50 protein-coding genes (1 of these 50 cut by a window edge) are annotated in these 57,671 nt (G+C 51.8%); 24 read left to right on the forward strand and 26 right to left on the reverse strand.

The genetic code is table 11. The features are described from left to right. Nucleotides 1-171: 171 nt before the first annotated feature. Nucleotides 172-1,536, reverse strand: a complete 1,365-nt coding sequence (locus H5P27_RS10765; protein ID WP_185660393.1) for an MATE family efflux transporter — start codon at nucleotides 1,534-1,536, stop codon at nucleotides 172-174. A gap of 88 nt (nucleotides 1,537-1,624) precedes the next feature. Then, complete coding sequence (locus H5P27_RS10770) at nucleotides 1,625-1,939, reverse strand: STAS domain-containing protein (protein ID WP_185660394.1); 315 nt, start codon at nucleotides 1,937-1,939, stop codon at nucleotides 1,625-1,627. Nucleotides 1,940-2,058: 119 nt separating this feature from the next. Here H5P27_RS10770 and udk point away from each other — a divergent pair, with 119 nt between their 5' ends. The 4 genes from udk to H5P27_RS10790 are packed head-to-tail and all read left to right on the forward strand — an operon-like array spanning nucleotide 2,059 to nucleotide 6,342. Next, nucleotides 2,059-2,697 carry a uridine kinase gene (gene udk, locus H5P27_RS10775; protein ID WP_185660395.1) on the forward strand — a complete coding sequence of 213 codons (639 nt, stop codon included), beginning with the start codon at nucleotides 2,059-2,061 and terminating at the stop codon, nucleotides 2,695-2,697. Then, complete coding sequence (locus tag H5P27_RS10780; RefSeq protein ID WP_185660396.1) at nucleotides 2,675-3,412, forward strand: sugar transferase; 738 nt, start codon at nucleotides 2,675-2,677, stop codon at nucleotides 3,410-3,412. The genes udk and H5P27_RS10780 overlap by 23 nt, the downstream gene beginning before the upstream one ends. A gap of 18 nt (nucleotides 3,413-3,430) precedes the next feature. Further along, nucleotides 3,431-4,612, forward strand: a complete 1,182-nt coding sequence (locus H5P27_RS10785) for a hypothetical protein (protein WP_185660397.1) — start codon at nucleotides 3,431-3,433, stop codon at nucleotides 4,610-4,612. Continuing rightward, a complete protein-coding gene (locus H5P27_RS10790) occupies nucleotides 4,609-6,342 on the forward strand; it encodes a SpoIIE family protein phosphatase (RefSeq protein ID WP_185660398.1) in 1,734 nt (577 codons plus the stop codon). Before H5P27_RS10785 ends, H5P27_RS10790 begins: the two co-directional genes overlap by 4 nt. 12 nt (nucleotides 6,343-6,354) lie before the next feature. Here the strand turns inward: H5P27_RS10790 and H5P27_RS10795 are convergent, their stop codons facing one another. The 5 genes from H5P27_RS10795 to H5P27_RS10815 all read right to left on the reverse strand — a co-directional run bounded on the left by H5P27_RS10795 (nucleotide 6,355) and on the right by H5P27_RS10815 (nucleotide 9,258). Further along, complete coding sequence (locus H5P27_RS10795) at nucleotides 6,355-6,990, reverse strand: pyroglutamyl-peptidase I family protein (RefSeq protein ID WP_185660399.1); 636 nt, start codon at nucleotides 6,988-6,990, stop codon at nucleotides 6,355-6,357. 68 nt (nucleotides 6,991-7,058) lie between these two features. Beyond that, a complete protein-coding gene (locus H5P27_RS10800; protein WP_185660400.1) occupies nucleotides 7,059-7,346 on the reverse strand; it encodes a YhbY family RNA-binding protein in 288 nt (95 codons plus the stop codon). 31 nt (nucleotides 7,347-7,377) lie between these two features. Then, a complete protein-coding gene (locus tag H5P27_RS10805) occupies nucleotides 7,378-7,821 on the reverse strand; it encodes a response regulator (protein ID WP_185660401.1) in 444 nt (147 codons plus the stop codon). 137 nt (nucleotides 7,822-7,958) lie between these two features. Continuing rightward, complete coding sequence (locus H5P27_RS10810) at nucleotides 7,959-8,261, reverse strand: hypothetical protein (RefSeq protein ID WP_185660402.1); 303 nt, start codon at nucleotides 8,259-8,261, stop codon at nucleotides 7,959-7,961. Between the two features lie 85 nt (nucleotides 8,262-8,346). Beyond that, nucleotides 8,347-9,258 (reverse strand): hypothetical protein, encoded by a 912-nt coding sequence (locus H5P27_RS10815; protein WP_185660403.1) that lies wholly within the window; start codon nucleotides 9,256-9,258, stop codon nucleotides 8,347-8,349. Nucleotides 9,259-10,114: 856 nt separating this feature from the next. Between H5P27_RS10815 and H5P27_RS10820 the strand changes: the two genes are divergently transcribed. After that, nucleotides 10,115-11,530, forward strand: a complete 1,416-nt coding sequence (locus H5P27_RS10820) for a sensor histidine kinase (RefSeq protein WP_185660404.1) — start codon at nucleotides 10,115-10,117, stop codon at nucleotides 11,528-11,530. On the opposite strand, the gene H5P27_RS10825 is transcribed toward H5P27_RS10820, so the two are convergent. Further along, complete coding sequence (locus H5P27_RS10825) at nucleotides 11,527-12,885, reverse strand: MFS transporter (protein WP_185660405.1); 1,359 nt, start codon at nucleotides 12,883-12,885, stop codon at nucleotides 11,527-11,529. The two genes, H5P27_RS10820 and H5P27_RS10825, sit on opposite strands and share 4 nt — an antisense overlap. Nucleotides 12,886-12,996: 111 nt before the next feature. Between H5P27_RS10825 and H5P27_RS10830 the strand changes: the two genes are divergently transcribed. Genes H5P27_RS10830 through hrpA form a run of 3 tightly spaced genes read left to right on the forward strand, consistent with a single transcriptional unit; the run spans nucleotide 12,997 to nucleotide 18,790 of the window. Next, nucleotides 12,997-14,244 carry a permease gene (locus H5P27_RS10830; RefSeq protein ID WP_185660406.1) on the forward strand — a complete coding sequence of 416 codons (1,248 nt, stop codon included), beginning with the start codon at nucleotides 12,997-12,999 and terminating at the stop codon, nucleotides 14,242-14,244. 39 nt (nucleotides 14,245-14,283) lie between these two features. Beyond that, nucleotides 14,284-14,778 (forward strand): hypothetical protein, encoded by a 495-nt coding sequence (locus H5P27_RS10835; protein ID WP_185660407.1) that lies wholly within the window; start codon nucleotides 14,284-14,286, stop codon nucleotides 14,776-14,778. A gap of 49 nt (nucleotides 14,779-14,827) precedes the next feature. Further along, on the forward strand, nucleotides 14,828-18,790 hold the full coding sequence (gene hrpA / locus H5P27_RS10840; protein ID WP_185660408.1) for an ATP-dependent RNA helicase HrpA: 3,963 nt from the start codon (nucleotides 14,828-14,830) through the stop codon (nucleotides 18,788-18,790). A 1-nt stretch (nucleotide 18,791) separates the two neighbouring features. Here the strand turns inward: hrpA and H5P27_RS10845 are convergent, their stop codons facing one another. Both H5P27_RS10845 and H5P27_RS10850 read right to left on the reverse strand, forming a co-directional pair. Then, nucleotides 18,792-20,546, reverse strand: coding sequence for an ATP-binding protein (locus H5P27_RS10845; RefSeq protein WP_185660409.1), 1,755 nt, complete (start codon nucleotides 20,544-20,546; stop codon nucleotides 18,792-18,794). After that, on the reverse strand, nucleotides 20,539-21,687 hold the full coding sequence (locus H5P27_RS10850) for an FIST signal transduction protein (RefSeq protein WP_185660410.1): 1,149 nt from the start codon (nucleotides 21,685-21,687) through the stop codon (nucleotides 20,539-20,541). The genes H5P27_RS10845 and H5P27_RS10850 overlap by 8 nt, the downstream gene beginning before the upstream one ends. A gap of 299 nt (nucleotides 21,688-21,986) precedes the next feature. Here H5P27_RS10850 and H5P27_RS10855 point away from each other — a divergent pair, with 299 nt between their 5' ends. Next, nucleotides 21,987-22,955: a paraquat-inducible protein A gene (locus H5P27_RS10855; protein WP_185660411.1), complete on the forward strand. Its 969-nt coding sequence runs from the start codon at nucleotides 21,987-21,989 to the stop codon at nucleotides 22,953-22,955. Continuing rightward, nucleotides 22,952-23,803, forward strand: coding sequence for a PqiB family protein (locus H5P27_RS10860; protein ID WP_185660412.1), 852 nt, complete (start codon nucleotides 22,952-22,954; stop codon nucleotides 23,801-23,803). Before H5P27_RS10855 ends, H5P27_RS10860 begins: the two co-directional genes overlap by 4 nt. 19 nt (nucleotides 23,804-23,822) lie before the next feature. On the opposite strand, the gene H5P27_RS10865 is transcribed toward H5P27_RS10860, so the two are convergent. The 3 genes from H5P27_RS10865 to H5P27_RS10875 form a co-directional block, all read right to left on the reverse strand. Further along, a complete protein-coding gene (locus H5P27_RS10865; protein ID WP_185660413.1) occupies nucleotides 23,823-24,458 on the reverse strand; it encodes a LysE family translocator in 636 nt (211 codons plus the stop codon). Between the two features lie 117 nt (nucleotides 24,459-24,575). Next, nucleotides 24,576-26,213, reverse strand: coding sequence for a methyl-accepting chemotaxis protein (locus tag H5P27_RS10870; RefSeq protein WP_185660414.1), 1,638 nt, complete (start codon nucleotides 26,211-26,213; stop codon nucleotides 24,576-24,578). A 226-nt stretch (nucleotides 26,214-26,439) separates the two neighbouring features. Next, nucleotides 26,440-27,333, reverse strand: a complete 894-nt coding sequence (locus H5P27_RS10875) for a LysR family transcriptional regulator (protein ID WP_281384307.1) — start codon at nucleotides 27,331-27,333, stop codon at nucleotides 26,440-26,442. Between the two features lie 86 nt (nucleotides 27,334-27,419). On the opposite strand from H5P27_RS10875, the gene H5P27_RS10880 reads away from it, so the two are divergent. Together H5P27_RS10880 and H5P27_RS10885 are read left to right on the forward strand one after the other, a co-directional pair. Continuing rightward, on the forward strand, nucleotides 27,420-28,115 hold the full coding sequence (locus H5P27_RS10880; RefSeq protein WP_185660416.1) for a pirin family protein: 696 nt from the start codon (nucleotides 27,420-27,422) through the stop codon (nucleotides 28,113-28,115). A gap of 102 nt (nucleotides 28,116-28,217) precedes the next feature. Further along, nucleotides 28,218-28,676 (forward strand): DoxX family protein, encoded by a 459-nt coding sequence (locus H5P27_RS10885; protein WP_185660417.1) that lies wholly within the window; start codon nucleotides 28,218-28,220, stop codon nucleotides 28,674-28,676. A 19-nt stretch (nucleotides 28,677-28,695) separates the two neighbouring features. Here H5P27_RS10885 and H5P27_RS10890 read toward each other — a convergent pair whose 3' ends face one another. The 3 genes from H5P27_RS10890 to H5P27_RS10900 form a co-directional block, all read right to left on the reverse strand. Next, nucleotides 28,696-32,433, reverse strand: a complete 3,738-nt coding sequence (locus H5P27_RS10890; RefSeq protein WP_185660418.1) for a hydantoinase B/oxoprolinase family protein — start codon at nucleotides 32,431-32,433, stop codon at nucleotides 28,696-28,698. Between the two features lie 58 nt (nucleotides 32,434-32,491). Continuing rightward, on the reverse strand, nucleotides 32,492-34,228 hold the full coding sequence (locus H5P27_RS10895) for an ABC transporter ATP-binding protein (RefSeq protein ID WP_185660419.1): 1,737 nt from the start codon (nucleotides 34,226-34,228) through the stop codon (nucleotides 32,492-32,494). A gap of 192 nt (nucleotides 34,229-34,420) precedes the next feature. Next, nucleotides 34,421-37,450 carry a fibronectin type III domain-containing protein gene (locus H5P27_RS10900; protein WP_185660420.1) on the reverse strand — a complete coding sequence of 1,010 codons (3,030 nt, stop codon included), beginning with the start codon at nucleotides 37,448-37,450 and terminating at the stop codon, nucleotides 34,421-34,423. Nucleotides 37,451-38,003: 553 nt separating this feature from the next. Here H5P27_RS10900 and H5P27_RS10905 point away from each other — a divergent pair. From H5P27_RS10905 to H5P27_RS10925, 5 genes are all read left to right on the forward strand, one after another. Further along, nucleotides 38,004-39,011 (forward strand): small ribosomal subunit Rsm22 family protein, encoded by a 1,008-nt coding sequence (locus H5P27_RS10905; RefSeq protein WP_185660421.1) that lies wholly within the window; start codon nucleotides 38,004-38,006, stop codon nucleotides 39,009-39,011. 157 nt (nucleotides 39,012-39,168) lie between these two features. Continuing rightward, nucleotides 39,169-40,110 (forward strand): DUF4097 family beta strand repeat-containing protein, encoded by a 942-nt coding sequence (locus H5P27_RS10910; RefSeq protein ID WP_185660422.1) that lies wholly within the window; start codon nucleotides 39,169-39,171, stop codon nucleotides 40,108-40,110. A 104-nt stretch (nucleotides 40,111-40,214) separates the two neighbouring features. Then, entirely contained in the window at nucleotides 40,215-40,961 is a 747-nt protein-coding gene (locus tag H5P27_RS10915) for a pseudouridine synthase (protein WP_185660423.1), read from the forward strand. A 68-nt stretch (nucleotides 40,962-41,029) separates the two neighbouring features. Beyond that, complete coding sequence (locus tag H5P27_RS10920) at nucleotides 41,030-41,734, forward strand: HAD family hydrolase (protein ID WP_185660424.1); 705 nt, start codon at nucleotides 41,030-41,032, stop codon at nucleotides 41,732-41,734. Between the two features lies 1 nt (nucleotide 41,735). After that, a complete protein-coding gene (locus H5P27_RS10925; protein WP_185660425.1) occupies nucleotides 41,736-43,343 on the forward strand; it encodes a beta-N-acetylhexosaminidase in 1,608 nt (535 codons plus the stop codon). Here H5P27_RS10925 and H5P27_RS10930 read toward each other — a convergent pair. From H5P27_RS10930 to H5P27_RS10945, 4 genes are all read right to left on the reverse strand, one after another. After that, the gene (locus tag H5P27_RS10930; protein ID WP_185660426.1) at nucleotides 43,336-43,779 is read right to left on the reverse strand and encodes a peroxiredoxin; all 444 of its coding nucleotides are present in this window, start codon (nucleotides 43,777-43,779) and stop codon (nucleotides 43,336-43,338) included. The genes H5P27_RS10925 and H5P27_RS10930 overlap by 8 nt on opposite strands. A 1-nt stretch (nucleotide 43,780) precedes the next feature. Further along, on the reverse strand, nucleotides 43,781-45,916 hold the full coding sequence (locus tag H5P27_RS10935; RefSeq protein ID WP_185660427.1) for a thioredoxin domain-containing protein: 2,136 nt from the start codon (nucleotides 45,914-45,916) through the stop codon (nucleotides 43,781-43,783). 107 nt (nucleotides 45,917-46,023) lie between these two features. Further along, a complete protein-coding gene (locus tag H5P27_RS10940; RefSeq protein ID WP_185660428.1) occupies nucleotides 46,024-46,533 on the reverse strand; it encodes an outer membrane lipoprotein in 510 nt (169 codons plus the stop codon). A gap of 70 nt (nucleotides 46,534-46,603) precedes the next feature. Continuing rightward, on the reverse strand, nucleotides 46,604-47,116 hold the full coding sequence (locus H5P27_RS10945) for a hypothetical protein (protein WP_185660429.1): 513 nt from the start codon (nucleotides 47,114-47,116) through the stop codon (nucleotides 46,604-46,606). Nucleotides 47,117-47,726: 610 nt separating this feature from the next. Between H5P27_RS10945 and H5P27_RS10950 the strand changes: the two genes are divergently transcribed. Next, entirely contained in the window at nucleotides 47,727-48,143 is a 417-nt protein-coding gene (locus tag H5P27_RS10950; RefSeq protein WP_185660430.1) for an ACT domain-containing protein, read from the forward strand. On the opposite strand, the gene xseA is transcribed toward H5P27_RS10950, so the two are convergent. Both xseA and H5P27_RS10960 read right to left on the reverse strand, forming a co-directional pair. Next, nucleotides 48,140-49,468 (reverse strand): exodeoxyribonuclease VII large subunit, encoded by a 1,329-nt coding sequence (gene xseA / locus H5P27_RS10955; RefSeq protein ID WP_185660431.1) that lies wholly within the window; start codon nucleotides 49,466-49,468, stop codon nucleotides 48,140-48,142. The two genes, H5P27_RS10950 and xseA, sit on opposite strands and share 4 nt — an antisense overlap. Before the next feature lie 31 nt (nucleotides 49,469-49,499). After that, nucleotides 49,500-50,171 carry a TVP38/TMEM64 family protein gene (locus tag H5P27_RS10960; RefSeq protein WP_185660432.1) on the reverse strand — a complete coding sequence of 224 codons (672 nt, stop codon included), beginning with the start codon at nucleotides 50,169-50,171 and terminating at the stop codon, nucleotides 49,500-49,502. A gap of 213 nt (nucleotides 50,172-50,384) precedes the next feature. Between H5P27_RS10960 and H5P27_RS10965 the strand changes: the two genes are divergently transcribed. Continuing rightward, on the forward strand, nucleotides 50,385-50,789 hold the full coding sequence (locus H5P27_RS10965) for a response regulator (protein ID WP_185660433.1): 405 nt from the start codon (nucleotides 50,385-50,387) through the stop codon (nucleotides 50,787-50,789). Here H5P27_RS10965 and H5P27_RS10970 read toward each other — a convergent pair. After that, nucleotides 50,786-50,995, reverse strand: a complete 210-nt coding sequence (locus H5P27_RS10970) for a hypothetical protein (RefSeq protein WP_185660434.1) — start codon at nucleotides 50,993-50,995, stop codon at nucleotides 50,786-50,788. The two genes, H5P27_RS10965 and H5P27_RS10970, sit on opposite strands and share 4 nt — an antisense overlap. A 216-nt stretch (nucleotides 50,996-51,211) precedes the next feature. Here H5P27_RS10970 and H5P27_RS10975 point away from each other — a divergent pair, with 216 nt between their 5' ends. The 3 genes from H5P27_RS10975 to H5P27_RS10985 are packed head-to-tail and all read left to right on the forward strand — an operon-like array spanning nucleotide 51,212 to nucleotide 53,961. Then, the gene (locus H5P27_RS10975) at nucleotides 51,212-52,081 is read left to right on the forward strand and encodes a transglutaminase family protein (RefSeq protein WP_185660435.1); all 870 of its coding nucleotides are present in this window, start codon (nucleotides 51,212-51,214) and stop codon (nucleotides 52,079-52,081) included. Between the two features lie 49 nt (nucleotides 52,082-52,130). Next, nucleotides 52,131-53,054 (forward strand): shikimate dehydrogenase, encoded by a 924-nt coding sequence (aroE, locus tag H5P27_RS10980; protein ID WP_185660436.1) that lies wholly within the window; start codon nucleotides 52,131-52,133, stop codon nucleotides 53,052-53,054. 10 nt (nucleotides 53,055-53,064) lie between these two features. Then, complete coding sequence (locus H5P27_RS10985; protein WP_185660437.1) at nucleotides 53,065-53,961, forward strand: prepilin peptidase; 897 nt, start codon at nucleotides 53,065-53,067, stop codon at nucleotides 53,959-53,961. Between the two features lie 82 nt (nucleotides 53,962-54,043). Here H5P27_RS10985 and H5P27_RS10990 read toward each other — a convergent pair whose 3' ends face one another. The 3 genes from H5P27_RS10990 to ygfZ all read right to left on the reverse strand — a co-directional run bounded on the left by H5P27_RS10990 (nucleotide 54,044) and on the right by ygfZ (nucleotide 55,598). Further along, nucleotides 54,044-54,358 carry an HU family DNA-binding protein gene (locus tag H5P27_RS10990; protein WP_185660438.1) on the reverse strand — a complete coding sequence of 105 codons (315 nt, stop codon included), beginning with the start codon at nucleotides 54,356-54,358 and terminating at the stop codon, nucleotides 54,044-54,046. 128 nt (nucleotides 54,359-54,486) lie between these two features. Next, nucleotides 54,487-54,693 carry a hypothetical protein gene (locus H5P27_RS10995; RefSeq protein ID WP_185660439.1) on the reverse strand — a complete coding sequence of 69 codons (207 nt, stop codon included), beginning with the start codon at nucleotides 54,691-54,693 and terminating at the stop codon, nucleotides 54,487-54,489. Beyond that, the gene (gene ygfZ / locus H5P27_RS11000) at nucleotides 54,690-55,598 is read right to left on the reverse strand and encodes a CAF17-like 4Fe-4S cluster assembly/insertion protein YgfZ (RefSeq protein ID WP_185660440.1); all 909 of its coding nucleotides are present in this window, start codon (nucleotides 55,596-55,598) and stop codon (nucleotides 54,690-54,692) included. Before ygfZ ends, H5P27_RS10995 begins: the two co-directional genes overlap by 4 nt. A gap of 266 nt (nucleotides 55,599-55,864) precedes the next feature. Between ygfZ and H5P27_RS11005 the strand changes: the two genes are divergently transcribed. Then, nucleotides 55,865-56,935 (forward strand): 3-deoxy-7-phosphoheptulonate synthase, encoded by a 1,071-nt coding sequence (locus tag H5P27_RS11005; protein WP_185660441.1) that lies wholly within the window; start codon nucleotides 55,865-55,867, stop codon nucleotides 56,933-56,935. A 111-nt stretch (nucleotides 56,936-57,046) separates the two neighbouring features. Beyond that, nucleotides 57,047-57,671, forward strand: the 5' portion of a protein-coding gene (locus H5P27_RS11010; RefSeq protein WP_185660442.1) for a malate dehydrogenase. The gene runs 359 nt beyond the window's last position; only the first 625 of its 984 coding nucleotides appear in the window; the start codon lies at nucleotides 57,047-57,049; its stop codon lies off the right edge, out of view.

The raw sequence follows: 57,671 nt of genomic DNA on the forward strand, positions 1-57,671 counted from the left end.
AACGTGCAACTTAGCCAAAACACATGGCTGCTTGCTGGACAAAAACTGAGAGGTGCGGGTGGCATGATAATCTGAGGATCGTAGCTTAGGCCTCTCTCAATCGGCGTTTTTACACGGGACTTTACCCTCAGGCGCAAATCCTTCCGACTCTATCGAAAATAGTAACTCTACCTATGCAGCAGGAGTCTGAGAACCCAAACGCGAGCGACGGTGCAAACGCACAAAAAGGGCCGCCGCGGCCACAAATAATCCACAGGCCAAACCCACCCAAACCCCTACCGATCCTAGGCCAAAAACAAAAGCGAATGAATAGCCCGCCGGGAGGGCCAAAACCCAATACGTCAGGAAGGTAATGACCATGGGGATATTAACATCCGACATGCCCCTAAGCGCCCCCATGCAGACTACCTGAGCTCCGTCAAAGATCTGAAATAGCCCCACCACTACAAAAATCGACGATGCGAGACTAACCACCAGATCGTTGTGCACAAAGAGTCCGGCCAGCCAACTGCCTCCGAGAAGAAAGAACACGGCGGAGGCCGTCGTCTGCAAAAAGGTGAACCCAAGAGTGGAAAGATAGATTCTCTTGATTCTCGATAGACTCATTCCTCCAAAGGCCTCGCCTACCCGAATACCGCAAGCGATGGAAATACCTAAAGGAACCATAAATGCCATGGCCGCGCAGGACATCGCGATCTGGTGGGCCGCCAAGGCCTCTTTGCTGATCCAGCCCACCATGATTCCAGCCCCCGCGAAAGCCCCGACTTCAAACAAATGTTGAGCTCCCATAGGGAGACCGAGCCTTAGCAATCGAACAAAAGAACTCTTCTCGAAGCCACTCCACCAACGTCGAGGTAGGAGAGCGTGGAAACGCTTGGAGCGTAAAGTGACAGCCAACATAACCCCCATCACTACCAATCTTGAAATCAAGGTAGCCGCTCCTGCTCCTTCCAATCCCCATGACGGAAATCCAAACTTCCCAAAAATAAGGATCCAATTGAGCAAAACGTTGAGCCCAATACCTCCCATTAAAATCAACATTGGAGGCTGAGAACAACCCACTCCCTCCCAGACGCTTTTCAGGAAATGATAAACAAGTGCAGGAATGAGCGATAGGCACATTAACCAGTAATAGGTCTTCGAAGCCAGCACCACGTCCTCTGACTGCCCATAGAAGCCCAGGAACCGAAAATTCACGGCCATGAGTAAGCAGGCACCCAAGGACAGCCCTAGCGTCATAGCCAGGCCATGCCGTATGTGCCGACCTACCGCTCGCGAATCATCAGCCCCGTTTGACTGAGACACCAAGACCGTTACGGCCGCCAAGATGCCCATCAAAGTTACGAGGGGAACGACAAAGACATTGTTGACGAATGCCGCCGCGCCGAGAGGGACTACTCCGATCCGGCCAATCATGAGCGTATCCACGACTCCGATCAGAATTTGCCCGAGGTTTCCGAGCACGATCGGTCCAGCGAGCCACAAAGTACCTTTTAGCTCCGATTGCCAGCTTATGTCCTCCCTCGTATCCCTCATTAGAAGGCGAAGGGGCTAATCACCCAACATCGGACCGGCAATTCTAAATAAGCCGGAACCGGTTAGGAATGCAGAAAGGCTGACTCGCCTAGCTGGCGATTTCGAAAATGCGGTGAAGGCGCAGCAGTTCGATTACAGACTGAACAGGCGCTTTCACTTTGGTGAGTTTCACGCTTCCTGTCCCCTGCGGTAGTCTTTTGTAGACGCCCAGCAAAGCTCCGACTCCAGAGCTATCGATGAAATCAACCTTGGAGAAGTCCAATTCCACTGCCGTGACGTTGTCACCCCAGAGGGACTCCATTTCCTTTTTGAAATCACGAGATGAAGCGGCGTCGAGACGCGCTACGCCTACTTCTGCGCTCAGCGTTCCTTCGACAGTCTGTCCTTCGATTACTATGCTCATTTGGCCTGAATAAATTGATTTGAGTTGGCATCGGGTCGGGATAACCCGTCCCTTTATTACGACGTTCTCGTTCAGCTCTTGAGCCAGCGACCCCATTTCCTAAAAACTCTCCCAGATTCATGCAAAAACCAATTCTCCTCGGCATTATAGGCGGTAGCGGGTCGGGCAAAACCTGGCTTGCCCAGCACGTTCTTGAGTCCTTCGGACCGGAAAAAGCAACCCTGCTGGAGCAAGATTGGTACTACCGGGACCTCAGCCACCTGCCCGTCGAAATCGCCGCTCGCTCCGATTTCGATACACCAGACGCCCTAGAGCTGGATTTGCTGGAAAACCATTTGATCGAGCTTCTGGAAGGGAAAGGAGTCAAAGCTCCACAGTATGACTTCTCCCGTTTCTCGCGAAAAAAGGATACACTGAGTATAGAGCCCAGACCTCTCATCGTGGTGGAGGGGTTGTTCATCTTGCACCAGCCGACTCTTGCCCAACGCCTCGATCTCAGCGTATTTGTCGAAACCCCTTGCGATATGCGCTTGCTACGTCGGATCCGTCGAGATTTGTCCGAGAGGGGCTACGATCTCGATACGGTTCTAGACTTCTGGGAGCGAATTCAATACCCCGGATTTACAAAATACGTACGCCCCCAAGCTCAAAAAGCCTCTCTTATATGGGACTCTTTGCAAGATAGCTCTTTTGTCCCCGCATTTCTGGCCGATTTACAAAATCGAATAACCAGAAATGCAGCCAAATCCACATCTTGAAGACGAGGATATCGTCAAATACTGGTCAAAAGCCGGCACCCCCTTGGGCAAAGCCAGGCTCAAATTCCGCGTAAAGTTCAAACGAGCTCTTTGGGCAAGCGTCCTCGCTCTTTCACTTGGACTCAAGCGAGTGATCGACGTCATCATTTCCGCCTGCGCCCTGCTTGCCTTGTCCCCGGTCTATGCGGCAACCGCCCTACTGATAAAACTAGAGGACCGCGGACCTATCTTTTTCAAACAAGAGAGAGTCGGCTACCGAGGAAGCCGATTCTACATGTGGAAGTTTCGCTCCATGGTCATCAACGCTGACCAAATAAAGGACCAGCTGCTGGCCCAAAACGAACACGGAAGCGACACAGTGACATTCAAGATGAAGCACGACCCGCGGATCACCCGGATCGGCCGCTTTATCCGTAAATACTCCGTAGACGAGCTTCCCCAGTTTTGGAATGTCTTTCGAGGCGACATGTCGATCGTCGGCCCCAGACCTTGCGTCCCCCGCGAGGTGGTCATGTACACTGTCGAAGATCGAGCGCGACTCCTGGCAAAACCAGGCCTTACCTGCTTCTGGCAAGTGGCTGGACGAGCAGACATCGATTTTGCCGGTCAAGTTAGATTGGACGTGGAGTACATCCGCTCCGAGAGCGTTTGGCTCGATATAAAACTCCTATTCAAAACAGTCCCTGCCGTATTGCTCGGCAAAGGAGCCTATTAATCCTTCCTCCCCCACACCATGAAGAGAACCTGGCAACTGCTGCTACCTGACTGGAGCGAATACGACACCCTTTGGCAATCAGACCGTCCATTTGCCCTTTGGCCAATTGGAAATCAGCCCCTCATCTCCTACTGGCTCGACCAAGCCGTAAGCGAAGAGATCGATCAGATAACAATCTACACTGCGGATCGACCCAACGAAATACGAGATTACTTGCAAGACGGGGCTTTCTGGTCACGCCCCGTATCCGTCGTACCCATCAGAAACGACGAAGATGCTCCATTTGAAGCCATCCCAGTAGTCGGTCTTCCCAATGCCAACAAGCTTCCTAAGCCGATCGAAGGAGAAGCCGGACTGATACAACAGTGGCTCCGCCTGAACAATAAATGGCTTGATGATTTAGATGACCATTCACTGAAAATCGAGGTCAAGCACAGCTCGGGTGGATGGATCGGTCCTCACGTTAGCATTCACCCGAAAGCCAAACTAGTACCCCCCTTTTGGATACAAGGGAAATGCAAGATCGGATCGGAAGCCCAAGTAGGTCCGTACGCCTGCATCGGCCAAAATGCGATCATCGACGAGAACGCCTCGGTGCAACATTCCATCGTCCTGCCCGGAACAATGGTTGGCAGCAATACCTCGCTAAACAATGTAACCGTGGATGGCGGTTTACTGCTCGACGCCAAACGCGGATGTCGAGTAGCGATAACGGATTCGTTCATTTTGTCCGACATCAGCGAGCAGCTTACTAGTCCCGGATTCTTAGAAAGAATCGTAGCCTTGTTCTTATTCTGTCTCGTCACTCCGATGGCAGCATTGTCGCGAGTAGACTGGAGTGAACTGGAAGCCCACGATGGGCGCGGAGGCGCGATGCGTTTAAAAACGGGCAACCGAGGGCGACTTATCGTCCGTCGCTGGCATTGGCTTAAGCAAGTTGTGATCGGCCGCATGCGTCTAGTTGGCATCCTTCCACGTTCACTCGACTGGTCCTCCGAAACGGCAGATTCGGATGTAGCGAGACGATTGGCCACGGTTCCTCCTGGAGTCATAGCGCTTTCGGATATGCACGACTGCCACAGCCCCCTCGACCCCACAGAGTGGATACATGCTTCCTACCAGGCTCTTTGCGATGACAAAAGCATAAGCAAACTCGTACGTTCAAGCCTTCTGAGGCTCGCATTTAAACCGATCAGATGAGTCTCGGCGATATAGCCTATCAAGAAACCGGGAGCTGTACATTTCCCGCAAAGCTGGAAAACGTGGCGGAGGTATCCGCCTTGTTGAAGGCTTTTTGCCAACGCCATTGCATGGACGAAACGCTGTGGCCACAAATTGATTTGGCCTTTTGCGAAAGCCTGAACAACGCCGTTGAACACGGTTGCCAAGAGGACGCTTCTCTCTCTGTCAAAGCGAAATGGACCTGGGCAGATGAACAACTAATAGTGGAAGTCGAGGATCCCGGCCCTTACTTCGTGCATCAGGGGCAAGCGGATCTGCCAGAGGACCTGACAGCCGAATCCGGCAGAGGCTACTTTATTATCCAGTCGATCGCTGAATCCTTTAAGACCGAGGAAACCAAATACGGACAAAAAGCGACTCTCGTTTTCGCGACCCACCCTTCCTCGGACATTCTCGTGAAAACCGAGGAAATGTACACCATGCTTCAAAGCCTGACGCATGATCTCAATCTAGCTTATGCAGAGAGGGACATCGTGGCCGGCCTGGCGAATGATCTGGCAGTCTGTCCCGCTATCGAAACTTTCATCGAAAAGAGCGTCTCCAGACTACGGGGTCTCGTAAACATCAACCAAGCTAACGTCTGGACTCTCATGCCCGACGGTAACCTAGAGAACGCGTATCATGATGGCGGTGACGGTCTAGAGATCAGAGAAGCCCTGATCAACAAGGAGCAGGCCTGTGCTTGCATGACGGTCATTGCCTCCGAACGTGAATTACTAGTTGATAACTGCGACCACCTCGATCCTACGGATCCCATGTACGAAAAATCCGGATGCGCGGTCGCTTTACCAATTATCTACCAAAGGGATTGTCTCGGCACCATTGCTCTACACGCCCCAGAATCGAGTAAAACAGATCTTTTCGAGACCGCACTCCCTTTGGCTCGAGCGCTTGGCCAATTCCTCGGGCTCGCCTACACGAGCTCAAAAACATTTAGGCAGCTCGAAGAACAGGAACGTTCTCAAACCCAATTGGAAGTCGCATCCGAAATCCAACGCTCCCTTCTACCCTCCTCTTTCCCCAGCAACCAATACTGCAAATCCACGGGCAAATGCGTGGCTGCGATGGCCGTAGGCGGCGATTACATAGACGCCATCGAAATTCGTGACGTGGGTTTGTTCATCGTCATCGGCGACGTAATGGGCAAAGGCGTACCCGCCGCGTTACTCGCAACTATTTTCCGTACCGCGATTCGTTCACGCCTGAATCTCGCGGAGACGCCAGGTTGGCTTCTAACCAAAATCAACAAGCAATTTTGCGAAGAGCTTGGTCATCTGAACATGTTTATTACCGCTCAAGCGGCTTTCTTGTCGTATGAAAAAAAGGTACTGAAACTGGCGAGCGCAGGTCATTGCCCTGCCATTCTCTTAGATACCAATAGCAACGAGACTCAACTTCTAGAGGCGGAAGGGATGCCACTTGGTATAGACGCGGGCGACATGTATGAAGAAAATCTCATCCAACTTTCGGATACGTCTCGCGTCATGTTTTTGACGGACGGTTTCTATGAAGCGGAAAATCCGCAAGGAGATATGCTAGGCTTGGATAGCTTGGTAGCCTCAATTCCTGAAATATGGGATGAGGGGATTGATCACGTCCCCCAAAAGGCTTTCGATCTCGTTAAAAGATTTGCCCAAGGACGTTCCGCCACGGACGACCAGACAATGATGGCTCTCCAAATTTTATAGAACGCGCGAAATCTAGCGAACTTCCGATCGCATTCGGCTCATATCGATCATAAGACTGTCCTCTCGAATTTTGGTAGTATCCAAAGTTTGGAGCAGTACAGATAGAAACGCTTCGCCTTTCTCTTTGTCAAAATTCGCGTGCCCGCTAGGCAACTGGATTAAGCCAGCAGGAATACGCCGTTTTTCCCTCTCCAGGCGATCCATCAAGCAATAAAAAACGTAGTTAGCCAAACCAGTACCGGCGCTGTGGGAAGCCATGGCTGGGAGCTTCGCGTCAGAAAATTTGATAGCGAGCTCTCGGTACGGTAGAGAAGTCCAATGGCCGGTGGCCCCAGAAGGAAGCACTTCCTTTCCCCTCGGACGTCTACCCTGCTTATCCTTGAGCGTGACGTCTGCTTCATTGATAGCCACCCGTTCGATCGCCAGAGAATCGCAGTCCTTCTCTGCCAAACAGACAACAGCGTCCCATTGCTTCGCTAATCTCTGCTCGAGTGGGGCAAAACATCCGTCCCAGCTCTCAGGCAACTCAACCGTCTCGACTCGGTTTCCTGTTAATTCCAATTCTGCGAATAGCTGCAGGGCAGACGCAACAGTATCTTTCGACTCCGCATTGCCCTCCTTCACGATTCCGGCGATCAACAAATTCATGACATCAACAATGGAGGACTAGGATAAAACGTCAAAACGGACCGGCATTTTCCCAAATCGAATATCCCTCAAAATTCGTCAGAATCGACTTCGAGTTTGCGGTAAAAGCTACGCTTCTTGCCGACTCCCCCCACGCACTGGCTATCGGTCAATCTCTCAACTTCCGCCGTGAGGGCGTCCATTTCGTCACGATCCGCCTTAAACGCGATTTTGATGAGTTCTTCTTTTTCGAAGGCTTTCTTGAGCTCCAAGACAACCGAATCCGCCAAACCCTTCTTTCCAACGTGCAGGGCTGGTTTGAGCCTTTGGGCGTATCCCCTTAGTTCCGATTTTTCCTTGCTGCTAAGCAAATTCATTCAGCTCTCTTGCGAGGGCGAAACCTATTTGTCAATCGAGAGATAGTCGGGAACGGGCACGGTTCAGACTATCCTGCAAACGATCGAGGGTCAGTGGTTTGGAGAGATAGTCATCCATACCAGAAGAAAGGCACTTCTCCTTATCTCCCTGCAAAGCGTGGGCCGTAACGGCGATTATGTACGCCTTCGCATTGTGGTCTCCCGCTTCACCAGATCTGATCTTCTGGGCAGCCTCGATACCATTCATGGGCGCCATTCTCACATCCATCAAAACGATGTCGAAAGGCTTGTCCTTTAGCAAAGACAAAGCATCTACCCCGTTGTTGGTCGTTTCCGCATCGTATCCAAGGTACTGGGACAACTTGGACGTGATTAGCAAATTGTTCGGATTGTCGTCTACGACGAGGAGTCGAACAGGCTTCTTCCCTGCATCCACTTTTGAATCGCTTTCTAAACTGAACCGCTGCTCATCCATTTTGTGCGATCAACCTCCGCTGCTTAGTGGATTTTCGCAACACTTTCTCCCTCAATTCTCGAGAAGTTTCGACGTAAACGTAGGAGGGAAACATCTCGCTTTTCTGGATAGGGGGCGAATCCACTAGGGCATCTATCTCATTTCCCGTCTTTCGTTTTAGGTAGCGGCGAAGGAGCTCCCCAAATTCGAATTAAGTATTCGGCAAGGTTTAGCATGCTAAGCTTCGATCCCCCCGATTCAACGACTCGCGAGAAATCCGGCTCATGCCTGGATCTCTCTTCAAAATAGTCCCAAAGTTCGGAATTCAGCTGCAAAGCGGTTGCCTCGCGGCGGGTGTTGCTTTTCTCAATTTCAACGACTCGGCTAGTCCAATACCGTTTTTCCTCGGGAAGGGAATCGATGTAATCGTGCAACATCTGCTCGTAGCGATTCAGGCTCATAGAAGCTACCCGTGGCTAAGCAGTTCTGTACTGGCAAACGTTTAATAGCGAAGGTCGCCTATCCTTCGGATATCGAGTGACTTCGCTAGCGAATCTTCCGTTCGCTAATTCCGTTTACCGCCCTCATGTCTTGGATAAAGGTCCTCGTGAAGTTGAGCAACTGGCTAACGTCTTCGTCGGAGAGAAAGAGCCGCTTAAAGTCGATACGCAGTAGTTTCCCGCGTACCAAAGCGTAACTCATAGTCTCGATCATGGGCTGTCTGAGCTCTTCTCTCGGCGTTTGGAATACGAACTCAGAAATGGCAAAATAAGTGATAATGTCCTCTTCTTCGTTGGCCCGAAACCAGTATCCATTCAGGGATTCTTCAACACTCTCATCATTACCCTTCTTGAACGCCAAATAGTCTTCGAACTCCCAAAAGTCCTCACGCTCGACCCGCATCTTGCGGTCCTCGACCAACTGACTTTTGAGCGTGTCCTTAACCACTGCAAATCTCTCGGGCGTCATAGACGTAAAGGCATGTTCCTGCGGCACCCATACGAGTCCAAAATTATTCACGTACTTGGAACGGGTCCCCCTCACGAAATCGCTGTTCATGATTGGCAGGGCCAAGTGCTCACCTGGTTTTCCATTGGAAGCCTGCGAGTAGTAAAATTCGGTTCCAGCTTTGACAGCTTCCCAGCCGGGATAAGCTGGGACCCTGAGCTTGAGGGCTCCCGCGCGGATAGTCCACTCGTCGTAATAGGGGATGCCGTGCCGGTAAATTGGGTCCGAGGTCCCGACTCGCGCTTTCCGGCGAACCTGAGATGTAGAGGCAGGGCTACGTTTATCGACACCACGCTTCTCCGCGTCCTGAGCCACTCTCGCTAGCGCCGCTTCCGCCGCTCCGCTCATAGCCTCGTCCAGCTCCGTCGCATCCTGAGCCGAAATCTCCGATTCCGACAGGAGTGCTAAACACAAGCCGATGCCTAAAGTTAACCTAATGAACGCCTTCATTTCCACTTCCCTAAAATCATCAAAGATCGAGCGAATTGACTTCCTTTGCCTGAAACATGTCAACGCGTCATCGAAGCTTCCAAGATTAAGCTACCGCGAAACTCAGAAGAAGTTCCCCTAACTGGATCAAGTTCAACCGCTAAGCACGAGCGGATCGAATTTGTGCAGGATCGGATGACATAACAATCCCTTCAAACCTGTCAAAAATTGGTAATCTGGCTCCGAGGGGCAAAATTCATATTAGGGATATCACGCATTGAGCCGAATAAAGAACCACAAGTTAAAAAGCCCGCTCATCCTCCCCTGCTCACACACAATTTAGACTCTTAGTTGGTTGGTTAACTACAAAAGGCGCTCGGACGAAAGTCCGGGCGCCCTTTTTCATTTGGCACGCTAACGGCTCACAAAAAAGCGACCGAAAGGTATCAAAGCTAATCCCAATCGCTAGCGAACCATCGCACTTTCAAGCCTCAGAGGCTTTACCCGACGCTAGTTGGAATATTTTCCAAAACAGAGGGAAAACCATAAAATTTCTGCTAATACAGAGAAGGTTATTGACCTAAGCTGTGTTAATAACATGGGGATATGTTAATAAGAACGAAGTGCACCGTCGTGCACTTAACTTATGGTCCTGAAAAACGGAATGAATCCTCAAGGGTTAAGTTCAAAGAGAACACGGATGGAAAACACTCCAGACGAGGCTGTCTTGTCCAGAAACACCGTGTACTCCAAACAAAGCGGGCCAATCGAAATCCGCGAGAGCCGGAAGACACCCAGCAGCCTACAAATCCTCTGATAGGAAGCGGGAAAACAAAGGCTCCGCATTTTGTAACATAGGAAGAGATAAAAAGCACAAGTGACTCCCATCCCCAAAAAACTCTTCCTACTTTCAATTTCCGACCGAGAGAATGACCACGTCGATCTGGTCAGACTTCTCGAACAATCTTCTCTTGAGGAATTCCGTACCCAAAGCTGTCAGCCGGGGGAGGACCTCAGCAGAAGGCTCAAACTCTGTAAGTTCGATCTAGCGTTCTTTCATCTGGCAGATGGGACAGATATCTCAGAACAGCACGCACGCATACGGGAAATTGAGCCTGGCCTTCCCATCATCGCCTTCACCGCGAGCAAACGAATCAACAGCGAGCTGGAAGACAATTTCCTCGATTGCTACGCGCGCAGCGACCAGAGCCCAAGTCTAGTCCGTTGCGCCATTGCCCAAGCCCTTGGCAAGAAAACAGCCCTGGACCGGGAGCTCGAGTTCCACCGGAAACTTGATATGGCAGCCCGCTTTTCCGATCTGGGATCTTGGGTGGTAGACATCAACGAACAGTCATTCCAATTCGACACGACCGTTGCCCGACATCTAGGACTTGCAGAACGTTGCGGAACAATGGAACTGGAGACCTTGTTTGACCTAGCCTCGCCAAGCGACCAGCAAGCTGTTCGATCCGCTTTCAACTCAGCCATTTCCAAAGGCACAGATCTGAACATCAGCTTCGAGACCGTACAAACCGAGGGTCAGCCTATCCGAATTGCTTTGAGGGGTAGCCTGAGTAGCGATGCTAACTCTAAGCTCATCGGCTTTTCCCGCAAAATGCAGGACTTTCCCGCCATCTCCCGATGCGAGCAAAGGGAGTCAATGCCAACCGAGCTTGACCATCAATTGATCGAAGCTTGCTCGAGCCAAGAATCGAGTGACTCGCTTAGCATTGACCGCGACAAGACGCTGAAACGGGTCATGAAATCGATCAAGAGCCAGAGCGGGCCAAAATCGAGTAGTGAGTTTCCCTTCGACTTTTCCTCTCAGCAAGCTTCCGACTACGCCGAACCTAGCGTCCAACAGGACGGCTTCGTTCGAGCTGCCGAGCGCTTGGTTGCCATCACTGGCAACGGTGATTTCGACCTCTCCATTACCCTGAGCATCGAAAACGACGGGGCTATCGAGCTGGAGCAGGAAAAAGAGCTTCTCTTCGACATCATGCGCGAACTGCTTACCAACGTGGTGAGACACGCCAGCGCAAAACGTTGTATCATCGCCCTGTTCCGTCACGAGGGAGAATGGATACTCCAAGTTGAGGACGACGGAGTCGGGCTCGAAAGTAAGATCGTATCCGTCTCGACTCCCCTCGACAAAATCGGCCTCTTCCACATCCGCAGCCAGCTCTCCACCAAAGGAGGCCAGCTTGACATCACCGCAGCGCATCCGACCGGACTCATCGCCCGAGCTCGTTTGCCGGTCAGCTTAGGCAACCGCGGAGCCGAGAGAGCTTAGGATCGCAATTTAAGAGCTAGTTTTCTCTGGGGATTATCAGCCCAGTAAGCCGAGATCATAAGCGCAAGGGCAACCAAGCCCGCCACCCAATTGGGTAATGAATATCCTCCAAGATAGGATCTCGCCAAACTGAAGACCAAGGGTCCTACCGAGCTTCCGATCACTATGATGGAGGCGAAAACGCCGCTTATGGCACCCAGATGCTTGAGCCCAAAAAAGCGCGGCATAAAAACGCCGCTAAGAGCGCCAAAACAGCCCCCGCTAATTCCAAACCCCAAAACGATGGCCACTGAGAGAGCCACTCCATCGAGGGCCGCCAAACCTAGGCCAGCGATGACAGTGCCCATGGCCATGAAAGCGAGCAGGTACTTCAAACGCCACTTATCGCTCATCCAGCCGACAAAAACGCTGATCACAGCATTCAGCGCGGCGATGGGAACGAAGAGGTTCAGCATCGAATCCGCGGTTCTCCCAAGATCGTTCGCCACGTCGATCACATGAAAGGCGTAGCCGGTGAAATAGCAGGATTGCAGGGCAAAAACTAAACTGAAGGCCCAGAATGGAAAGCTGCGAACCGCCTCGCCTCTCGTAAACTCTTGCACGATTGAGAATTCAGGATCCCCCTCCCGCTTCCGGTTTGGCTCCTTCCCTCCATCGACCGTCAAACCACATTCGGCAGGATTGTCCCGGTAGAGCAACCAAGCTAAAAGGCAAAATCCAGGGGCGATCGCCAAAGCCATTAGCCGCCACGACTCTCGCCAGCCAAAGGTCTCGATCAACTCGTTGAAGAGCTTCGGAGCAAGAGAGAAGCAAACCGTTACCGCGATCCCGCCGATCGAGAAAATCTTCCCCCGATGGGCCACCCACCACTTTCCGATCATGTTGCGGGAGGTCATCATCACCAATCCCTGCCCAAAGAAACGGATCAGAAAGAAACCGAAAACCAAACACAGCATCGACGCCCAGGACGCTTGAATCGCACCACCCAAAACGTCTCCCACCCCTCGGGCCGCGAAGTCTACTAAGCTCATGTAGCACAGCGAGAGGGCCAACGCCACGCTAGCGCCTACGATCATCAGACGCGCCCCAAATCGATCGAACAGCCGACCGGCATAGGGCAACAGCAATCCGCTTGCCGCAGTGCCTACGAAATAGGCGGCGCTGACTCCCGTCCGACTCAAACCGAGAGCCAAGATCAACTTTTCGTTGAAGACGTTCACCCCGATCGTCTGCCCGGGCACACTGGCCACCATTCCGATAGTGCCGGCTACCGCGATGATCCAGCCATAGTGCAAACGGCCACTCGCTGGCTTGAACGGGACCTCCGCTCCAAACGCCTTTTCCCTAATGCTCACCCCTCCGCTCTAGCGGCTGCCCGGGTAAAATCCACCCTCAATATCGGAAGGGGCAAAAAACGTTTCGCCAAAGACCGGCTTCATTCGTAGAAGCAACGAGGAGCACCTCATATGGAAATTCTTAGCAAACTCGCCAGCCACACTTGGGCAATGATCGCCGAGATGGGGCCCTATTTGATCCTGGGGCTAGCCATCTCCGCCTTGCTGCACCGCTTTCTCAAGCAGGCGTGGATCGAACGCCTGATGGGGCGGAGAAACCTGAGCTCCGTCCTCTGGGGAAGCGTGGTAGGCGTTCCCATGCCCTTGTGCTCCTGCGGGGTCATTCCTGTTACGATGAGCCTTCACTCTCGAGGAGCGAGCAAGGGGGCCACCGTGTCATTCCTCACCTCCACACCTCAAACCGGTGTAGATTCCTTTCTAGCAACTTACGGGATGCTGGGACCCGTTTTTGCCATTTATAAAATCATCGTTGCCTTCGTGTCCGGCGTACTCGTCGGACTAACCACCGACTTCTTCGAGAAGGACCAAAAGGCAAAGTCTGACAATTCTCTCGCTTCCGCCCAAAACGCCAAGCAACCGACCTTGCGAGAATCCCTTCGCTACGGCTTCTACACCATGCCGGGCGATCTCGCCTCCGCTCTCTTGATCGGTTTCGTCCTAGCCGGTCTGATTAGCGCCTTTGCTCCAGAAGAGATGCTCGGCAACCTTCCGGGCGGAGCCTTGTCGGCCATTCTGCTGACTACCTTGATCTCAGTGCCTTTCTACATCTGCTCGACCGGTTCGATACCTTTGGCTTTGGCTTTGGTTCACAGCGGTCTACCGATCAGCGCCGCCCTCGTTCTGCTCATAGCAGGCCCAGCCACCAACATCGCCACCATCACCACCGTACGGAAAGTGCTGGGTGGACGCAGCACTCTAATCTACGTGACCGGGGTCGTACTCGCTTCTTGGATTGCCGCAGCTATCTACCACTTTTTCATCAGCTCCAGCACTCTAGGGCACCACCAAATGGACCACGTGATGGAACTCCCACTCTGGAAACACATCGGAGGAGCCGCTTTGCTCGCTCTTTTAGTGTTTCCCCACTTCAGGCAGCGCTTTACTTCTTCCCAGCCGCACGATCACGATCATTTCGAACCAGAAACCATGTCACAACAACACAAGCTCTCCATCCAAGGCATGAACTGCAGCCACTGCGAAAACTCAGTGCGCAACGGACTCGCCTCCCTTCCGAATACCGAGGTTCTCTCCGTCGACAAAGCAAACTCCTCCGCAGTCATCAAATCCGATTCCTTCGACGAAGAGCTCGTGCGAGAAAAGGTCGTATCTCTCGGCTTCGAATACCAAGGCACGCTTTAGCGAAGATCCTTGAATCCTTCGCGGCAGCGCCTATCGACCGTGATAAACAAAACCATGCGTCTGCCCATCACAATCGCCGCCCTTTCCTGCCTCGCCAGCCTGTTGAGCTCCACCGAGATCGTTTCGCTGGACAACAGGGCAACGCATCTGGAGACCCGTTTGTCCAGCCCCTCAACCTTGGTCGTCAAGGTAAGCAACCCCGCGGAACTCTCCGAAGCTCAGCGTTTGTTAACTTTGGCTTTCTCCTACGACCAACCCTGCCTGATTCTGGTCGTTCTGCCAAACGATCGGGCCGAAGCACTCTACATACAACAAGCAGCCAATCGCTTTTTCCGCTCTGACTTTAGCTTAAGCTCTACCTACTTCCTGACTGCCGAAAACGACCCCTTCCCTCGTGCCAAAACCTTGCTGCTGAGTCCCGGGCAATCGCGGCCTCTGTATCAGTCTGCCTACTACCCGAGTGAATTGCCCAACTCGAAAGGCTCCTCCGGACGCTGGGCGCCCAGACGTCCCAAATCCAGCGACTCTCAATAAACCGGACAAGAAACAGCGACGGTTGCTCCCCTTTGCTTAGACTTTCGAAATGTCGAAACCCTCCGACAAGCTGCCTGAGTTCAGCATCCCACTCCCGGTTCAGTACCCGCCGGAGCTCCCCATTTCCCAACGGCGAGAGGAGATCATCGCCGCCATGCGCCAGCACCAAACCATTGTTCTGACGGGCGAAACGGGATCGGGCAAGACCACCCAAATTCCCAAGATGTGCATAGACGCGGGCCTCGGGCGAAAGGGACGCATCGCCTGTACCCAGCCTCGCCGCGTAGCGGCCTTGTCTGTAGCCAAGCGGGTAGCCGAAGAGTTGCAGGTGGACTTCGGGGCCGAAGTTGGTGCCAAGATCCGCTTCACTGATCAGACCAATAAGTCGACTCGGGTTAAGTTCATGACCGACGGCATGCTGCTAACTGAAATCCATGCCGATCCTTTGATGCGGGACTACGAAGCGGTTATCATCGATGAAGCTCACGAACGCTCTCTCAACATCGATTTCTTGCTCGGCCACCTCAATCAACTACGGTCCCGCCGCCCGGATCTGAAAATAGTCATCACTTCCGCGACCATCGATACCGACAAGTTTTCCGCCGCGTTCGATGAAGCCCCGATAATTGAGGTTTCAGGCCGCGTCTACCCAGTCGACATCGTCTACGCGCCCTTGGACGAGCTCCTCGAAGAGTCGGGCGACTTCACCTACATTCAAGGCATCGTCGAATCCACTCAGCGAATACAGACCGAATTTGGAAACTCCGGAGACATTCTCGCTTTTCTGCCTACCGAGAAAGATATTCGCGAAGCGATGGACGCAGTCGAGGATCGCTTTCGCAATCGGCTAGAAGTCATACCGTGCTTTGGCCGACTTTCCAATGCGGACCAGCAACGCATCTTCCAAAGCTCCCCGAAACGGAAACTGATTCTCTCCACCAACATCGCGGAGACCTCGCTCACCATTCCGGGAATCCGTTTCGTCATCGACGCGGGACTCGCACGTATCTCCCGCTACAATCCGCGCGGACGTACCAAACGCCTGCCCATCGTAAAAGTCTCCCAAAGTTCCGCGAACCAAAGAGCTGGCCGTTGCGGTCGCGTTGCGGATGGTGTCTGCATTCGCCTGTATTCAGAGAAAGATTACCTGTCGAGACCAGTCTATTCCGTGCCAGAGATTCAACGGTCCAATCTGGCGGACGTCATCCTCCGCATGACCGCATCACGCTTGGGGAATGTAGAAACCTTTCCTTTCATTGATCCTCCCACGCCTGCCGCGATCACCGCGGGCTATCAGCTGCTACAAGAGCTGGGAGCGCTAGAATCCTCCGATTCCGATAAACGGTCTCGTCTCACAAAACTCGGTAGGCAGCTGGCACGACTCCCTGCTGACCCGACGGTCGGTCGCATGCTTCTCGAAGCTGAACAAGACGGAGTGACTCACGAAGTCCTGGTCATCGCATCCGCGTTATCGATACAAGACCCACGCGAGCGTCCCATGGATAAAGATGCCGCCGCTCGCCAAGCCCACGCCCAATTCGACCACCAACATTCGGACTTCCTCACCCTTCTTAATATATGGGAAGCCCTGCACGACGACTTCGAAAAGTTGTCCCAATCGCGTTTGCGGAAATTCTGCAAAAAGAACTTCCTCAACTACCTGCGTATCAGAGAATGGCGTGACATCTATCAGCAACTGGAACGCTCGCTGCCCAAGAAGCGCGAAAACAAACCCCACAAGTCGTTCAACTCCGACAAGGGAGAACTGACTCGCGACAGCGCCAGATACCAAGCTATCCATACCTGCCTACTTACCGGTCTGCTCGCCAACGTGGGTCAACGCGAGGACGTTAATCTCTACAAGTGTTCGTCCAATCGGAAACCACTGGTTTTCCCAGGCTCCTCTCTCTTCATACGTCAACCAAGGGACAAAAACGGGAAACGGAAAACCCAAGCCAACGAATCCAAGGCTAAGAAACGGAAATCCCCCGAATGGATCCTATCCGGAGAAATCGTTGAAACAAATCGCCTCTACGCGAGGACAGTCGCGTCCATCGATCCTAATTGGATTCTGGAGGTAGGTCGACATATCCTGAGCTACTCGTACAGCGATCCTGAGTTTCTCACGGACCAAGGCCGAGTCGCTGCCAGAGAGTCTATTCGTATTCACGGTCTGGAGATACAAAACAAGCAAGTTTCCTATCTAAAAGTAGACCCAGTTAAAGCGACTGAGATCTTCATCCGAGAGGCCTTACTCAATGAAGACTATCAAGCTCCCGCGAATTGGACCTTCCTTGAATCCAACCGTAAGCTAATCTCCCGTATCCAAAATGCCCAGACCGTCATTTCGGTTGCCCATTGGATGGGCGTTGAGGAAGCGGCCTTCCGCTTCTACCGCGATCGCCTGAGACAAGTCGCCTCCATCGCGGATCTGAATCGCGTTCTGAAGAACGGGGGCATCGAAACCCTCGTCATGTCCGAGACAGATCTGACGGCTTCCGAAGAAGCCGCTATCGATCTTTCCCTCTTCCCAGAGTCGGTCACCCTGGAGAATTCAGCCCTTCCCATCGAGTACCAGTATAAGCATGGCGACCGGAAAGATGGAGTTACTCTGAAGCTCCCCTACCACAAGACCAAGTCGGTAAACGACGCCATGTTGGACTGGCTTATTCCCGGACACCTCGAAGCGAAAATCCACGCCCTTTTCAAGGCCCTGCCCAAAGCGACTCGTCAGCAACTACAACCACTAGCGGAAAAGGCAAAAACAGTCGCTGGTGAGCTTCGCCCTACGGGCCAGACCTTGGTGGATGCGCTCAAGAGCCACCTACTTAGCAAGTATTCGATTGAAACTTACAGCAGCGATTGGGATGTATCCGCTATCCCAGAGCACCTAAAAGCGCGTGTAGAAGTTCACGACAAAAAGGGACGAGCCATAGCCGAAGCTCGTGACACCGTGACTCTCCGCCAAGAGCTCGCTCGCAAAGAGGCCGAGCTAAGCGCGACCAAGGCAAACGACACCTCCTTGCTTTGGAAAAAGGCTAGGCAAAAACATGAAAGGACGCTGAATAGCATCAGCGAACTGAAAGGGGCTCATCTTCCGAAGAGGATTCAGATCGGTTCCCCTCAAGGCATTCCGCTCTACGCCTACCCAGCGTTACGAGCTTCTGGTGAAACCTTAGAGATACAGCTTTTCCGCTCCGAAGAGGATGCTCGCTTGGCTAACAAAACCGGAATATCGGCCCTCCTCGCCCACGAACTCCGTCGCGAGCTTGCTTGGATACGGTCAGACCTGAAGGACGTACAGAGAGTCGGACCTGCCGGAGTCGTTTTCAGACCGATCAAAGACCTTAAAGAGGATGTCTACGCTCATATCGAAAAGGATTTGAGCACCCACGATTTGGATACAATTGATTTCGATACCATATACGAGCAACGAGAACGAGCTCACGAAAAATCCAAAGGGATCCTCTACCGCGTCGTAGACCAGCTCAAACTGATCTTAGAGAAACGACAATCCTTGGTCGTCGACCAAGAGCTCCTCAAGGCTTTCGGAAAAGACATAGACCGACTGCTTCCTCCGAATTTTCTGCGTCACACTCCGTCCCGCTATCTGAGTCGTTTCCCCGTCTATCTCGAAACCATTTCTCACCGGGCCAAGACAAGAAATCAAAACCCCAAGCGCGACACTCAACGCCAAGTTCAGGTCGATCAGTTCCGAAACCGCCTGAACCAACTGGCAAAAACGGGAAAAGACGCCAATCGTATCGATGAACTGCGCTGGCAAATCGACGAGTTTGCGGTGTCTCTCTTCGCCCAGCACCTCGGGACCGCTTATCCGATTTCCGCCAAGAAACTAGAGCAAGCCTTCGCAGAAGCCGGTTCGCCAGAAACGGAGAAGAGCACTGTGTCCATTTCAACGAAAACAGCCGAAAACCAGCCTACACAAAAGGTCAAAAGCAAAGACCGACCTACTCAAGCCGATCTAGACTCGCTCAAAAAACTCTTTGGATAGTTCAGCTTTTTCGAGCGTTTACTAGCCAGTTATGAGCTTCCACGATTGAACTCAGCAGCGCCTTTTTGCGTATCGGCTTGGTAAGGAATCCATGCATTCCAACCTCGATACTCGTCTCCAAATCCTTTTTGGATGCGTTGGCTGTGAGAGCTAGGATGTAGGGCGGCTGATCAATTGGTATTCGTTTTCTGATTTCAACAGTTGCGCCCAAGCCATCGAGCTCAGGCATTTGCAGGTCCATAAAAACGAGATCGAAATCTTCAGCTTCCATCGCGGACAAAGCTTCCCTTCCATTGTTCGCAACTGTGATATCTGAATATCCCTCACGTTCCAGTACCAGCTTCAGCAACTTCTGATTGGTCACATTATCCTCCGCTACGAGAATCCTGAGCGGAAACTCGAACGACAGCAAACTTCGAGACTCCTCGATCGGCTCGGATTCTCGCTTATTTGGGGATTTCTTACCGATTAAACTCAATATCCCTTCCAGAATGTCATTGGGTTTTGCGGGGCTCCTAACCACCTCAGTCCCTTCCCCCCAGCGCGACCAATCAGATTCGCCTTTAATTGGAGCGATAACTAGAAGCTTCGCATCTACACTGGCCTTCCGCGCAAGATCTGCAGCCATCGTATCCACCACATGGATTTTTTTCGACGAGCTATCAAAACTGACAGGCAAGTCTCCCTCTTCTACCGAAGCGCCCCAAGCATTTAATTGATGCAATAACGTTTCCCTACAAAGTGATCGCGTGGTGGACAAGCGAACTTGCAGCCCCTCGGGCAATCCCCAGTAGCTCAGCTCTTCCGCGATTCGAAGGCTTGTGCTAAAGCGGAAAGTCGAGCCCACCCCGATCTCGCTATCCACACCAATTGTTCCCCCCATGAGGTGCACAAGGCTTTTGCAAATTGCCAATCCTAGCCCTGTGCCACCAAATCGTCTGGAGATTGAGGAATCCGCTTGCGTGAAGGAATCGAACATTCCCTCGAGCCTATCCTTCGGGATACCTATCCCAGAGTCTTTGACCTCAACATAGAGACTAATTTTCTCCTTTTTGAGACTGCATGTCACGGAAATGCCAATACCTCCCTGAGAGGTAAACTTTATGGCATTGCTGAGCAGATTCAGGAGCACTTGCCTGAATCGTACCGAATCCCCGGATACTAACTTCGGCACGCTCGGATCCATAAACAAGCAAATCTCTATATCTTTCTCAGCGCATTGAAATCCAAATACATCCAATATACTCTCTATCGCCTGATGCAAATCGAACTCGTGAACGTCTAGCTCCAGTTCACCGGCTTCAATCTTCGAAAAATCAAGCACATCGTTAATTACGCCTAACAAGCTCTCACCACTGCTGAGAATCGACTCCGTATAGTCGCGTTGCTGTTCAGTCTGGTCTAGTTCGATAAGCAGATTGCTCATACCGATTATAGCATTCAACGGCGTGCGAATCTCATGGCTCATATTCGCCAGAAATTCGCTTTTGTGACGGTTTGCCGCTTCCGCTTCGTCCCGAGCTCTTCTTAGGTTTCGTTGAGCTTCCTCGGCTAGATTGACCAGTTCTTTTAACTTGTTGTTCTTTTCGGTTAGCTCCGCGGAGCTAAGAGTCATGGCACGTTCCATCAAACGGCGATCGTCATCAAATTGTTGATACGCCTGATCAACAGCATCTACGAAAGCTTGCAAGTTTTCGGGTACATCGCCCTCGATACCCAAGTGCTTTCTCAGCTGCCTTTGCAGCAGTCTATGCATTTTCTCCCCCCATTTCCTTGAAGATCGTGATACTAATGCTCTGGTTGTGCAATTGGCAACGGGACTCCATGTCTAAAGGACCGATCTCCCCATAGGAATAAAAACCTGCCAGGGGCGGATCTCCCAGCACGGACAGCACCTCTTCAAGCTCCTCTTCCACTCTTTGTCCCAGCACGAGCCTTCGGGCTACACAACTTACGCAGAGCGCGAAATCCGGTTTTTCACCCTCGTTGACAACCACGTTGGCAGCCCTGTTCGCTCCCTCAATCAGATCGTCTATGAAGCCTCGCATGAGACGAACCTTAGCTCCTTGAGGTATATCGCTGGCAAAAGTTACGCTCTGTCGTTTTTCATCCATCGATAAGATGGTCCGCACCACCGGCCCCTCGTCTTCGTTTACCACCAACGAAAGCGGGAATTTTAACGCCGATGCCGGCAGTCCCGCCGCTTGCTCGCCGAGGTAGCGTTTGTAAATGTCTAGGGCAGACTCTCCATCGACTCCAAAAAGCACTTTACCCTCCGAATGAGACACCGTGCGCTCAGGGCCAAACGGATGCCATCCACCTCCTGAACTGCACCTAACCTGGAGAGCCGTCCCATAAAAGCCGATCCCCACAATCCTCCCAGAGACGGGATTTTCGTCGAGTCCGATCCACGTTTCCTGAAACCGTGTTCCGTCGCCCGCTATCCCACCTGATAACGAAACATCCGCTCCCAATTCATCTCGAAAACCGAGCACCAACTGCGCTCCATTCACAGTTTGCCCGTCAGAGAAAAGCAGGACGTGCACAAGATCTTCTCTATACAAGGCTTTCGCTAAATGCTGGCCAGCCACTCGCGAATCAGCAAATTCCGTCGAATCAACCTGATGTCCAAGTACCTCCGTCTCTTCAAAATGCAGAGCGGTCGCGCAAAGGGAATCATCAGTTACCGCCGCTCCCGAAATCGTTCCTGATGTTGAGCAAGAAGCGATCAAGGAATCTGGAAATAGATCCTGCAGGTCGCCTATTGCCTTTTCGTCGAAACACCTGCGCTCGCCAAATACCAAAATCAGTTGAGGGTCCGTTGAGACAAACGAGAACTTCTCTGAATTCGAGTCCCAAGCCTGGCCGGGAAGACGCATTAAGGTGTTAACAAACATAACTGAAAATTAGGGTGTAGGCCTTAATTTCGGATCAATAGGCTACCGACAGATTCAAGTTCCAATTTGGTTAGCATAAAACTCTAATCATCTGATAGGTAACGAGTTTTAGAACAGGATCAACTTAAGGGCCTAATCGTACTCTAGTATAAACACCGCAGAAAGCCACCCTTGGAGTCCGTTTAATTCAATTTTTAGAGTTTCCCGGGCATATTCCTCTAAAAGTCGACCACAAACCTAGCTAAGCATCCACTATACTGCTTGCGGGCGGCCACCAGGATCCGAAGTATGGATCTCGGATGTCCCACACTCAGACCGAATCCAAAAGTCTTTTGGCCCTGGCAATCACGGGTCTTGTTTGCTGGGGGTTCGCTCTTTACCTACCCTTGAGCCAAGTCTCCAAGTTCGGACTCATCAATTTGGGTCGCCTGATTTCCGTTGGGGAATCCTTTCGTAACAACGGCCAGCACATACTCGCATTGGTAACCGACCTGACCATCGTGGTATTCCCAACGTTGCTATTCCTGCTTTTGCCAATCATCGTAATCTCCCAGAATCGAACCTCCCCCGTGCCCGGAGCACGCTTCGCCTTCAGTATTTGCGCCGCAGGCAAGGAATGGGCCATGCCGGAAGTTCTGATGCTCTCGGCACTCGTGGCCTTTATCAAGTTAGGCGACCTCGCCACAGCTGAATTCGATACTGGTTTCTACTTTCTTTTGGCAAGCTCCCTGATCCTCATTTATTTACTGCGAGCCGTTAGGCTTCCAAAGCCTAGATTGAGAGGAAGCCGAAATGCAGCGTGGGCTTTGCTCATCTCAGCAACGATTCTTTTGGTACCCGCAAACGTGCTGCCGATCATGGAGGTACGAAGCGTCAGCGGAACCTCGAGAAGTACAATTATCGGCGGAGTTGCAGACCTCTCGGGACATGGGCTCTGGGGAATAGCCAGTATCGTATTTATAGCTTCGATACTCGTACCTTTCGGAAAGATCGGCAGCGTAGCTTGGCTGCTATTCTCGGAGAAAAATTCAGCAACCCTTGAAAGGCAAAACCGTATCCATAGAGCTTTGCACGTTATCGGGCGTTGGTCCATGCTGGATATTTTCCTCATCGGAATACTGGCAGGTCTCGTGGATTTTGGAGCGATCGCGACGATTCAAGCCGGCCCCGCCGCTCCCGCCTTTGCAGCTTCTGTTGTGCTTACCATATTGGCCCTGAACAAAGTGGATCATCCGAACTTTCAATTGCAGACACAGCCCACACCATGACAGAACCCCATTCCAACTCCAAGTCATCGCTACTCATCTGGGTAGTGCCTCTCGTCGCCCTTCTGGTCGGTGGATACATGATCGTAAAGGATCTACAAGAGCAGGGTCCTACCATAACCATAGTCTTTGAGGAGGGATCTGGTCTGGAAGCAGGAAAGACAGTCCTTCGCTACAAGGGACTCGCGGTAGGCACCGTGGAATCCGTGGCCTTGACGGGGGATCTATCAAAAGTGGAAGCCACCCTGCAGTTGCAGAAATCAGCGAAAGGACTGGCTCGGGAGGGTTCCAAATTTTGGATACTCCGTCCGGAAATCGGACTGGAGGGGATCACAGGGTTAGACACCTTGATTAGTGGCCCTACGATTCAGGTCTTGCCAGGCGTAGGACCCAACCGAAAACACTTTACGGCCTTAGATCGAGCCCCACTCAAAGGAAGCGAAGTCGGCTACACTTACCTCCTCTCTGTAGACCAACTGGGCTCCCTGAAAGTCGGCTCACCCGTTCTATACCGCCAATTCAAGGTAGGCGAAGTGGTTGCCACCTCATTAGCTCCAGACGCGACCGGCATTCAGATCAAAATACAAATAAACTCTCCTTACGACAAACTGGTCCGGACCGACTCTATATTTTGGAACGCAAGCGGGATAGCTCTTAAAGTGGGACTTCTGGGAGCAAAGATCCAAACCGATTCCCTACAATCGGTATTGGCCGGAGGCATTATGTTCGCCACCCCAGAAGGGAAGGAAGGCCTATCCCCCCTCGCCTCTGAGAACACGGAATTCATACTCCAACCCGAATTCGACGAGGAATGGCTAGAGTGGCAACCAAGCATCGAGCTGGATTTGTAATACCGCTTCGCTGCTTTGATTACCTCACTAGTTTACTGGAAGCGGTTAGAAGACCGAGAAGGATATAGATCACTGCAGGCAAGCGTACCCAAAATCCAGACACGCTACCTCTCCTGAGTTTAGAGGTCAAAACGCCTGACAGGAGTGCCCAGGCACTATCACCCAGATATCCAATCGCTACGAAACTCACTCCCAAAACGAGAAGCTGGCGGGGCACGTTTCCCGCTTCGTGATTCACGAATTGGGGCAAAAACGCCACAAGGAAAAGGATCACTTTGGGGTTAAGCAAGGCGACCAATATTCCCTTTCGAAAACTGCCCTCCAACCGCTCGCTCGATTCTCGCTCAGCCGACGCCCCTTCTCGCGGGCCACTCTGCACAAAACTGCGGATACCCAAATAGATGAGGTAAGCTGCTCCCGCGTAACGCGCTAAATCCAGCCCCCAACTCGTCGAAATGATTAAAGCGGATACCCCAAACGCCGCAGCTATGGCATGACACAAATTGCCCAACCCGATTCCCGCGGCTGTCCGAAGCCCTACGCCAACGCCACCCGACAGGCTACGGGCGACGATAAACAAGACAGCAGGCCCAGGTATAGCCACTAAAGCCAAGGACGCTCCCACAAAAACGAGCCACTGTGATCCTTCAATCATCGTCCAAAGCTTTTGGCAAAGACCCAGAAGGGTTCCAGAATGAAATTGCCCGCCCTCGAATATTTGAGGACGGGCATTTCAGAAAATAGCTTTCAGCTGCGTAAGATTTTACGTCGATCAGTTCCAAAGGTCGGCATCGGCCGTGCCCCTCGGAGCAGGTTCAAAACTTGCAGACTCTTTACGCAGATCTGATTGCGAGAAGGAAGGCGTAGACATTGCGTCTGCAGGAGCCTCTGAGCTCTCTCCATTTACCACATGTCGCAAGGATGAGATCGCTCGTTCCAAAGTCGCAACTTGGCCAGACATCTCCACCGCGGCGGACGCTAACTCCTCACTACTGGAAGCAGAACTCTGTGTTACCGTGTCGATTTCAGTGAGGGCATGGCTCACCTGTCCCATTCCTTCCGATTGCATATCGGAGCTCTTTTGCAGCTGGATCAACAACTCATCAATGGAATGAACCTGCTGGGTAATCGATTTAAGCTCAGTTTCAACTTCCGTTGAAATGGCATTTCCTTCACTACTAGCCGTCACCGATTTTCCAATACGCCCTGCAGAATCTTGAGCAGCTCTTGTCGCTCTCATGGCTAGCTGACGAACCTCGTCTGCCACAACAGAGAATCCTGCTCCTGCTTCGCCAGCTCGAGCGGCTTCCACCGCAGCATTCAAGGCTAGAATATTGGTTTGGAAAGCGATCTCCTCGATCGTTTTGATAATGTTCGAAATCTCGCCACCTGCCGCGGCGATACTATCCATCGCGACTCTCAGGCTACCCATGCGATCGACAGCACGATCCACTCCGTTTCTCGCTTCACGGGCCACTCCCACTGCTTCGTCAGTACTGGAAAGGTTCCTTTTGGTAGCGCTCGAGATCTCCTCTATTGAAGCGCTCGTTTGCTCGAGAGCAGCAGCCTGACGCGAAGCGCCCTCTGCGAGTGTAGTACTGGAGTCAGTCACTTCGTGAGAAGCGCCAACTGCAGCAGTCGTCGAACGGGCAATGTCGCTGATGGCCTGCTCGATCGGACCAACTACCTTGGTTCGTAAGAGACGAGAAGCGATGTATCCAAATATCACGCAAATGGGCAAAACCCACATTAACACATCTCGAAAGCTCGCTTGTACTCCTGCGTAAATAGGCTCGGTGCTGGATTTAAGGACAAACGCGCCATGTACCTCGCCTGCCTTCCATCCTTCCATTTCGAAACCAAGGATATCCTTACCATCTCCCGTAAGGCTGTTACCTGGATCTCCGTGACAATAAAGGCAACCTTTGGAGAGAACGACCGGAGTCGCGTAAACCATATGTCCCGTTTCTTTGTCGTTCACAAAATACTCGCTCTTGGACCCATCCTCGAAATAGCGGAGGATCTCGGCTTCGCTTTCGTCAGGTTCATTGTCAGGATTCCGAGCCTGGAACTTAGGAGTCCGGAGTGTCACCCCTTCTTCTTCAGCTATCTCCTGGATAGTCTGCCAAGAGGCTACAACTGGAATAGTCTTATAGTAGGTTGTCTTTCTAAAATCGCTGGCTGTCGTCAGCTCGCTACTGAGGTGCTCCCTATCAAAGGCTTTGGCGTCTACAAGCTCAGACATGTGCTCCTTAACTGCGTTGGCCTGGGCAAGAATGGACTTCATGCGCTGCTTGCCCATATCGAGCCCCTGGCTCTCGATGGACTTGTACATGACTCCTAAAGAGGTGGCTACCACGAGAGCGACAAGGACGGATCCACCGACCAGAATTTTTGATGCGAGCTTCATTATTGGGGGAATTGTTCAATCAACTTTGGATACGCGCCACCTCGGATTAGGTAGGTGTCTCAATGATCTATCGTCCCCTACACACGCATGATGTAGATTCCCTGAGTTGGCCAACTCCCTTTTTAAAGCTTTTCTACAGGAGCTAGGAATAAAACCCTAACCCAATACCTAGGGCCAGCAAAGCACTCGTAAAAGGGATTCAGGAGTATTGTAAAAACCGATATACCTACAGCTGCAATCCGGCCGACTCAGCGTGCGAAAGGAAGCTTTCTTCTCTGCGGTCCAATACACGTCCCACCCAGGCGACCCCTACAGTAAGCGGATCTGGTACAGGGTCCAACTCCAACAGCCGAATCCTTCCTCCCGCCACGCATCCAAGCGATTCGCTAACAATCGATACTCCGAGCCCCGCCTCTATCGACGCAATCAAACTGCTCACACTTTCATGTTCTTCCGAGAGCTTGGGCCGATAACGAGCCGGTTCGAAAACCCGTCTCAAAAGATCTCCATATTCTGGATACTCCTCCAAGGAATAACCAATCAAATTCTCTTTTTTCAAAGCCCCCAAGGAGACAATCTCCTTTTGGTCCCAGCGGTGGGACAGCCCGACCGCGAGTCGAATCCTCTCTTCCCTGATTGCCCTGAACTCGAGCGATTGCGCCTTGCGGGCCTTACTCTCTAGCATAAAAGCGAAATCGAGCTTTCTCTCCCTCAGCCCAGCCAACATCTCCTCTGAGGACATGTCGTAGAGCTTCACTTTCACCTTCGGAAGCTCGGCCTGAAAAGCTCGAATCGTAGGCGGTAAAATACGCACTGTTAGAGAGGGAGCGTAGCCGACATGCAATTCTCCCGCCTCTCCTTCCGCAGCCTCCCGAGCGGCCGAAATCCCCTGTTCCAATCGCTCTAAAACCTCGCTTGCCTCATCCAAAAACACCCGACCCGCATCCGTCAAAGCCACCGACTTCGCGCTACGTTCCAAGAGGGCAAAACCGAGTTCCTCTTCCAAATCCTTGATCTGTCGACTCAAAGCCGGCTGGGAAACATGAAGCTTTTCCGCAGCTCGCGTCACGTTCTCCTCCAAACCCACTTCTATAAAGTACCTTAAATGCCTCAGCTCCATAAACGACAACAAGCATAACCAAAAGGCATGCTCAGGCAAGAATCATAGTATTTCACGCTTCACCTAATTTCTGTCAAACTAGGAACATGATGAACATTCGCAGATCAAACGAAAGAGGTCAGGCCAACCACGGATGGCTGGAGACCTACCATTCTTTCAGTTTCGCCAACTACTACGATCCGAACTGGATGGGCTTTCGCAGCCTCCGCGTGATCAACGACGACATCGTCATGCCAGCCAGAGGCTTCGGAAAGCACCCGCACCAAAATATGGAGATCATAACCTACGTGCTCAGCGGACAACTCGAGCATAAGGACTCCATGGGCAACGGCCGGATAATCCAAGCCGGAGATTTCCAATACATGGCAGCGGGCACAGGCGTTTTGCACAGCGAATTTAACCCTTCGCAAGACGAAGCCGTTCACCTTCTTCAAATCTGGATACAGCCCGATCGCAATGGAGTAACTCCACGTTACGCGGAACGTTCCATGGCAGACGCCGAAAGCGGGAAGTGGCATCTTGCTGCGAGCAAGACCGGCAGGGACGAGTCAATAGCCATCCATCAGGACGCAGATCTTTCCCTAGCCCGATTGAACAAGAGCCAGGAAATTGAATACACACCCAAAACTGGCCGCTACGTCTGGCTTCACTTAGCCGAGGGTTCAATCGAACTAAACGGAAAAACCCTCCAGGCAGGCGATGCTGCTTACTTTGATTCTCCTGAAATACTGAATATCGCAGCCAACGCGGATTCTCAAATCCTCCTTTTCGACCTGGCCTAATACGCCTCGCCAAGGGCTCCCGTACTTCGATGGACATTCTCCATCCACGGGGCGGAGCCTACCCTCCTCTCAAGAATAAATTAACTAATATCGTAATTAAAAATGAAGTACACTAACGCAATCCTCGCCACTTCTAACAGTGTCGCTCCACTCGTAGCTCGCCTCACCTTAGCCGTAGTAATGTTTCCCCACGGAGCTCAAAAGCTCTTTGGCTGGTTCGGAGGCTATGGCTTCGGAGGAACGATGGACTACTTCACCGATTCCCTTGGCATTCCTGCCTTCTTCGCATTCCTCGCTATCATAGCTGAATCAATTGGAGCCATCGCTCTCTTCGCAGGGGCTCTAAGCCGAGTCGCAGCTTTCGGTATCGGTATCACCATGACAGTTGCTATGTTTATGGCGCACACGGGCAACGGCTTCTTCATGAACTGGTACGGCAACCAGGCGGGTGAAGGCATGGAGTACCACCTTCTAACGATCGGCCTCGCCATATCACTCATGATTTCCGGAGGAGGAGCTCTCTCCGTCGACAAGGCAATTCTCGCTAAAAGCGAAAACTAAAAACTCTGGGCGAGCGGGCCTAGATCGACTGGGCCCGTTCGCCCCAACCTCCACCACCCGGTGTTTTCATCAAAAGGATAGAACCGGCTTCCAGCTCCCAACTTCCGTTTCCGGCAAGTTCCATTTGTTCGCCCTCTGGAGACACGACGAGCTGAATTCCACAAGCGCCGGGCTCGCCCCCTTCCATGCCAAAGGGTCGCTCGTTTCGACGTTGAGTGAGAAGTGATAACGTAACAGGTTCAAGAAAACGGATACGTTTCACAACTCCGTCGCCTCCACTTTGGCGACCTTTACCGCCCGAACCAGACCTGATAGAGAACTCCTCCACACGAACCGGATAGCGGAGCTCCATTATCTCCGGATCAGTCATAGCCGTATTGGTCATGTGGGTATGCACACCACTGGCCCCAGGTCGCGAGTCCGTCGCTCCTTCTCCCCCAGCTATGGTCTCGTAATAGCCGAAGGACTCGGTTCCAAAAATCAGGTTATTCATGGTGGACTGGCTGCAAGCCGCCAGTTTCAAGGCTCGTATGAGGCAGGAAACAACCAGCTGACTCACCTCAACATTTCCAGCAACAACAGCAGGACATTGCTTCGGATCACTTTCGAAACGGGGATTTAGCATTCCCTCTGGTATCCGAATATCCACCACCTCGAGAAAACCCTCGTTCAGCGGGAGATCTACATCGGCAAGGAGTCGCAACACGTAGATGGCAGCACTGGTCGTAATGGCGGGCGTAGCATTGTAATTATCTCCCTGCATCGCTGCAGTTCCAGTGAAATCAAGAAGCCACTTTGAGGAGCTCTGCTTGCTCAAACGAGCCCGCACGACGGCCCCGTTGTCCAAGCGCTCTTCGATCGTCTCCGTCTCGCCAAGCCCCTCCAACGCAGAACGTAACGCCGTCTCGGCCCGTCCTTTGAGCAGATTCATATAGTGCCCGACTCGCTCTACCCCCTCCTTCTCGCAAAGCACTCGCAATGCCTTTTGGCCGAGTCGGATCGAAGCGAGCTGAGCCGAAAGGTCTGCTACGTTCTCCTCAACCGATCTGCTTGGATAATGGCTATCTCGCAGCAGTCGGAGCATCGAAGGCCAATCAACCCCTTCAGAACTCGCCAGCTTGAAAGGTGAAATCACTACCCCTTCTTCAGCCAGGCTTCTTGCGTTAGGAGGCATGCTCCCGGGAGAGATTCCCCCAATTTCCGCATGGTGAGCTCGATTGGCCACATACCCTATCAACTTGTCTCCAGTTTCCGTATACACGGGTGCGATGAGAGTAACATCAGGTAAATGCGAGCCTCCAAACGCAGGATGGTTTGTTACCACAACATCCCCATCCTCGAGAGCCATCGCCTCAAGGACCTTTCGCACGCAAACACCGAGAGCTCCCAGATGCACAGGAATATGCGGAGCGTTCGCAACAAGATACCCTTTTGCATCCAGCATCGCGCATGAAAAGTCTTTTCGATCCTTCACATTCGTCGAAAACGCCGCCCTTTCCAGCAAGGCGCCCATGTCTCCTACGATTGATAAAAACCGGTTGGTAAACAACTCCAGCTCGACCACTTCGTTTCGCTCCCTTCGAACATCCGCTTCTTTGCTCTTCCGCATCAGAAGGGTGCCGTCACTACCCGTGCAAGCATTCCAATCCCGAGCGATATAAACGGTGCTGTGTGGTCCTTGCAAAACCTGAGGCCCCTCAAGCGTAGCCCCGCCGCTCGAAGACTCCTGCTGAGCAAAATGCTCCGACTCTAAATCATGTATACGACTTCTGGCTACAGATCGGATCGCGACGAGCTCAATAACTCCAGCCTCAGGCAAGAAGCCAAACTGGTTTTGATAGGCTGTCTGAAAGCGGCTTTCGATGCTACCGGTGTCACCTCCACTAATTTCAAGGATCGATTCCTGCCCCCGGTATCGCAATTCGTACCTCGGAGCGACGATCTCAATCTCCCGCCTTGCCACTCCATCGCCCAAGAGCTTCTCAATAGCATTTTGCTCTAACTCTCTGACCCAGTCTTCGATCTGCCCTTGGCAATTCTGCAAAGCTTCCAAAGGCTGCTTTTCAGCGAATTGCTCAACGGACGCTTGCCCCAATCCGAAGGCACTGAGCAGCCCGGCATCCTTTGGAAATATAACGGTATCCATACTTAGCATACTTGCCACATCGCAAGCATGCAAGCCGCCCGCTCCTCCAAACGCGACCAGGGCGTAATCAGCAGCGTCAAAGCCTTCCGCAGTGGAAATCTTGCGAATCGCTTCCGCCATAGTCTCGTTGGCTATCGCAAGGAAGCCTTCGAGCATGGCCGCTTTTCCCATTCGCTTCCCCGTGGCCTTTTCGATTTCATCGCCCAATTCCTCCAACTTCAGCTCAGCCGCATTTGGGAAAACCGGTATTCCGAATGCCTCCGCTCTGAGCCTTCCGAGCAGGAGGTTAACATCGGTAATCGCTAGCGGTCCGCCAGCTCCGTAACAAGCAGGTCCGGGACTCGCCCCGGCGCTATGAGGCCCCACTCTTAGCGCCGATCCATCAAACCAGCAAACGGATCCGCCACCAGCCGCAACCGTTTCTATTCGCAAACTTGGTGCATAGACGCGAGCCGCACCTATTCTCTGCTCAAAGCGATAGTCAAACTCTCCATCGTAGCGTGAGACATCAGTGCTAGTCCCCCCCATATCAAAGGCGATCGTCTTGTGGTAACCCACCTTAAGACCCGATCGAGAGGCTCCGACCACTCCGCCAGCCGGCCCACTCAACAGGCTGTCTTTCGGATGATAACTGCCCCTGCTCACCAATCCACCGGCACTTGTCATAATACGAAAACGACGGGAGACCTCATCTCTATCAGAACCAGCACCGTCCTCTCCAAGAGAGTTCGCCACGGAATTCAGATAGGATTCCATGATGGGCGACAGATATCCATCTACGACCGTCGTTTCTGCTCGCGGCAATAGCTTTACAAAAGGCGACAATTGACAGGAGACCGAAACAAAACGTACGCCCTCCTCCTTCAGTATTTCGAGGGCCCGTAACTCATGCTCCGGGTTCCGGTAAGAGTGCATGAATGCAATCGAAAATGCCGTCACCCCTTTTTCTAAAGCGCTTCTCGTGAACTTCCGGACGCCCTCTTCGTCCAAGGCTTCAATCTCGTTTCCTTTGTAATCAAGCCGCCCCGTTGCTTCATAAACTAATTCAGGAAGTGGATCCAGTTTCTGAATACCGAGCTCGAATAAACGAGGTCTCCTCTGGTCACCTATACCCAACAAATCCCGGAACCCACGAGTCGTTAGAAAAGCCGTCCTGGCTCCTTTGCGTTCCAAGAGAGCGTTAGTGCCTCGAGTGGTCGCCAAACGTAAGTCGATATCAGGCAAAGCCTCGTCGAGCCTGCAACCGGTCAAAAGTCTGGCTGCCAAGATGGGCGGCTCTTCTGGAGATTGGATTTCACACAAGTCTCCCGATACTTCAAGCGCCAGCTCAGCATCCAGCTCGACCAGACCAGACTCTGCATCCCATGATAGAATCTGGGCACTAAAACCACGACCCTTTCCGCTTAAAACCCTGAATTCGTATCCTCTGAAAAAATCCTGCGGGACGCGTTCGCTCTGCTCGATTTCTAGCTCACGATCGGATACCTTCCTCACAACGCGTCCTCGCACGCAACTGCTCGAAAGCACCTTGGCTCGCAAGGTTTGCCCTTTTGGATCAGTCGCAATGCAGTCCGTGAAGGTACCGCCCGTATCGATGCAAAACTTCCACATCCTAGAATGCAAAGGGATTACCGTTGCAGAAGGAAGCGTTAATTTGGCAAAGCGATTCCTACTCCTTGATTAAGTCAGTCTGCACCCGCCAAAGCTTGGCATAATGGCCATCAATGTGAATCAGCTCATCGTGCGTACCCGTTTCTATGATACGTCCTTTTTCTAACACGACAATTTTATCGGCCTTGAGTACCGTCGAAAGCCTATGGGCAATCACCAACGTCGTACGCTCTTTCACCAGATTGTCTACCGCCGCCTGAATTTTGGCTTCCGTCAAAGTATCTACCGCGGAAGTAGCCTCGTCTAGGATTACCAAGGGTGGATTCCTGAGGATAACTCTTGCAATGGTAAGACGTTGTTTTTCTCCCATACTTAGGCGTATCCCACGTTCACCTATAAGCGTATCCATTTTTTGAGGCAATCGGGAAACGAAGTCCCACGCGCAAGCGCCTTCCAGAGCTTGAATCAGCTCTTCTTCGGTGGCGTCTTCTCGAGCTAGCAAAAGATTATCCCTGACCGAACCATCAAAGAGGAAAGGATCCTGGGCAACCATTCCGATCTGCGAGCGAAGAGATTGCAAAGTCAGCTCTCGAACGTCTATCCCATTTATAGATACGCTTCCCTCGCTCACATCATAGTAGCGTTGCAAAAGGTTTGCGACAGTCGACTTACCAGCTCCGGTGTGGCCAACTAAGGCCGTCACCTTCCCTGCAGGGAGGATAAGGGAGAAATCAGACAAAAGGTTTGCCCGCTCCGAATAGCGGAAATCGACGGAGGAAAACTCCACTTGGAGCGGAGTCGAAGGGAAAGGTTTTGCGACATCGGGGTCCTTGATATCAATCGGAAAATCGAGCAGGTCGAATACGCGTTCGGCCGAAGCCTTGCCTGTCGCGAACATGTTGTTGAGCGAAGAGATCTGCGTAAGTGGCACATACAACATGTAACAAAAAAGCAAATACTCCACGAGATCCCCAGTTTTGAATGTTTCTGGTTCAGACAGTGTCAGGTAGCCGCCATAGCCGATTACGGCCACGGTACCGAGACTGACTACGAATCCGTTCAAGGGCCCTTGGATAGACCAGCGAAACATACCTTTCAGAGTGAAGGCCTTGAGCTCTTCGGCCTTGTCGGAAAATCGCTTTTTCTCCCGGTCCTTCAGAGCGAAAGAATTGATTAGCCTGTTCCCTTGGATGTCTTCGATCAGCAAAGAGCTCAATTCGCCCGAGGCGCGTCGCACATTACGCCAGTTGACGCTCTGGGTTTTGAAGTGTAGTCGAGACATCACGATGATGATGGGGATAGGCAGCACCATCAACCCAGCCAGCCTAGGCTCTGAAGCGAACATCATGGCACTGACTCCCAGCAGTGTCAGCAAAGCTGTACTTCCCTGTTCCGTGCCGTCCAAAATGACGCGCTCCACGTTTTGAACATCTTCGATGACTCTGGATGCGATATCGCCCGACTTGCGACTATCGAAATAGCGAACCGGTAAATCCAATAGCTTGGCATGCAAGTCGTGCCGAATGTCGATTAACACCTTTTGCTCCAGCACATTGTTGAGCCTGATTCGCATAGAGTTGAGAAACTCCCGCATCCCGTAACACGATACCAACAGCAAAACCCATAGCCAATAATTGCTTAAATCCGCCTGTTCGGTGATCCGATTCACAATCGCTCCAGCGATTTTCGGGACGGCCAAGAAAAATAGCGTACTGCCAATCGCGAGGGCGATCGTCCCCCAAAACATGAACTTGTACCGAAACAAGTAAGTCGAAACTCTCCAAATAGTCTTCATCGAGGCCCTCGATACACACTACACTCTCAGGTGATTCAAGCTTCATCCCGCCAAAGAACGGCTTCCCGCTACGCTCCCCATTGGACAAAAGAAACGGCCTGCCGATTCTCGCGACCGGCAGGCCTTCTTCAGTTGGTTGTTTTGGCTTAGTTGGTTGTTACTTAGCCTGGTTGGTAGCTCTATGTTGGTTGTTTAATCTAAAACTTCGATAACCGCGCTGGAGAGGTTGCCATCCGACTGGGAACCGATCGTCAGTCCGATCATGCCTCCTCCGGCGAAATCCAAATCCAGACTTCTAATGAGGGTCCAATTCTCACCGTTGGCAGAGTGGTACATAGAAATTCTCCGTCCTGACCGATCAAGCCGTAGGCAATGAACCTCGCCGGCATAACCTCCCCGAACTCCAGAAAACGAGCCGCCCTGAGCTAAACGATAGCTGGCTTCCAAAAGACCGTCTCCATTCATGGTGACAGAAACATGCTTGGAATCAGGGTTAAGAGTCTCACGCAACATCAAGCCAGTGCGTCCCCAGCTTGCGTCTGCCTCGTAGTCATGAACCCGGATTTTTAGGCTGAAGTCACCTGAAGCGGGCACCCAGGTGTAGCGGAGCTCATCCTCGTACTTTTCATGGCCTAAGCCAGAAGCGCTGTAGTAGTACAAACCGCTTTCCGCATCGAACAGTTCTTCACCTACATCGATCATTTCCCCTATGACGTCGCTAACTGCTATTTGATCGAGCAGGGTAAAGGGCTGCGGCGCTTCAGGCTCGGACGCTTGAACTGATTCGCCCATTTGAAAATCGATTTGCTCGACCACCACACTGGACAAGTTTCCGTCGTTCTGTGAACCGATCGCCAAGCCAACCATGCTGCCCTGCGCAAATTCGACTTCGATGCTCTTTATCAGAGTCCAGTTCTCCCCGTCCGCAGACTCGTACATCGAGACCTCATTTCCTATCCGGTCGAGACGAAGGGCAGGATCTTCCATCGAACTGCTACCGCGAACTCCCGAAAGCGAGCCACCCGGGGCCAGACGATAGATCGCCTCTACTAAGCCATCCCCATTCACCGTTACCGATGCATGTTTTGAGTCAGGACTTAGCGACTCTCTGAGCATCAGCCCCGCACGACTCCATGTCGCATCTGCCTGATAATCATGCAATCTCACTCTGAGACTAAAATCCCCGTCAACGGGTACCCATGTGTAGCGGAGTTCATCCTCATATTTTTCGTAACCCAGCCCCGAAGCGCTGAAATAATACAGTCCACTTTCCACATCGTAGTAGGATTCTCCCACTTCGCTCATTGAACCAACGATCGAATCCTGAGTTACGAAACTAGAGAGAGCGTAGGGATGCGGTCCTTGGTCCTCAACCTTTGCAAAAGCATCCCCCGTCTCGCTGACAAGTTCGATATCGCAGCGCGAAAATCTTCCATCACCTTGAGAGCCTATAGAGTATCCTACTAGGAACTCTTCTCCGAGAGGAATGGATTGGGAGGTCACTTTCGTCCACGACTCTCCGTCTTCAGAGCTGTAGCCGGTCAAAAGGTCCCCGACCTTCTGTATCCGCAAATAAGCTACACTCGGAGCGGCCCTACCTCTAGTTCCTTTCAAAGCGGACCCATCCTGCAAGCGGTAAAGACTTTCAAACATACCATCTCCTCGAACCAACATAGACAAGTGGGCTGAATCCTGTTCCAAGGTCGAACGTACCATCAAACCGGCTCGAGCCCAAGTCGCATCGGGTTTGTACCCAGACAGCTTTACGGAGATGTCAAAATCTCCAAAGGCGGGAACGCTTACAAAACGAAGTTCATCGTTTATAGATTCGTAGCCAACCGTTGATGAGACAATCTTGTGCACTCCCGTGTTCGAGTCATAGGAGTGCGATCCGTCCTTGTCCTTTTCACCTATCACACCCGCTTCTAGAGGCTCACCTAGCAGATACGGCCACGCGGAAGACTGCCGGGCAAAAGCGCCTATATTCGAGTGCACAATTTCTACAAGGCCACTAGAGAGGCGGCCCCCAGTCTCCGATCCGATCGCCAAGCCAACCTGTAGTGTACCCGTCATCAGCTTTGCGCCTCCTGATACCTCGGTCCAAACGAGTCCGTCCGATGAATAACGAAGGGTAACGAATCCGTATTCACGACTCGCCTTCAGGTAAACCGGACCTTCCATCATCGTCTGCTTTGTCGCACTCACGGAAGCCCCCGACTCGGGACGCGACAAATGCTCAATGTATCCGCTTCCTGCCCACACGATAGACTCATGAGCTGCGTTAGCCTCTAGACCTCCCCTGACCATGAGGCCTAATTGCCCCTCATCTCCGTCGGTGGCAAAGGAGTGAACAAGGATCGTCAGTTCGAAATCTCCACTCACACTTGCCTGTGTGAATTGCACAGCGTCCTCGTATTCCCCAAAGCCTGATGCAGAACCATACAACAGGTATGCTCTAGATTCTGCGTCATAGATGGATTCGGCCGCTAAGCCGGGTAGTCCTACATTCTGAGAAACAACGACCTGATCGACTATCTCCTCGACACTGGGGTACTCGGAAAGAGCATAGCCGACAGCCGTGTAGTCCGAGTAACCGAAGGCATTGAAGGATCTCAAGCGATAATAATATTCCTGCCCATCACGAACATCGGCATCCGTGTAATTGGTCACATTTGCTCCGGTCTGAGCAATCTCCTCGAAACGGACTCCATCATCGGAACGTTCAATCAAGAAACCGTCCTCTTTGTCGCAAGAGTCGAGCCATCTAAGAACCAATGGATTCCCGAAATTGATTCCCGTTCCGTCCGAATCGACAGAGTCAGCATAAATCTCTCCCTGCATGCTGACAGTATATTCTGAATACCCAAACGCGTTGTATGCTCTTAACCGGTAGGAATAGGTAACACCCTCGACAACATCTTCGTCCAAGAACTCTGTGAGCGAAGCATCTAAGTCAGCTACTTCTATGTAATCTCCCCCATTAGAAGATCGTTCCACCAGGATACCTTCCGCCCTGCTGGACTCGTCGAGCCAAGACAGATGCAGCGACTTAGCCGAGAGTGAAGTAGCAACAAACGATAACAGTATCGTCACAACAAGCTTCGCAAACCCTTTATTGAAGGCATCAAAAAGAGAACATCTCGCTCTCTTATTATCCAGTTTTTCGATACGCTTTAGGCATCTTTCCCGTATTAAATTTCCGGCTACAGCTTGCTTAGACATGGGTTCTTTTGGTTGATTTTCGATAGAGCCCCAAACGTCTATGCCGCGTCCGCCTTGACGCGTGATTTTCAATTAATCACGCTTTTACACAGCGTTTCTTTTGCCCCCAAACCGGGCATCCAAGGAGTTCCCTTAGCGGCGCTTTTTCTGGTGCCTGAACAGATGGGAATCGAACCCTTCATCTGCATCCCGGGATTTCTCCCTAGGCGACCTTAGTCGAAACCGGAAACGCTACCTCCAAACCACTGAAGTCTTCGTATTCATAAGCTAGCTACACTTTGGTTGATGAGTAATCTTTTCGTGGCTAGCCCAGAATTGCCCCTTATTTCCCCAATCGGCAGGCATTCCAGATCCCCTTACTTTAAAATAGGGAACTTTCCTCTCTGGTAGATGGGGAAGCTTGCCGCGAGATATATCCCTACCGCCCTAAGGGAGGTGCGCTTCCTTTTCCTTAGATCCTGTAATGGAACACCGCAGCCCTTTGAGTAGCTGAAGGCTTGTCACCTTAGCTCGAACTCCCATGCTCCTGCGGAATTCGAAAACCCATCGAAGAATGCAAGATACGGAAATCAATTGGGATACGCTACAGAGGCTTCGAGCCCACTTCCTCGAAACCAGCTCCACACCTGGCGTCTACTGGCAGAACGAAAGCGATTTAGCCGACTACCATGCCACCTTCGCCGCACGCATCGGCTGGAAATGGGATAGCGCCCTACTTGAACTCAGAAAGGCAGGCTTTACTCCAATTTCCCGCAAAATCTTCGACTGGGGCTGTGGCTCAGGGATCGCGACCTTGCGCGTGCTCGAATTTTTCGGGGCCAGCTATTTCGATGAGGTCTACCTTTGGGACCACTCCGCGGCAGCCTGTCGCTTTGCGCAAAAGACCATCAGTCAAGCCTACCCGCAACTTCAGGTTAAGATCGCACCCGCTCCAGTTTCAGGCGAAAGCAGCGAGCTAAGCGACGCCTTGGCCTTAGTCAGCCACGCAGTGAGTGAACTCGGTTACGAAGCACAACAGAGCCTGTCAAAGCAGCTCCGTACAGCAGCACAACTTATATTCGTGGAACCTGGCAACCACAGCGCTAGCCGAAAGCTCATCGCCCAGCGGGAAGCATTGCGGGATGCGTTTTCCATTCTAGCCCCTTGCAGCCGGTGCGACAGCTGCCCAATGCTCGAAGATGAAAATACCCGCCACTGGTGCCACTTTTTCGGCAAACCACCAGTGGAAGCCTTCACCGAAAGTTTTTGGACTAAATTCTCCCAAACCATGGAGATCGATCTCCGTTCCTTGCCCTACAGCTTTCTCGCCATGCAAAAAACGGTGCCCGCGGAACGAGGTGACAGCAGCAAGCATTCTCGACTAATCGGTCGTCCGCGGCAGTTCAAAGGCTACACCCGTCTACTCAGCTGCGACCAAGAGGGTCTTCGAGATCTGGAGCTGCAAAAGCGAGACGACAAGCAACTCTGGAAAGTTCTCAAAAAGGGTCCGGATACGACCTTATTCGAGTGGACTCAGATCGATGCAAGTACTGGCCGCCTAAAAAGTGGCGTCCAAATCTGAAGCTTATCATTCACTTGAACCCACCTAGTCTCAATCCCGCGCAAGACCTCCCAAGACTTCCGGGTAGCAAGGTTTCAGTCCAACTGAGGAAAAAAAGAAAATCCAAGTAACCCATCCCTCCTAGAAGAGTATACATAGGCAAGTAACCGACTTGCCCATGAAACTAAACACACTCTTTTCCCACGCCTTTCTTCCGGCTATCACAGCCGTTTTAGCAGCCACGTTAATCGCCTCCCCTGTCTCTGCAGCGGACGAGATAGAAGTCATCGACCTAGATGGAATCACAGAAGTGGATTTCTCGATTTCAGGAGCAAGCGTGGCTCTCGTTGGTTCAGAACGTAGTGACCTTGAGCTTGTGCTTGAAAAACCACTTACAGGTTTCGACCCCTCGAGGGCTAGCAAATCAATTAGCAGGGATGGCAGCACACTGGTAATTGAGATCGAATACAAAAAGACTAGCGGGGTATTCGGGTGGTTTTCCGAAGGATCCAAAGGCTACAAGAGCGCGACCCTCACCCTTCCGAACTCACTTCCAGCAGCCATACACACAGCCGGCGGCAACCTGAGCGCCGAAGATATGAACGCCCCCATTAAGCTTCGAACTGCTGGCGGTAGCATCAGAATCGAAAACGTCAACGGAGATACAGATGCGCGCACTTCAGGAGGAAGTATTCGCGTCGAATCAGTAACAGGTCTAGTCACGCTTCGCACTGCAGGTGGCAGCATCAACGTAGAGGGTGAAGTGGCAGGACTCGACGCCCGCACCTCGGGGGGAAGCATCAAGGTCCACCTAAACACAGCCCCACAGAAGCCCGTAACCCTAAAGACCTCCGGCGGAAGCGTATCCGCAGTTTTAGAACAAGGAACCCAAGCTCCAGCGAGCCTCTCTACCTCAGGAGGAAGTGTGAAAATCGAACTTCCCCGTGATCAAGGATTTACGCTGGAAGCGAAATCCAATGGAGGAAACGTATCTTTCAGGCACGGAGGAGCCTTTGAGGGTACCATGAACAAGAGGTCGATCGAAGGCAGGGTTAACGGCGACGGCCCCCTCGTTCAGCTATCCACTAGCGGCGGTGGCGTAAGCATTTCAGAAATTTAGTATGGTATAAGACAGTCAGATATAAGGTTATGAGCTGGCCCGCATCCGAGGATGCGGGCTTTTCCTTTTGTAATATTCAAATTTCAATCCGATCCTAGTTCCCCATGCTAGAAGCCGAGTCCATACCGTCTCTTGATATTCTGTATCGCGACGATCGATACATCGCTATTCACAAGCCTTCTGGATTACTCGTGCACCGAAGCCCCATCGATCGTCGCGAAACGCGTTTTGCGATACAGGTCCTAAGAGATCAGATTGGCCAAATGGTTTATCCCGCCCATCGAATTGATCGTCCTACCTCAGGCATACTACTTTTTGGCCTGGACCAAGAGGCGGGCACCCGCCTATCGGTGCTTTTTCAAGAGCGGAAAGTCCAGAAACGCTACCATGCTATCGTGCGTGGACATACCCCCGAATCGGGTTCGATCGACTCTCCACTAAACAAATACGAAGACCTCGACGGGCACATAAAGAGCGAGCAAACCCAAGAAGCCCTCACCCACTACCAGCGTCTTTTAGCTTCCGAACTCCCGTATCCGACCGAAAGATACGCCACCTCTCGTTTTTCTTTGCTAGAACTGAAACCTCACACTGGGAGGCGTCATCAACTAAGAAGGCACCTAGCCCACATTCGCTACCCCATCATTGGAGACGTTCGTCATGGTTGCAACAAAACCAACAAACTCGCCCGCTCCAACTTCGACATCCAAAGACTGCTGCTCGCCGCGACTCATTTGAGTTTTCAACACCCTTTCGAGAATACCGAGGTTGCTATCGACTGCGAACCTGAGGACAGTTTCCTGCACTCCGCAGCTCTTCTAGGGCTTCCTTACGCTTATGAAGGAACCTAATAGCTTTGTATAATTCCTCATTCTAGTCGTGCATTCAGGCGAAATTTCGTGAAAGTCTCGCACGCGACATGAGCCGCATCACCACAATCGCTTTCGACGCCGACGACACGCTCTGGCACAACGAGAACCTTTTCGAGGAGCACCACCGAAAATACTGCAAGCTCCTAGCTGCCTACCATGATGAAGAAACGGTAGAGCGGACTTTGTTTAGAACGGAAATGCGAAACCTCGAACTCTACGGTTACGGGGTAAAGAGTTTCACCCTCTCGAGCATAGAAACTGCCATTGAGCTGACAAAGGGCTCCATCTCCGCCGAGGAGCTTCGCAACATACTGGACTTCGGCAAAAATATGCTGGCTCATCCAGTCGAGCTACTAGAAGGAGTCGAGGAAACCATCGCTGCCCTTAGCCAAGATTATCCCCTAATGCTCATAACAAAGGGCGATCTGAGGGACCAAGAACGCAAGATAACAAAATCGGGCCTAGCTCCCTACTTCAAACACATCGAAGTCGTATCCGAAAAGAAGCGAGAAGACTACGCTCGCCTATTCCGTCAGCATGGATTGAACCCGACCAAACTTCTCATGGTCGGAAACTCCCTCAAATCTGACATTCTACCGATTCTCGAACAAGGGGGCCTTGGAGTACATATTCCGTATCATTTGACCTGGGAGCACGAGAGGGTCGCGACCGCTCCTAACGAAAACGACAACTTCCACGAACTCGCTTCTATCAAGCATCTACCCGCTTTGGTTGCGGCCCTGACGAGCTAAAATGCTGCTGTTTCCCGCCGTCAAAAAAATCGTCCTGCACGATGGATTCTATCGCGGGGCTGACAACTTCGGGATATCCATTTCTCATTTAGCCCCAAAGAATGGATACACCATCAAGATTACGGAGCAACAGGTCGCAGTATCCTCCTACGACGAAGCCGCCGCTTTTTACGCACAGGCAACCCTGAATCAAATCAGGCAGCAATCTCCAGATACAGGCACACTTCCCTGCCTCGAAATCGAGGATTGGCCGGATCTAAAGACAAGGGGCTACATGCTCGATATTTCCCGCTGCAAGGTGCCCTCCATGCAATCCCTGCTCGAACTGGTCGACCTGCTCGCATCACTCAAATACAACCAGCTGCAGCTCTATACGGAACACACCTTCGCCTACCAAAATCACCGCATCGTGTGGCAAGATGCCTCTCCCCTAACACCGGATGAGATTCGCGAAATAGATGCCTATTGCGCCGCTCGTCATATCGAGCTCGTTCCCAACCAAAATTCATTCGGGCATATGGAACGTTGGCTACGCCATTCCCAGTACCAACACCTTGCCGAATCTCCAAACGGTTTTGAGCATCCCATTGCCGGATGGAAGGAATTTGGCTCTACCCTGAAGCCGACTCTAGAGTCAGCGAAATTCGTCGACGAACTGTTCGCTGAATTACTGCCAAACTTCTCCTCTCAAAACTTCAATGTCGGTGGTGATGAACCTTGGGAGCTGGGACAAGGTTTTAGCAAAGAGTTGGTTAACAATCATGGCAAAACAAGAGTATACCTAGACCATCTCCTTCGTATCCAAAATAATGTGCGCAAATACGGAAAGCGTATGCAATTCTGGGGAGATATCATTATAAATGATCCCCAATTGGCCACAGAGTTAGGAGAGGATACCACTGCCCTACTGTGGGGTTACGAGCTTGATCATCCGTTTCCGGAGCAATGTATGGCGATGAAGAACGCAGGAGTTGATTTCTACGTCGTGCCGGGAACATCGACTTGGAACTCCATTGGAGGCAGGCTGTACACATCGCTGCCAAACATAGATTCCGCCGCATTCAACGCGTACCAACATGGAGCAGTAGGACTCCTGCTAACAGATTGGGGCGACAACGGACACCATCAAAGCTCTCTCCTTAGTATTCCTGCCATTCTCCAAGCAGCCTCCCGAAGTTGGAATGCTAGCAACGAAGACCTCGATCTTAAATCGGCATCCCAAAGGATTCCGAATCCGTTATCGGTTTCTGAATACGATGCAATTATTGCACTAAGCGCTATTGCCGGAAGTTTCTCGAAATATCTCCACAACGGAAGCTGGCTGAACAAGATTCTCTTCGCCAAAATTGACAGCTTGGAAAACCTGCGAGGAGATCTCGACTTGCTGGAGCTAGAGTCCGCTAGGGAGAGCCTAACAGGTCTCGCTGTGGATGGCGAATTGGGACTCGCTCGCGATCTACTCCTCTTCGCTGCCGAAAAAGGGATTTCCATCCTCAACCGACAGCATCCGTTACCTGTACCCAAGGAGCTGATTTCGAGATTTCGCCACTACTGGCTGCTTCGAAACAGGCCCGGAGGGCTGGAAGAATGCGTAGCCTTCTTCACCTGATCGCTTTCAGCATCGACGCGACGTGCGACTTGTCCCCAAACAATTCGTCGTGCACGCCAGCAACGAAACCGTCTCCATCAATCAAATACGTTATGCGTTTGGTGACCCCAATAATTGGCATTCGAGCATCATAGAGTTTAGCTACCTCTCCGGAAACGTCGGCTAATAGTTCGAATGGCAAGGAATGTTTCGCCTTAAACTGCAAATGCGACTCGATCGAATCCCGGCTCACCCCGAAAACTGGAATGTCCGTTTGCCTCAACTCCGCAAACTCATCTCGAAATGAGCAGGCCTCTTTGGTACAGCCCGGAGTGAAGTCCTTGGGATAAAAATACAATACCCAACGTTTCCCATGCATTTCTCGCGAGACGAAGGTATCTCCACTTGTGGAGGGAAGTTCGAATTCGGGTGCTTTTGTTCCAATTTTTAAGGCCATATCAACACAGGATTTTTTCCACAGCCTCTACGGTTTCAACGGGCTCTTTGCATGCAAAGTCTTCACAAATAAAAACCTTGGCTCCACCTTCCGAAACACTCTCCAACATCGGTGCTAGCTTCGAGTTGCCACTAAGGATACTTGGAATCCCTTCCCTTCTATCTAGAGCGACAAACGCACTGCCTATATCCCGATGTCGGTGAATCGTCGAAGTGAAGCTTTGCCACGAGTCGGTGCCGCGCTCTCCTATCAAAACAATCTGCTGATCCGAATCGAGGAATCGCGAGGCCGCTACAAGCATTTGAGGCATAGCTCGCGGGGCTCGTTTCCACTGGAAGCCAAATGCCTCCACTGTTCGCCTACCACGCTCTCTGAACTCATCATCATCTAGCAAACTCGCAAACTTCAGCTGCGCCATGGCTGCGAGAGAACTGGCCGCTGGCTCTGATCCGTCGTAATCGTCCCGCAGCCTAACCAACAAATTCTCGTCTCCTGATTCCGTGGCGAAATATCCACCCCTCTTGTGATCCAAGAAACGGTGTTCCAACTCTTCAAGAAGCTCGCGTCCCATTTGGAGCCATTTGACCTCCGACGTGCTTTCGTAAAGATCCAAACAAGCGCAGGCAAACGCTGCGTAGTCCTCCGCGAACCCGTTCTGATTTCCGCGACCATTTCGAAAAGCTCGTGCAAGGCTACCAGTCGCCTCCTCCCGCATCGACGCGAGTAAAAACTCTGCTGCATCGGTCGCTAATTCCAACGCCGGTTCGTATCCGCATCTTTGATATACCTTGCAAGCTCCCGAGATCATCAAGGAACTCCATGACAGCAGAGTCTTGTCATCCAAAAGCGGGCGAGGCCGCTTGATCCTCTTATCGAAAAGTTTTTTTAGACCTGCCTCGATAACACGAGCCACTTCAGATTCCGTTTTGCCAAACCGAGCCGCTAGCCCCTTGTCGCCACGAATCCGCATAAGCGTGTTCATTCCCGTCAATTCCCCGTGAGGATCCGATTCAGGGCGAGCATTGCCTTCTGACTTAATATAAAAAGCCTCAGCGAACAGTTCAAAATCGGATCCTAAAAGAGATTCGATTTCCTGCTTCGTCCAGACATAAAACGCGCCCTCCCCGTGTCGAGTGGGGTCCTCTGGCAGAGAGCTATCCGCATCCTCAGCCGCGAAGAGCTGACCGAGCTCCCCTCTTAAATCGCGTGATACGTAATCGATAATCTGACAAGCGGCCTTGGCGTATCGAGCAGAGCCTGAAATCCGAAAGGCTTCCGCAAGAACGCCTGACATTTGGCCCTGATCATAAAGCATTTTTTCGAAGTGCGGCACATGCCAGTATTGATCCACCGAATACCGATGCAATCCTCCGCCCACATGATCCCAAATCCCTCCATCCAAGATTTTGTCTAAAGAACTCGTTATCAAATTTAACCATTTCGTTTTCGAGCGTCGAGCCGACTTCTCCAAGAGAATATTAAAATAGCCAGGCATCGGAAACTTTGGGGCTCTACCAAAACCACCCCATTCTTCATCGAAGTCCGTATTCAACTCCTCTAGACACATTTCGATCGCGTCCCCGGCCTCGGCTATCCCTTCCAATTGGTGATGACCGGCATTTTCTTGCAAGAGCTCGCGGCTTTTTTCCCCGTAGCCTAACAGAGTTGCCTTGTCCTCGCTCCACAAGGTTCCGATCCGATCGATGAGCGTTGTAAATCCGACGCGACCGTAGTTGTCCGTTGGTGGAAAATACGTCCCTCCATAAAACGGTTTCAAATCTGGAGTCAGCCAAACGCTCATGGGCCATCCTCCTTGCCCCGCAGTCGCCTGAACGTAGGACATGTAGATCCGGTCGACATCGGGTCGCTCTTCCCGGTCGACCTTAACGTTTACGAATAGTTCGTTTAACGTTTGGGCAATCTCTGCGTCTTCAAAACTCTCGTGAGCCATGACATGGCACCAATGACAGGTTGAGTAGCCTACCGATAAGAAAATCGGAACATCCCTTCTTCGAGCCTCCGCGAAGGCCGCCTCTCCCCACTCCCGCCATTGCACCGGATTATCCGCATGCTGCAAAAGATAGGGCGATCGGCTGCGGGCTAGATCGTTAAGAGAAATCTTATTTGGGTCAGGCATATCGGAAACAGCTTTGCGCAGCTGGCTATGGGCTAAAGAAAAAAGCGGAGACCGCTCATCGCAGTCTCCGCCGAATTCTCACTTCTCGGGAGGGTATGTTTTATAGATCAGTAGATTCCATCGCTCTGGTAATGAGCATGGGAAACATGCGCTTCACCCGTTCGGGTTTGGGTTACGCTCACGCGATCTCCTTCTACGAAGCCCACATCCTTGCGCTCTTGAACCACAACCACGGTACCGCCATCATCGAGGCTCACCGTCACTTCTTGAGCGACTTTTTTAGTCATCTCCTTCTCCACCATTCCTCCTACGATTCCGCCTACTACAGCTCCACCAGCCGCAGCCAGGGTTCGGCCTGAACCTTCACCCGCTGTCTGTCCAACCGCGGAACCTATGATAGCTCCACTGGATCGACCCACATAGGTTGCTTCCCCCTCGATTACGACAGTGCGAGTCGCTACGACCGTGCCACTATCGACTTGTTGAATTTTTCCAGAGGTAGAGCGAGGAACCGTTTCATAGGCATTCGAAGCGCAACCTTGCAAAAAAAGGATGAGCATCGAGCCGAGAAGCAAACGTCCTGCAAGACGTATTGCTGAAACATTGTAGTTGTCCATCAACGACCAATACGCGGCCGCCTAGCAAACGGATTCACCAACTTGGTGATGCCGGAAACGACAAATAAAACTACCAACTTACCGGTTCGAAATCACCTTCCAACTCTTCATCCTCCGGGATTAGATAAGCGTTAGTCTCGGGATCTGCATTCGGATCGTAGTTGGCATGATAAACAACACTTTCGCCCATGCGGCCCGTAAGGATTTTCACCCGCTCGTTTTCGTAAAAGCCGGGCTCTTCGTATTCCTGAACGACCGAAATAGTTTCACCGCCATCCATAGCGATCGTTATTTCCTGAGCAAGTTTCGCAGTGAGGGCTTTCTCCACCTTTCGCCCTACCACTGAACCAACTGCTGTACCGACCGCCATCGCGGCCCTGTTCTCATTTACGTTTGAACTGGAGTTGATCGAGATAGTGTCTGGTCCCGTTTGCTGGACTGTGGTCTGAGTTTCCACCGGCACTGCCACTGAACCAACTGCTCCGCCAATTCCCGCTCCGACAATCATTCCCATGTTCGTAGCGACTCCATCTATGCGGACTTTACGAACCATGACAACAGTGCCCTCCTCCGCGTTCTTCATCGCACTAGCGTTGGGAACGGGAAATCTCGAACTCGCAGAATGGGAACTGCTCGCGCAGCCGCAAAGCGATCCGAAAACCATAACCTGGAGGAGAAAAGCGAGGGGGATGTGGTTCAAATTCATCTTAGGGGTACGCCTTGATCGCGCCAAAACGGAAGCGAGTCAAGCTAAGCATATCTACTTACTCCTAAATTTCTGGTAAGCATAATGGTCAAAATCGTTTCAATCGCGCCGATTTAGAAGATTAGACGCGGGTAACTATTTACAGAACCTATTTTACCTACTACTGTCATAACCTTACTTAAAGAACCTCAAATGAACGACCTCAAAATCAAGAAGACCGGAATGCTGAACCCCCCTCTCCGCGTCCTTATCCCAGGACCTGGGGGTGACCTCGCAAGTGCCGCAAATGAAAGATTTGCCCGACCACAGCTTCAAAGCTTGGTGAAGCACGACCGCGTGGTGCGATATTTCAAACGCCGAGAATCCCTCTTTAGCTCCTAACTTGACTGAAACTTAATTTTCAGAATACGTTTTTCAAACCGGAGCAAATCGCTCCGGTTTTTTCTTTCTCCCAAACACCCAAAGACCTGATTCCCGAATACCTGAAATGATTAACTTCGAGATCAAAACCCAGTTGAGCGTAAACGTTGAAAATACTCCTGGAGCCATCGCGACCTTGAGTGACAAACTTGCTGAACACGATATAAGCCTAAACGCGATCACCGTGAATGAAGGGCATTCCAGCGGAAGCTTTCGCTTTGTCGCCAACGATCACGAAACCGCGAGAACAGCGCTCGTGGAGGCTGGCTACTCGGTCCAGACGGACGACGTGCTTTCCATCCGGCTTCAAGACAGCAAAGGCAAGCTGGCATTTTTGACCAAAGCGTTTTCCCAAAGCGGCATCAATATAGACTACATGTACGCAAGCGTGGATGAAGAAGGAGGCGGTTCCAAACTGATCCTGAAGGTTTCCAACATTCACTTGGCGAGCCAAGTCTTGACTGCGATTTTGGACGCGGCCTAGCCGTTAGACTTAGGGTCACTCGAACGACCCTCGACCTTGAGTTGCAATACTCCATCGCTCAGGGTCGCACGAAGCTCGCTTCCCTTCTTAACGAAGCGACTTTGCGTGAGAACGCTACCGTTCTCATCTTCGAGGATAGCGTATCCACGCTTCAGTGTCCCGCTGGGGCTCAAGGCCTGAAGCTTGGCTTTTGCGACATCAAGCCTGCCTCGTAAGGCAACCGTTCGCTCCGCCAAACATTTCTCCATTTGCCGACCGAAGCGATCCAATCGCTCTCGCGTAGAGGCGATAAGCTGGGAGGGATTTTGCTGAGAAAATCGACGATCAAGCGCTGTTAAAACCGCTCTGCGATCAAAAAGGGAAGCGCGGAAAGCCGCCTCGAAGCGGGTACCCACTTCATCAAGTTTAAGAAAAGCCCGCTCCAAAGACGAACGAGGAGAAACAGCACGCAACTCCCTGCCCATGCTTTTCAATTCATCTTTGAGCTCAAGCAGTCGCTCTTCCGCTAATTCGCTTAAATCTGAACGAGCGAGTTCGAGGCGATCTAGGGTCTCCATCAAACCACTGCTTATCATCTCGGCAGCGCCCGACGGGGTTTCCGCTCGGATATCGGCAGCGAAATCAGACAAGGTAAAATCGATCTCGTGACCAACACCCGAAACAACAGGTATCGAACTACTCGATACAGCCCGAGCGACGCGTTCTTCATTGAAACACCACAAATCCTCGAGACTTCCTCCACCTCGCGAAACAACGATGAGGTCGCTGTCGCCCAACTCATTGATATATCGGATCGCTGTTTCAATTTCTTCGGCAGCCCGAACGCCTTGCACACTAACCGGAAAAATCTGTAAACGCCCCAACCAAGAACGCCGCTTCAAAATCTGAATAAAATCCTGCAAAGCCGCGCCACTGGGAGAGGTAACGATAGCCACCCGCATCGGTAACTTCGGAAGCGGACGTTTCCGTTGCTTGTCGAAAATCCCTTCTGCAGAGAGCTTCGCCTTGAGGCGCTCAAACTCCTTGTAAAGCCGCCCTTCTCCATTTTCTTCGAGTTCTCTAACCACTAGCTGATAGCGGCCATGAGGCTCGTAAACGCTCAGCTCCCCAAAAGCCGATACTTGCATTCCATCCCGAGGAACAAAGCGGAGTCGAGCTGCTTGGCCGCGAAACATGACTGCAGGCAGTTGAGAACCCGCGTCCTTGATCGAGAAATACAAATGGCCTGAGGCCTGGCTTCGTAGATTTGATACCTCACCTATCACCCAACTGGGAGGCATCCCACCCTCCAAGAGCTTTTTGATGCCCTTGGTATATTGGCTCACGCTAACTCGCGGAAAATCATCAAACAGATCCTCAAGCCCCATTATTCGAGCCCTCCGCAATCGATTTGGCCTGCAACCGCCCCCTCAAGAAGCGAAGCAAAATGGCAATGGCGATCGCCAATCCAACACCTGCCACCGCTAATTTAAGGTTTCCTGTCATGAGCGATTCTCCTAGCACGATAAAACTAGCCGAGACCGTCCAAATGATCGGTAAGGATGCCAAGAGATATCTGCCAAAGGGCATTTGAGCCAATCCCAGCAAATAGTTCTGCAAAGCGAATGGAACCCCGGGCGTCAGTCTCAACATGAGAGCGATACCCAACATCCTTCTCTCCGAGAACTCGGGTATAGAGTATCCGAATCGAGCAACCAAACGCACGAACACGGGGCGGAACCACTTTCCTGATACAAGCCACGATACGATCATGTTGGCCGTCAGGGCACAGAGGGAACCCAGAATGGCTATTTTCAACCCAAAAGCGGGGGCGAAAAGTAGAAATGGCGACAGCGGAAACCAAAACAAAGGCAGAACAGCCATAAGCCCAAAGTAAGCCCACGGCCCCATGGCGGCGAAATGCTCGATTACCTGCATAAGGCTCTCGCGACTGATGTACTCTCGATACCGCCAAACCAAGAGAGAGACAATCAGGAGGCCCACAAGAGCGAGTAGGATGAGGCTGACTTTTTTGCGCGGCAAGTTCACTTGCGACCACTTTTACGGGCGAATTCCGGAAGGCAAACTCAGTTTCAAGTCTGGGCCTGGATTGGGAAAGCAACTTTTAGACTGCATAGCCTAGAAAAGCGTATTCAAGCGTTGGCTACGACACAGGTCTTTGAAGACTTGAACTTAGGCAATTGTACCACTTTCGCATACTAAAGCTTTACTCGTTGCCAGATAGACCGAAAAAACAGTCTCATGCCTGAGGAGGAAAAGGGAAAGATACTGATAATCGATGATGAAGACGGGATCCGAGCGGTCCTGAAAGCCATCCTCGAAAGCATCGATATACAAACCCTTGAAGCCTCAAACGCACGTTCAGCACTCGAGGTTTTGGAAGAGAACAAGCAAAGCATCGCCGGCTGCCTGCTCGATATGAATCTCGAAGATAGTTACGGAGAAGATTTGTACGACAAATTGCGCACAACCTCTCCTGACCTAACCGTCTTTGCGATGAGCGGCATTTTCGGAGCCGAAATTCGCGAGCGCCTAGGTGAGCGGGTGATCTCTGGCTTCATTGCCAAACCCTTTACCGCAAGCGATATCATCCAAACCGTTCAGGCAGGACTCGAAAAGAGGACGTCCTCAGAAGAGCAGAACTAGGCGATCGTATTCAGATTGCTACCGATAGGGCCGCTTGAAACCGGCTCATTCTCGTGCAAAGCAACCTCCCTCGAACCTAGAAAATAGTAGGTATCGCTCGGATCAGCTTCCGGCTCTGCCTCCTCGGCACGCTCTTCCCTTTCCCGCTGTTCACGCAGTACCGGATAGTGCCTTTCTAAAATGTTTCTTGGATAGAGCTGTTCCATGCTCGTGGTGTGTTATCAGAATCCTTTCTGTCGGAAGAATATCTCTTCCCGCATCGTGTATCGCCGTCTACGACCTTAACTTAAATTGGATCAAACGATTTTTATGATTTTTAACAAAACGCAAACAGATGGAAAAAACCAAGAGGCATGGCGGAAAGGTCCTTTTCTGCCCTAAGCTTGTTGCCATCGCGCAGCGCGCCCTTCAACCTTCTTACCGTGCAATCCGTAGACCTGACAGCCGCGAAAAAAGATGCGTTTCGTAGCCTGCTCGATGACCCTAGCCCTCTCGTCCAAAAGGCTTTGATCACCGAACTGTCGCGCCTCGGACCGGAGGCTTGCGATTTTTTGGAAGATCTGGGCAACGGCGAAAACCGCCTGCTCGCCGCCCATGCGAAACGAGTCTTAAAACAGATCATAAACGCCAACCCTGCCGCCGAATTCAGAAAGTTCATTCGATCTCAGAATTACGAGTTGGAGACAGGGATGATAATGCTCAGCCGAGTCGCCTACCCAGACCTGCAAGCCGGCGACATTTGCTCACAAATCGAAGCCATAGCCCAACGTTGCAAGGAGCTAATCGCAAAACCGATTTCGCCAAGGGAGCGTTGCGTCGTGATAAATCGCGTCCTTTTCCACGAACTAGGATTCAGGGGAAACGTGGAAGACTACGAAAACCCGGAGAACAGTTTTCTGAATCGTGTTTTAGCAACCAAACGCGGCCTACCTATTTCCCTATCCATCCTCTACCTCCTAGTGGCTCAGCGACTGGGAGCTGACCTAGATCCAATCGCCTACCCCGGACACTTTCTAGTAGGCTCATTCGAAGAGGATCTTCCTTTTTACATAGACCCTTTTAAACGAGGGCGCTTTATCGCTCCCGGTCAACTTCTCGACTACTCTTCTGGTTACCTTTCTTCTGCTCAGATTGGAAATCTAGCCCCAGCCCCGATTCGCGAAGTGCTAACCCGCTGCTGCCGAAACCTGGCGAATCACTATTCGACCAAGGGTGACGAGAACATGTCCCGCCTCTTCACTAGCTTCGTGCAAGAATTCCAAGACGCCCATACCAAGCAGCCAAGAGCCTAGGCTTAAAAAAGAGCTCGCCAGAGGTGCTTGATAATTAACGATATCCGAGATGCCCGACACCTCAGCCGATATCACTTACACCTTGGAAAATTTGACTGATTGGTCCCGATCAGGCCCGTCTCTCGCAGTGATTGGCAATCCAGTCCGCCACTCCATCAGTCCTCAGATGCACAACGCTGCGATCGCTAAGCTGGCGGAGAAGGATGAGCGTTTTAGCAATTGGAAATACTTTCGTTTTGAAATACCCGCGGAGCTCCTAATCGAGAGCCTTCCTATTTTTCGGGAGAAAGGCTTTCTTGGGCTAAACCTAACCGTTCCCCACAAGGAAATAGCAGTTCCTGCGACAGCGGAAATAGATCCCCTGGCAAAAACAATTGGCGCCGTGAATACCCTTCAAAAGACGGAAAACGGTTGGAAAGGGTTCAATACGGATGGCTACGGACTGGCCCAAGGCATAAAAATCTCCCTATCCAAAGAGATCGCCCATTCAGATTTCGTTCTCTTGGGAGCCGGAGGCGCGGCCAGGGCTGCTGCCATACAGGCCATACACTACGGATGCGCTACGCTAACCATCGTAAACAGGAATCAGGAGCGGCTAGGAAAACTAGTCAACGAACTGAGGCCGCTCGCTGAAAAGTCTGGAGTCGAACTCAGGTCCCTTTCACCCCAATCGATCGACGAGCTCCACTCAGACTGCCTTCTCGTTAACGCCACCTCGCTGGGCCTCAAGCCAGACGATCCTACGCCGATACCCGAGAGCAAGATACCAGAAAACGCGTACTGCTTCGATATGATCTATAATCCGCCTACTACCAAATTGATGGAGATTGTTCGCCTCAAAGGGGGGACCACCGCAAATGGGCTAGGCATGCTCGTTCATCAAGGAGCAAAGGCGCTCAGCATTTGGACCGGACAGGATGCCCCTTCCGAGATTATGCAGGAGGCTGCTGAAGCCGCCCTCGCGAAACACTAACCAACTCCGAATGCAGACGATCGAATTCCTAGAAAGCGAAATACCGTGGTTCCTAAGCTCGTTCGCCTTCGTCTTCGGAGCCATTGTTGGTAGTTTTCTGAACGTATGCATCTACCGAATACCGGCAAACAGATCGATCGTCACGCCGGGTTCTACCTGCGCCTGCGGGCAAGCCATTAAGTGGTTCGACAACATCCCCATCCTTAGCTGGTTTATCCTCGGCGGGAAAGCCCGTTGCTGCAAATCGAAGTATAGCTTTAGGTACCCAGCCATCGAGGCACTCACTGGTTTTCTTTTTCTATTCGCCTGGCTCGAACACAGTCCCCTCAAGGCACTTTGCATCTTGGTACTTATTTCCATGCTGGTGTGCGCTAGCTTTATTGACCTAGACCATATGGAAATCCCGGATCGCTTTTCCATTGGGCTAGCAATCACGGGCTTTGCAATTTCCGTATTAGTCCCGGAACTACATAATTTCGACAGATCCGAATTCGCTCAGGCCGCGATAAATTCTGCATTTCAGTCTATGCTGGGAATCTTGATTGGCTCCGGAACGATCCTATGGATAGCTCTACTAGCAGAGACGGTGCTGCAAAAAGAAGCGATGGGATTCGGCGATGTTAAGCTGATGGGCGGCATCGGCGCTTTCCTAGGTTGGCAGGGAGCCATCTTCTCCATTTTTGGAGGTGCGCTACTCGGATGCATCGGTCTTCTGCTCTGGCTTCCTTTCAAAAAGAAGTCTCCAGTTGTTCCGGAAAATGAGAATTCGGATACAGAAGAACAGGCCGAGGAGGAAAACCACATTCCTTTCGGTCCAATGCTGGCAGGAGGAGCGCTCTTGTTTTCGCTTTTTTTGGAAACCGAGGTGCGACAATACTTCGCTCAATTCGAACAGCTTTTCCAATAGAACTTGAACGTATCCGGAATGTAGGCACAAAAAAACCTGCAACTCGAGAGCTGCAGGCAATTTTGAAAGTTTATCAGGTCTTTTAGAGAACTTCTTTCAAACCAGCGCCAGCCTTGAACTTCACGTTCTTGCTAGCCTTGATCTTGAGAGGCTCCTTGGTCAGCGGGTTGATGCCCGTACGAGCGGAACGCTTGCCGACCGAGAAAGTACCAAAACCTACGAGCTGAATAGCTACCGCATCCTTGGAGTCCTTGTCGCGAAGCTTAACTTCCTTGGCTGCCTTCTTAACAGCAGTCTTTACCGAAGCCAAAACAGCGCTAAGTGCCTTCTCGGCTTCTGCCTTGGATGAGTCGCCTAGGTTCTTTTGGATTTCGGCAATAAGTTCAGATTTATTCATATGCGGAGTAATTAATAACGATGTTAGGGTAAGTCTGAGAAACAGATTCGAGAGATTACTGAATCGCTCAGAGAGGGACGGTCAAAACAAAACGTGCACACAAAGGCAAATTTAAGCCGCAAAACCCCCTAATTACCAAGATCTTCAGGAGATTCCCCCGCTCGCCCAGAGCGCACAAGCTCCAGAAGCTTTGTCAATGCCTCTAGTCGATCGATGCCCCTTTCAACCGCGATCTGCTCCGATCGCTTAAGAAGTTGCCCAGCCATCACCTCGGCCTGCTTCGCATCGGCACCCATCTTTTCGAGCAACGCCGCCACCTGCTCACGTTCCGTCATAAGTCCGCTTCCTCACTTCCTCTTAGGAGCTGGAAGCTCGCTCCGGCTCCATTCAGCATATCGCCATCGAAACCTAGATTGACAATCGCCAGCCCCAAATCTCCAGAAATCGAACGCACTTGGCCCTGTTTCTTCCCAGCCCCGTCAATCAGGTCGATCGGCAAAACAAGCGCTTCCGCTCCCTCCTCAAACTCAATCCGCAAAAGAGCCAGCGTTTTGCGAACTCGCCCCATCGCATTGAGACGAGCCATAACTTCTTGGCCAAGATAGCAGCCCTTTTTAAAAGAAACTGCCTCTCTCTCCAGTCCCAATTCTTGCGGCAAGTCAGAGCTCCCAAAACCACGCCCGATCTCAGGACATTTGGAACGCACCGCTAAGGCTTTCAGCTCGGCATCCTCCACCCTTTCCCATTCGAGAGAATCGACAAACGCTGCCGCTGCCGCGGAGGAATCCTCATCGAGAGCGAGCATCTCGAAGTTGCGGCCTTCTCCGCGCCTTCCTGCAAAAACGATCAATCCCTGAGATTCCACAAATTTGCCATCAGCCGGCAGGGGCAATCCGTCCGGTAGCTCAAAAGAGTCTTCCAGCCCGAGCAAGCAATAGGCCGAGACACTGGAGGTCCGTCTCCTGAGCTCCGCGTCCTCCATAATCAAATAGCTATCAAGGCGCTCGTAAACCAGTGCCTCCGGGCAATAGTAGCTTACTAGCAAATACTCTTCTTCTTTTCTACGGAGGACAAAGCTGTCGGCTACGATCTTTCCCTTTCGATCCAGCCAGAGGCCATAGGACATTTCGCCAGTCTCCAGAGAGGACAGATCGTTGGAAAATTGACCTTGCAGAAATTCGCCGGCATCCGGTCCGGAAACTTCGATTACACAAGCGGGAGTATAGGGGCTGTAAGGCATTTAATGAATCAGTTGGGCTTATTCCCGAGGAGCTAAACTAGTTGTTTTATTTATGGTTGACACTTGTAAGAATTAAAACATCAAGGCCCTCAGATCAACAATCACTTTCTCGCTTAGCGAGAATTTGGGGTAACTAAGAAAACGAATGGCGGATCGCTTAGGGGTAGGCGATCCGCCTGATTTTTGCCCACTCTTCGAGAATTTCCGTAGGAATAGAGGGAATTCGCATTTGAAATTTCCGTTGGGCTCACCCAATAACGCACGCCGTGAAAAACACCTCCGACATAAACGTCACTCAAACCGTGGCTCTCCCTACCCCATCTCAACTCATTTCGGAGTATGACAAATCGGAAGAGCAAGCGGAATTCATTTCCAAGTCTCGAGAGGAAATCCATGAAATCATCTTCGGCGGAGACAAACGCCTCCTCGTGGTAATCGGCCCTTGCTCAATCCACGATACCGCCGCCGGACTGGAGTATGCAAAACGCCTCGCCGCCCTGAGCGAAAAGGTTAAGGACCGCATCTATTTGGTGATGCGCGTCTACTTCGAAAAGCCTCGCACTTCTCTTGGATGGAAGGGGCTTATCATGGACCCCGACCTGGATGGCAGCGAAAACATCCGCAAGGGCCTTCGCGTCGCCCGCCAGTTCCTGCGCCAGATAATCGACCTTGGCCTCCCGACCGCCACCGAGCTGCTGGACCCGATCACACCTCAATACATTGCGGACCTAGTATCTTGGGCCGCTATCGGAGCGAGAACCACCGAATCGCAAACCCACCGCCAAATGGCCTCAGGCCTCTCCATGCCACTTGGATTCAAAAATGGGATGGACGGTACGGTCGGAGTCGCGGTCAACGCCATCAAGGCGGCCAGCGGTTCACAGACATTCCTCGGCATCAATACCGACGGTCAAGCTTCCGCAGTCACCACTCGCGGCAATCCTAACTGCCACGTCGTACTGCGTGGCGGAAGCGCTGGGCCCAACTACGAGGAGCAATACGTCGAGAAGACAGAAGCCGACCTCAAGAAAGCAGGCCTCATTCCTGCCATCATGGTCGATTGCAGCCATGGCAACAGCAACAAGGACCACGAACGCCAACCCGTCGTCTTTGAAGATGTCGTCAGCCAAATCGAACGAGGGAACGATTCTCTGATCGGCGTAATGATCGAGAGTAACCTGGGTCCAGGAAACCAAAAGTTCCCTGCCCCTAAGGAGTCACTCGCTTACGGCGTATCGATCACCGACGCCTGCATCGACTGGGCTACCACAGAGGCAAGCATCCTCTCCGCTTACGAGAAACTTGGAGCACGCTTCGCAACGACCTCTAATGCATAACTTACACTTTTGTAAGTTTTTCTAATCACCCTGAAAAGGTAGTGCTAATTATTAGCACTGCTTGTTTATTTGATTCGCTTTCATAACATCTCCAACTAGTTTGGAGGAGCTATGAAAAACCCAGTACACGTGGCCGTTACCGGCGCCGCCGGACAAATTGGATACTCCCTCCTGGTACGCATCGCGTCAGGACAATTACTCGGGCCAGACCAGCCAGTGGTCCTGCGTCTCATCGAGATCGAGCCTGCCATGGGCGCCCTCGAAGGCGTTGTGATGGAACTGCAAGACTGCGCGTTCCCACTCCTCAAAGGCATCGTCCCGACCTGTGATCTCGCCGAAGGTTTCAACAATGCGAGCTGGGCCATGCTCGTCGGTTCCGTACCTCGCAAAGCGGGTATGGAGCGTAAGGACCTTCTCGGAATCAACGGAAAGATCTTCACTTCCCAAGGCAAAGCGATCCAAGAGAACGCCGCCTCGGATATCCGCACTCTCGTAGTCGGAAACCCTTGTAACACGAACTGCTTGATCGCCATGAACAACGCTCCAGACATCCCTAAGGATCGCTGGTTCGCCATGACCAAGCTCGACGAAAACCGTGCCAAGACTCAGCTCGCCATCAAGGCAGGAGTAGACACTACCGAGGTTAAGAATCTCGCCATCTGGGGCAACCACTCCTCTACCATGTACCCGAACTACTTTGACGCCACCATCGGCGGAAAAGCGGCTACCGACGTCA

The sequence above is a fragment of the Pelagicoccus albus genome (genome assembly GCF_014230145.1).
Classification (GTDB): Bacteria; Verrucomicrobiota; Verrucomicrobiia; order Opitutales; family Opitutaceae; genus Pelagicoccus; species Pelagicoccus albus.

Bases quoted from the DNA above. Each gene is read 5' to 3' on its own strand.
- H5P27_RS10925 (WP_185660425.1), top strand. From the start codon at position 41,736: ATGCTGCTGTTTCCCGCCGTCAAAAAAATCGTCCTGCACGATGGATTC.
- H5P27_RS10845 (WP_185660409.1), bottom strand. From the start codon at position 20,546: ATGCATAGACTGCTGCAAAGGCAGCTGAGAAAGCACTTGGGTATCGAG.
- H5P27_RS10780 (WP_185660396.1), top strand. From the start codon at position 2,675: ATGCAGCCAAATCCACATCTTGAAGACGAGGATATCGTCAAATACTGG.
- H5P27_RS10940 (WP_185660428.1), bottom strand. From the start codon at position 46,533: ATGGACAACTACAATGTTTCAGCAATACGTCTTGCAGGACGTTTGCTT.
- H5P27_RS10770 (WP_185660394.1), bottom strand. From the start codon at position 1,939: ATGAGCATAGTAATCGAAGGACAGACTGTCGAAGGAACGCTGAGCGCA.
- H5P27_RS10945 (WP_185660429.1), bottom strand. From the start codon at position 47,116: ATGAAGAACGCGGAGGAGGGCACTGTTGTCATGGTTCGTAAAGTCCGC.
- H5P27_RS10950 (WP_185660430.1), top strand. From the start codon at position 47,727: ATGATTAACTTCGAGATCAAAACCCAGTTGAGCGTAAACGTTGAAAAT.
- H5P27_RS10795 (WP_185660399.1), bottom strand. From the start codon at position 6,990: ATGAATTTGTTGATCGCCGGAATCGTGAAGGAGGGCAATGCGGAGTCG.
- H5P27_RS10905 (WP_185660421.1), top strand. From the start codon at position 38,004: ATGCAAGATACGGAAATCAATTGGGATACGCTACAGAGGCTTCGAGCC.
- H5P27_RS10800 (WP_185660400.1), bottom strand. From the start codon at position 7,346: ATGAATTTGCTTAGCAGCAAGGAAAAATCGGAACTAAGGGGATACGCC.
- aroE (WP_185660436.1), top strand. From the start codon at position 52,131: ATGCCCGACACCTCAGCCGATATCACTTACACCTTGGAAAATTTGACT.
- H5P27_RS10890 (WP_185660418.1), bottom strand. From the start codon at position 32,433: ATGTGGAAGTTTTGCATCGATACGGGCGGTACCTTCACGGACTGCATT.
- H5P27_RS10990 (WP_185660438.1), bottom strand. From the start codon at position 54,358: ATGAATAAATCTGAACTTATTGCCGAAATCCAAAAGAACCTAGGCGAC.
- H5P27_RS10790 (WP_185660398.1), top strand. From the start codon at position 4,609: ATGAGTCTCGGCGATATAGCCTATCAAGAAACCGGGAGCTGTACATTT.
- H5P27_RS10995 (WP_185660439.1), bottom strand. From the start codon at position 54,693: ATGACGGAACGTGAGCAGGTGGCGGCGTTGCTCGAAAAGATGGGTGCC.
- ygfZ (WP_185660440.1), bottom strand. From the start codon at position 55,598: ATGCCTTACAGCCCCTATACTCCCGCTTGTGTAATCGAAGTTTCCGGA.
- H5P27_RS10935 (WP_185660427.1), bottom strand. From the start codon at position 45,916: ATGCCTGACCCAAATAAGATTTCTCTTAACGATCTAGCCCGCAGCCGA.
- H5P27_RS10805 (WP_185660401.1), bottom strand. From the start codon at position 7,821: ATGGATGAGCAGCGGTTCAGTTTAGAAAGCGATTCAAAAGTGGATGCA.
- H5P27_RS10810 (WP_185660402.1), bottom strand. From the start codon at position 8,261: ATGAGCCTGAATCGCTACGAGCAGATGTTGCACGATTACATCGATTCC.
- H5P27_RS10785 (WP_185660397.1), top strand. From the start codon at position 3,431: ATGAAGAGAACCTGGCAACTGCTGCTACCTGACTGGAGCGAATACGAC.
- H5P27_RS10880 (WP_185660416.1), top strand. From the start codon at position 27,420: ATGATGAACATTCGCAGATCAAACGAAAGAGGTCAGGCCAACCACGGA.
- H5P27_RS10920 (WP_185660424.1), top strand. From the start codon at position 41,030: ATGAGCCGCATCACCACAATCGCTTTCGACGCCGACGACACGCTCTGG.
- H5P27_RS10910 (WP_185660422.1), top strand. From the start codon at position 39,169: ATGAAACTAAACACACTCTTTTCCCACGCCTTTCTTCCGGCTATCACA.
- H5P27_RS10915 (WP_185660423.1), top strand. From the start codon at position 40,215: ATGCTAGAAGCCGAGTCCATACCGTCTCTTGATATTCTGTATCGCGAC.
- H5P27_RS10815 (WP_185660403.1), bottom strand. From the start codon at position 9,258: ATGAAGGCGTTCATTAGGTTAACTTTAGGCATCGGCTTGTGTTTAGCA.
- H5P27_RS10930 (WP_185660426.1), bottom strand. From the start codon at position 43,779: ATGGCCTTAAAAATTGGAACAAAAGCACCCGAATTCGAACTTCCCTCC.
- H5P27_RS10855 (WP_185660411.1), top strand. From the start codon at position 21,987: ATGTCCCACACTCAGACCGAATCCAAAAGTCTTTTGGCCCTGGCAATC.
- H5P27_RS10985 (WP_185660437.1), top strand. From the start codon at position 53,065: ATGCAGACGATCGAATTCCTAGAAAGCGAAATACCGTGGTTCCTAAGC.
- H5P27_RS10895 (WP_185660419.1), bottom strand. From the start codon at position 34,228: ATGAAGACTATTTGGAGAGTTTCGACTTACTTGTTTCGGTACAAGTTC.
- hrpA (WP_185660408.1), top strand. From the start codon at position 14,828: ATGTCGAAACCCTCCGACAAGCTGCCTGAGTTCAGCATCCCACTCCCG.
- H5P27_RS10900 (WP_185660420.1), bottom strand. From the start codon at position 37,450: ATGTCTAAGCAAGCTGTAGCCGGAAATTTAATACGGGAAAGATGCCTA.
- H5P27_RS10850 (WP_185660410.1), bottom strand. From the start codon at position 21,687: ATGTTTGTTAACACCTTAATGCGTCTTCCCGGCCAGGCTTGGGACTCG.
- H5P27_RS10865 (WP_185660413.1), bottom strand. From the start codon at position 24,458: ATGATTGAAGGATCACAGTGGCTCGTTTTTGTGGGAGCGTCCTTGGCT.
- H5P27_RS10765 (WP_185660393.1), bottom strand. From the start codon at position 1,536: ATGAGGGATACGAGGGAGGACATAAGCTGGCAATCGGAGCTAAAAGGT.
- H5P27_RS10970 (WP_185660434.1), bottom strand. From the start codon at position 50,995: ATGGAACAGCTCTATCCAAGAAACATTTTAGAAAGGCACTATCCGGTA.
- H5P27_RS10870 (WP_185660414.1), bottom strand. From the start codon at position 26,213: ATGAAGCTCGCATCAAAAATTCTGGTCGGTGGATCCGTCCTTGTCGCT.
- H5P27_RS10885 (WP_185660417.1), top strand. From the start codon at position 28,218: ATGAAGTACACTAACGCAATCCTCGCCACTTCTAACAGTGTCGCTCCA.
- H5P27_RS10860 (WP_185660412.1), top strand. From the start codon at position 22,952: ATGACAGAACCCCATTCCAACTCCAAGTCATCGCTACTCATCTGGGTA.
- H5P27_RS10830 (WP_185660406.1), top strand. From the start codon at position 12,997: ATGGAAATTCTTAGCAAACTCGCCAGCCACACTTGGGCAATGATCGCC.
- H5P27_RS10875 (WP_281384307.1), bottom strand. From the start codon at position 27,333: ATGGAGCTGAGGCATTTAAGGTACTTTATAGAAGTGGGTTTGGAGGAG.
- udk (WP_185660395.1), top strand. From the start codon at position 2,059: ATGCAAAAACCAATTCTCCTCGGCATTATAGGCGGTAGCGGGTCGGGC.
- H5P27_RS10965 (WP_185660433.1), top strand. From the start codon at position 50,385: ATGCCTGAGGAGGAAAAGGGAAAGATACTGATAATCGATGATGAAGAC.